This window comes from Arthrobacter sp. LT660 (assembly GCF_056172845.1).
This window is the reverse complement of the sequence record NZ_CM149651.1, coordinates 567,697-624,369: the sequence shown is the minus strand read 5'-3', so window position 1 is coordinate 624,369 and position 56,673 is coordinate 567,697. Positions and strand designations below refer to the sequence as shown.

General features: G+C 67.2%; 56 protein-coding genes, 1 tRNA gene and 1 pseudogene (1 of these 58 only partly in view). 24 read left to right on the top strand and 34 right to left on the bottom strand.

Features of this window, described 5'->3' with window-relative positions:
- The 5 genes from AC0QSG_RS02905 to AC0QSG_RS02885 all read left to right on the top strand — a co-directional run.
- Positions 1–454: the end of a hemolysin family protein gene (locus tag AC0QSG_RS02905; RefSeq protein ID WP_435726162.1), read on the top strand. 875 nt of this gene lie to the left of the window's left edge; the window shows 454 of its 1,329 coding nt (coding positions 876–1,329); its start codon lies off the left edge, out of view; it ends in the stop codon at positions 452–454.
- Between the two features lie 5 nt (positions 455–459).
- The gene (gene era, locus AC0QSG_RS02900) at positions 460–1,431 is read left to right on the top strand and encodes a GTPase Era (RefSeq protein ID WP_475376595.1); all 972 of its coding nucleotides are present in this window, start codon (positions 460–462) and stop codon (positions 1,429–1,431) included.
- Between the two features lie 236 nt (positions 1,432–1,667).
- On the top strand, positions 1,668–3,410 hold the full coding sequence (gene leuA / locus AC0QSG_RS02895) for a 2-isopropylmalate synthase (RefSeq protein WP_475376594.1): 1,743 nt from the start codon (positions 1,668–1,670) through the stop codon (positions 3,408–3,410).
- A 24-nt stretch (positions 3,411–3,434) separates the two neighbouring features.
- Entirely contained in the window at positions 3,435–4,187 is a 753-nt protein-coding gene (gene recO / locus AC0QSG_RS02890) for a DNA repair protein RecO (protein WP_475376593.1), read from the top strand.
- Positions 4,184–5,011 carry an isoprenyl transferase gene (locus AC0QSG_RS02885; protein WP_475376592.1) on the top strand — a complete coding sequence of 276 codons (828 nt, stop codon included), beginning with the start codon at positions 4,184–4,186 and terminating at the stop codon, positions 5,009–5,011. The genes recO and AC0QSG_RS02885 overlap by 4 nt, the downstream gene beginning before the upstream one ends.
- Here AC0QSG_RS02885 and AC0QSG_RS02880 read toward each other — a convergent pair.
- Positions 4,984–6,258, bottom strand: coding sequence for an alpha/beta hydrolase (locus AC0QSG_RS02880; protein ID WP_475376591.1), 1,275 nt, complete (start codon positions 6,256–6,258; stop codon positions 4,984–4,986). The two genes, AC0QSG_RS02885 and AC0QSG_RS02880, sit on opposite strands and share 28 nt — an antisense overlap.
- Before the next feature lie 61 nt (positions 6,259–6,319).
- Here AC0QSG_RS02880 and AC0QSG_RS02875 point away from each other — a divergent pair, with 61 nt between their 5' ends.
- Positions 6,320–7,405, top strand: coding sequence for a quinone-dependent dihydroorotate dehydrogenase (locus tag AC0QSG_RS02875; protein WP_475376590.1), 1,086 nt, complete (start codon positions 6,320–6,322; stop codon positions 7,403–7,405).
- 83 nt (positions 7,406–7,488) lie between these two features.
- On the opposite strand, the gene AC0QSG_RS02870 is transcribed toward AC0QSG_RS02875, so the two are convergent.
- A complete protein-coding gene (locus AC0QSG_RS02870) occupies positions 7,489–8,076 on the bottom strand; it encodes a DUF3043 domain-containing protein (protein WP_475376589.1) in 588 nt (195 codons plus the stop codon).
- Positions 8,077–8,137: 61 nt separating this feature from the next.
- Here AC0QSG_RS02870 and AC0QSG_RS02865 point away from each other — a divergent pair, with 61 nt between their 5' ends.
- The 6 genes from AC0QSG_RS02865 to AC0QSG_RS02840 all read left to right on the top strand — a co-directional run bounded on the left by AC0QSG_RS02865 (position 8,138) and on the right by AC0QSG_RS02840 (position 14,124).
- The gene (locus AC0QSG_RS02865) at positions 8,138–9,541 is read left to right on the top strand and encodes a M20/M25/M40 family metallo-hydrolase (protein ID WP_475376588.1); all 1,404 of its coding nucleotides are present in this window, start codon (positions 8,138–8,140) and stop codon (positions 9,539–9,541) included.
- An 85-nt stretch (positions 9,542–9,626) separates the two neighbouring features.
- The gene (locus tag AC0QSG_RS02860) at positions 9,627–10,001 is read left to right on the top strand and encodes a HesB/IscA family protein (protein WP_475376587.1); all 375 of its coding nucleotides are present in this window, start codon (positions 9,627–9,629) and stop codon (positions 9,999–10,001) included.
- A 208-nt stretch (positions 10,002–10,209) separates the two neighbouring features.
- A complete protein-coding gene (gene ctaC, locus AC0QSG_RS02855; protein ID WP_475376586.1) occupies positions 10,210–11,085 on the top strand; it encodes an aa3-type cytochrome oxidase subunit II in 876 nt (291 codons plus the stop codon).
- Between the two features lie 5 nt (positions 11,086–11,090).
- A complete protein-coding gene (gene ctaD, locus AC0QSG_RS02850; protein ID WP_475376585.1) occupies positions 11,091–12,809 on the top strand; it encodes an aa3-type cytochrome oxidase subunit I in 1,719 nt (572 codons plus the stop codon).
- A 2-nt stretch (positions 12,810–12,811) separates the two neighbouring features.
- The gene (locus tag AC0QSG_RS02845) at positions 12,812–13,213 is read left to right on the top strand and encodes a cytochrome c oxidase subunit 4 (protein ID WP_435726150.1); all 402 of its coding nucleotides are present in this window, start codon (positions 12,812–12,814) and stop codon (positions 13,211–13,213) included.
- A gap of 122 nt (positions 13,214–13,335) precedes the next feature.
- Complete coding sequence (locus tag AC0QSG_RS02840) at positions 13,336–14,124, top strand: GntR family transcriptional regulator (protein ID WP_475376584.1); 789 nt, start codon at positions 13,336–13,338, stop codon at positions 14,122–14,124.
- A 90-nt stretch (positions 14,125–14,214) separates the two neighbouring features.
- On the opposite strand, the gene qcrB is transcribed toward AC0QSG_RS02840, so the two are convergent.
- The 4 genes from qcrB to ctaE form a co-directional block, all read right to left on the bottom strand.
- The gene (qcrB, locus tag AC0QSG_RS02835) at positions 14,215–15,891 is read right to left on the bottom strand and encodes a cytochrome bc1 complex cytochrome b subunit (RefSeq protein ID WP_475376583.1); all 1,677 of its coding nucleotides are present in this window, start codon (positions 15,889–15,891) and stop codon (positions 14,215–14,217) included.
- A gap of 2 nt (positions 15,892–15,893) precedes the next feature.
- Complete coding sequence (qcrA, locus tag AC0QSG_RS02830; RefSeq protein ID WP_475376582.1) at positions 15,894–16,937, bottom strand: cytochrome bc1 complex Rieske iron-sulfur subunit; 1,044 nt, start codon at positions 16,935–16,937, stop codon at positions 15,894–15,896.
- Between the two features lie 75 nt (positions 16,938–17,012).
- Positions 17,013–17,801: a cytochrome bc1 complex diheme cytochrome c subunit gene (qcrC, locus tag AC0QSG_RS02825; RefSeq protein WP_435726146.1), complete on the bottom strand. Its 789-nt coding sequence runs from the start codon at positions 17,799–17,801 to the stop codon at positions 17,013–17,015.
- A 60-nt stretch (positions 17,802–17,861) separates the two neighbouring features.
- The gene (gene ctaE, locus AC0QSG_RS02820; RefSeq protein WP_435726145.1) at positions 17,862–18,500 is read right to left on the bottom strand and encodes an aa3-type cytochrome oxidase subunit III; all 639 of its coding nucleotides are present in this window, start codon (positions 18,498–18,500) and stop codon (positions 17,862–17,864) included.
- A gap of 147 nt (positions 18,501–18,647) precedes the next feature.
- Between ctaE and trpD the strand changes: the two genes are divergently transcribed.
- Positions 18,648–19,703 carry an anthranilate phosphoribosyltransferase gene (trpD, locus tag AC0QSG_RS02815; RefSeq protein ID WP_475376581.1) on the top strand — a complete coding sequence of 352 codons (1,056 nt, stop codon included), beginning with the start codon at positions 18,648–18,650 and terminating at the stop codon, positions 19,701–19,703.
- A gap of 22 nt (positions 19,704–19,725) precedes the next feature.
- Here the strand turns inward: trpD and AC0QSG_RS02810 are convergent, their stop codons facing one another.
- Together AC0QSG_RS02810 and AC0QSG_RS02805 are read right to left on the bottom strand one after the other, a co-directional pair.
- Positions 19,726–20,004, bottom strand: coding sequence for an Lrp/AsnC family transcriptional regulator (locus AC0QSG_RS02810; protein WP_435726143.1), 279 nt, complete (start codon positions 20,002–20,004; stop codon positions 19,726–19,728).
- Between the two features lie 62 nt (positions 20,005–20,066).
- Entirely contained in the window at positions 20,067–20,450 is a 384-nt protein-coding gene (locus AC0QSG_RS02805) for a DUF3054 domain-containing protein (protein ID WP_475376580.1), read from the bottom strand.
- Positions 20,451–20,551: 101 nt separating this feature from the next.
- On the opposite strand from AC0QSG_RS02805, the gene AC0QSG_RS02800 reads away from it, so the two are divergent.
- Both AC0QSG_RS02800 and AC0QSG_RS02795 read left to right on the top strand, forming a co-directional pair.
- Positions 20,552–21,151 carry a hypothetical protein gene (locus AC0QSG_RS02800; RefSeq protein ID WP_475376579.1) on the top strand — a complete coding sequence of 200 codons (600 nt, stop codon included), beginning with the start codon at positions 20,552–20,554 and terminating at the stop codon, positions 21,149–21,151.
- Positions 21,152–21,706, top strand: a complete 555-nt coding sequence (locus AC0QSG_RS02795; RefSeq protein WP_475376578.1) for a hypothetical protein — start codon at positions 21,152–21,154, stop codon at positions 21,704–21,706.
- Between the two features lie 55 nt (positions 21,707–21,761).
- Here the strand turns inward: AC0QSG_RS02795 and AC0QSG_RS02790 are convergent, their stop codons facing one another.
- Complete coding sequence (locus AC0QSG_RS02790; RefSeq protein WP_475376577.1) at positions 21,762–22,169, bottom strand: VOC family protein; 408 nt, start codon at positions 22,167–22,169, stop codon at positions 21,762–21,764.
- Between the two features lie 475 nt (positions 22,170–22,644).
- The gene (locus AC0QSG_RS02785) at positions 22,645–22,992 is read right to left on the bottom strand and encodes a VOC family protein (protein WP_475376576.1); all 348 of its coding nucleotides are present in this window, start codon (positions 22,990–22,992) and stop codon (positions 22,645–22,647) included.
- Between AC0QSG_RS02785 and AC0QSG_RS02780 the strand changes: the two genes are divergently transcribed.
- On the top strand, positions 22,966–23,634 hold the full coding sequence (locus AC0QSG_RS02780) for a peptide deformylase (protein WP_475376575.1): 669 nt from the start codon (positions 22,966–22,968) through the stop codon (positions 23,632–23,634). The genes AC0QSG_RS02785 and AC0QSG_RS02780 overlap by 27 nt on opposite strands.
- A gap of 20 nt (positions 23,635–23,654) precedes the next feature.
- Here the strand turns inward: AC0QSG_RS02780 and AC0QSG_RS02775 are convergent, their stop codons facing one another.
- A complete protein-coding gene (locus AC0QSG_RS02775; RefSeq protein ID WP_475376574.1) occupies positions 23,655–25,784 on the bottom strand; it encodes a S9 family peptidase in 2,130 nt (709 codons plus the stop codon).
- A gap of 40 nt (positions 25,785–25,824) precedes the next feature.
- Here AC0QSG_RS02775 and AC0QSG_RS02770 point away from each other — a divergent pair, with 40 nt between their 5' ends.
- The 4 genes from AC0QSG_RS02770 (at position 25,825) to AC0QSG_RS02755 (ending at position 28,757) form a co-directional block, all read left to right on the top strand.
- Positions 25,825–26,691, top strand: coding sequence for a putative RNA methyltransferase (locus AC0QSG_RS02770; protein ID WP_475376573.1), 867 nt, complete (start codon positions 25,825–25,827; stop codon positions 26,689–26,691).
- A gap of 111 nt (positions 26,692–26,802) precedes the next feature.
- Positions 26,803–27,270 carry an NfeD family protein gene (locus tag AC0QSG_RS02765; RefSeq protein WP_475376572.1) on the top strand — a complete coding sequence of 156 codons (468 nt, stop codon included), beginning with the start codon at positions 26,803–26,805 and terminating at the stop codon, positions 27,268–27,270.
- Positions 27,271–27,332: 62 nt separating this feature from the next.
- A complete protein-coding gene (locus AC0QSG_RS02760; RefSeq protein WP_435726133.1) occupies positions 27,333–28,259 on the top strand; it encodes an SPFH domain-containing protein in 927 nt (308 codons plus the stop codon).
- A 153-nt stretch (positions 28,260–28,412) separates the two neighbouring features.
- Positions 28,413–28,757, top strand: a complete 345-nt coding sequence (locus AC0QSG_RS02755) for an RNA polymerase-binding protein RbpA (RefSeq protein ID WP_435726132.1) — start codon at positions 28,413–28,415, stop codon at positions 28,755–28,757.
- A 112-nt stretch (positions 28,758–28,869) separates the two neighbouring features.
- Here AC0QSG_RS02755 and AC0QSG_RS02750 read toward each other — a convergent pair whose 3' ends face one another.
- The 18 genes from AC0QSG_RS02750 to AC0QSG_RS02665 form a co-directional block, all read right to left on the bottom strand.
- Positions 28,870–29,604: a polyprenol monophosphomannose synthase gene (locus AC0QSG_RS02750; RefSeq protein ID WP_435726131.1), complete on the bottom strand. Its 735-nt coding sequence runs from the start codon at positions 29,602–29,604 to the stop codon at positions 28,870–28,872.
- Between the two features lie 440 nt (positions 29,605–30,044).
- Positions 30,045–31,661 (bottom strand): amidohydrolase, encoded by a 1,617-nt coding sequence (locus AC0QSG_RS02745; RefSeq protein ID WP_435726130.1) that lies wholly within the window; start codon positions 31,659–31,661, stop codon positions 30,045–30,047.
- A 46-nt stretch (positions 31,662–31,707) separates the two neighbouring features.
- Positions 31,708–34,542, bottom strand: coding sequence for a DEAD/DEAH box helicase (locus AC0QSG_RS02740; RefSeq protein ID WP_475376571.1), 2,835 nt, complete (start codon positions 34,540–34,542; stop codon positions 31,708–31,710).
- Positions 34,543–34,585: 43 nt separating this feature from the next.
- The gene (gene tatC / locus AC0QSG_RS02735) at positions 34,586–35,416 is read right to left on the bottom strand and encodes a twin-arginine translocase subunit TatC (RefSeq protein ID WP_475376570.1); all 831 of its coding nucleotides are present in this window, start codon (positions 35,414–35,416) and stop codon (positions 34,586–34,588) included.
- Between the two features lie 6 nt (positions 35,417–35,422).
- A complete protein-coding gene (gene tatA / locus AC0QSG_RS02730; protein WP_435726127.1) occupies positions 35,423–35,650 on the bottom strand; it encodes a Sec-independent protein translocase subunit TatA in 228 nt (75 codons plus the stop codon).
- A gap of 32 nt (positions 35,651–35,682) precedes the next feature.
- The gene (locus AC0QSG_RS02725; protein ID WP_475376569.1) at positions 35,683–36,033 is read right to left on the bottom strand and encodes a hypothetical protein; all 351 of its coding nucleotides are present in this window, start codon (positions 36,031–36,033) and stop codon (positions 35,683–35,685) included.
- Positions 36,030–38,021, bottom strand: coding sequence for a helix-turn-helix transcriptional regulator (locus tag AC0QSG_RS02720; RefSeq protein ID WP_475376568.1), 1,992 nt, complete (start codon positions 38,019–38,021; stop codon positions 36,030–36,032). Before AC0QSG_RS02720 ends, AC0QSG_RS02725 begins: the two co-directional genes overlap by 4 nt.
- Positions 38,022–38,108: 87 nt before the next feature.
- Complete coding sequence (locus AC0QSG_RS02715) at positions 38,109–38,504, bottom strand: FKBP-type peptidyl-prolyl cis-trans isomerase (RefSeq protein WP_435726124.1); 396 nt, start codon at positions 38,502–38,504, stop codon at positions 38,109–38,111.
- Positions 38,505–38,545: 41 nt separating this feature from the next.
- Entirely contained in the window at positions 38,546–39,502 is a 957-nt protein-coding gene (locus AC0QSG_RS02710) for an FKBP-type peptidyl-prolyl cis-trans isomerase (RefSeq protein WP_475376567.1), read from the bottom strand.
- 143 nt (positions 39,503–39,645) lie between these two features.
- Positions 39,646–41,007, bottom strand: coding sequence for a Pup--protein ligase (gene pafA, locus AC0QSG_RS02705; protein ID WP_475376566.1), 1,362 nt, complete (start codon positions 41,005–41,007; stop codon positions 39,646–39,648).
- A gap of 3 nt (positions 41,008–41,010) precedes the next feature.
- Positions 41,011–41,733, bottom strand: a complete 723-nt coding sequence (prcA, locus tag AC0QSG_RS02700) for a proteasome subunit alpha (protein WP_435726121.1) — start codon at positions 41,731–41,733, stop codon at positions 41,011–41,013.
- Complete coding sequence (gene prcB / locus AC0QSG_RS02695; RefSeq protein WP_475376565.1) at positions 41,734–42,510, bottom strand: proteasome subunit beta; 777 nt, start codon at positions 42,508–42,510, stop codon at positions 41,734–41,736. It lies immediately after the preceding gene.
- A gap of 2 nt (positions 42,511–42,512) precedes the next feature.
- Complete coding sequence (locus tag AC0QSG_RS02690; protein ID WP_435726119.1) at positions 42,513–42,716, bottom strand: ubiquitin-like protein Pup; 204 nt, start codon at positions 42,714–42,716, stop codon at positions 42,513–42,515.
- A gap of 125 nt (positions 42,717–42,841) precedes the next feature.
- Positions 42,842–44,458: a depupylase/deamidase Dop gene (gene dop / locus AC0QSG_RS02685; protein ID WP_475376564.1), complete on the bottom strand. Its 1,617-nt coding sequence runs from the start codon at positions 44,456–44,458 to the stop codon at positions 42,842–42,844.
- A complete protein-coding gene (gene arc / locus AC0QSG_RS02680; RefSeq protein ID WP_475376563.1) occupies positions 44,455–46,230 on the bottom strand; it encodes a proteasome ATPase in 1,776 nt (591 codons plus the stop codon). Before arc ends, dop begins: the two co-directional genes overlap by 4 nt.
- A 74-nt stretch (positions 46,231–46,304) precedes the next feature.
- The gene (locus tag AC0QSG_RS02675; RefSeq protein WP_475376562.1) at positions 46,305–47,429 is read right to left on the bottom strand and encodes a tRNA (adenine-N1)-methyltransferase; all 1,125 of its coding nucleotides are present in this window, start codon (positions 47,427–47,429) and stop codon (positions 46,305–46,307) included.
- A 40-nt stretch (positions 47,430–47,469) separates the two neighbouring features.
- Positions 47,470–48,600, bottom strand: coding sequence for a site-2 protease family protein (locus AC0QSG_RS02670; RefSeq protein WP_475376561.1), 1,131 nt, complete (start codon positions 48,598–48,600; stop codon positions 47,470–47,472).
- Positions 48,597–49,355 carry an HAD family hydrolase gene (locus tag AC0QSG_RS02665; RefSeq protein WP_435726114.1) on the bottom strand — a complete coding sequence of 253 codons (759 nt, stop codon included), beginning with the start codon at positions 49,353–49,355 and terminating at the stop codon, positions 48,597–48,599. The genes AC0QSG_RS02670 and AC0QSG_RS02665 overlap by 4 nt, the downstream gene beginning before the upstream one ends.
- Positions 49,356–49,501: 146 nt before the next feature.
- On the opposite strand from AC0QSG_RS02665, the gene AC0QSG_RS02660 reads away from it, so the two are divergent.
- A complete protein-coding gene (locus tag AC0QSG_RS02660; protein WP_435726225.1) occupies positions 49,502–50,371 on the top strand; it encodes a PAC2 family protein in 870 nt (289 codons plus the stop codon).
- Here AC0QSG_RS02660 and mshC read toward each other — a convergent pair.
- The 3 genes from mshC to AC0QSG_RS02645 are packed head-to-tail and all read right to left on the bottom strand — an operon-like array spanning position 50,368 to position 52,852.
- On the bottom strand, positions 50,368–51,645 hold the full coding sequence (gene mshC, locus AC0QSG_RS02655) for a cysteine--1-D-myo-inosityl 2-amino-2-deoxy-alpha-D-glucopyranoside ligase (protein ID WP_475376560.1): 1,278 nt from the start codon (positions 51,643–51,645) through the stop codon (positions 50,368–50,370). The two genes, AC0QSG_RS02660 and mshC, sit on opposite strands and share 4 nt — an antisense overlap.
- 40 nt (positions 51,646–51,685) lie before the next feature.
- Positions 51,686–52,519 carry an undecaprenyl-diphosphate phosphatase gene (locus tag AC0QSG_RS02650; RefSeq protein WP_475376559.1) on the bottom strand — a complete coding sequence of 278 codons (834 nt, stop codon included), beginning with the start codon at positions 52,517–52,519 and terminating at the stop codon, positions 51,686–51,688.
- 57 nt (positions 52,520–52,576) lie between these two features.
- On the bottom strand, positions 52,577–52,852 hold the full coding sequence (locus tag AC0QSG_RS02645) for a hypothetical protein (protein ID WP_475376558.1): 276 nt from the start codon (positions 52,850–52,852) through the stop codon (positions 52,577–52,579).
- A gap of 41 nt (positions 52,853–52,893) precedes the next feature.
- Between AC0QSG_RS02645 and AC0QSG_RS02640 the strand changes: the two genes are divergently transcribed.
- Positions 52,894–53,136, top strand: a complete 243-nt coding sequence (locus AC0QSG_RS02640; protein WP_475376557.1) for a DUF5703 family protein — start codon at positions 52,894–52,896, stop codon at positions 53,134–53,136.
- Between the two features lie 74 nt (positions 53,137–53,210).
- Here the strand turns inward: AC0QSG_RS02640 and AC0QSG_RS02635 are convergent, their stop codons facing one another.
- Positions 53,211–54,539, bottom strand: a complete 1,329-nt coding sequence (locus AC0QSG_RS02635; protein WP_475376556.1) for a M20/M25/M40 family metallo-hydrolase — start codon at positions 54,537–54,539, stop codon at positions 53,211–53,213.
- Positions 54,540–54,696: 157 nt separating this feature from the next.
- Between AC0QSG_RS02635 and AC0QSG_RS02630 the strand changes: the two genes are divergently transcribed.
- Both AC0QSG_RS02630 and AC0QSG_RS02625 read left to right on the top strand, forming a co-directional pair.
- Positions 54,697–54,781 (top strand) — tRNA-Leu (locus AC0QSG_RS02630).
- 265 nt (positions 54,782–55,046) lie between these two features.
- Positions 55,047–55,742 (top strand): annotated as a pseudogene (locus AC0QSG_RS02625) (M23 family metallopeptidase); the annotation flags it as partial.
- Between the two features lie 86 nt (positions 55,743–55,828).
- On the opposite strand, the gene AC0QSG_RS02620 reads toward AC0QSG_RS02625, so the two are convergent.
- A complete protein-coding gene (locus AC0QSG_RS02620; protein ID WP_475377355.1) occupies positions 55,829–56,359 on the bottom strand; it encodes a hypothetical protein in 531 nt (176 codons plus the stop codon).
- Positions 56,360–56,673: the final 314 nt, after the last annotated feature.

The following is a 56,673-nucleotide window of genomic DNA, read 5'->3' as shown; positions in this document are numbered from 1 at the left end:
GTCCACGCACGTGGCGATCGTCATCGACGAGTACGGCGGGACCGCGGGGCTCGTTACGCTGGAGGACCTGATCGAGGAGATCGTCGGAGAGATCGACGACGAGTACGATACGACGCGAACCGAGTCCGAGGACGTGGGTGACGGCGTCTTCCGCGTCAGTGCGCGGATGTCGATCGACGACCTCGGGGAACTGTTCGATCGGGAGCTCGACGACGAGGAGGTGGACACGGTCGGTGGCCTGCTCGCCAAGACGCTCGGCCGAGTGCCCATCGTCGGCTCCGAGGTCGGCGTCTTCGGTATCCGGCTTCACGCCGAGCGGCTGGAGGGACGCCGTAACCGCATCGGCTACGTGCTGGCCTGGCTCGACGAGACGCAGGACGAGGAAAGAACCTCCGAGGACGGCTCGACCGGCCGCATGGAAACCGCCCAACCGGGCGACACCACAAGGGAATAGGAACCATGTCAAAAGACAACACCGGGTCAGGCGGACTCCTGCCGAGCGAATGGCCGTCCGGTTTCCGCGCCGGCTTCACGTCCTTCGTCGGCCGCCCGAACGCGGGCAAGTCCACCCTCACGAACGCGCTCGTCGGCCAGAAGGTCGCCATCACGTCCGCTAAACCGCAGACAACGCGGCACACCATCCGGGGCATCGTCCATCGCCCGGATGCGCAGCTGATCCTGGTGGACACCCCGGGCCTCCACCGTCCGCGAACCCTCCTGGGCCAACGCCTGAACGACCTGGTCGCCGACACCCTCAGCGAGGTCGACGCGATCGGCTTCTGCCTTCCGGCGAACGAGAAGATCGGCCCGGGCGACCGCTACATCGCGGCCCAGCTGGCGCAGCTCAAGGGCAAGCCGATTGTCGCCGTCGTCACCAAGGCGGACCTCGTCGACCGGGCCGCGCTCATGCGGCAGCTGCTGGCCGTCGCCGCGCTGGGCACGGAGACCCTCGGCGAGGCCGGCTGGGCCGCGGTGATCCCCGTTTCGGCAACGGGCGATTTCCAGGTGGGCGCGGTGGCCGACGTGCTCGTGGAGCAGATGCCCGTCTCGCCGCCGCTCTACCCGGATGGCGAGCTCACCGACGAACCGGAGGCTGTGATGGTCGCCGAGCTCATCCGTGAGGCCGCGCTCGAGGGGCTGGGCGACGAGCTTCCGCACTCGCTCGCCGTCGTGGTCGAGGAGATGATCCCCCGCGAGGGCCGCTCCGCGGACAACCCGTTGCTGGACGTCCACGTCAACCTCTTCGTGGAACGTTCGTCGCAGAAGGCGATCATCATCGGCCGCGCCGGCGCCCGGCTGCGGGAGGTCGGGACCCGTTCGCGCCAGGCAATCGAGAGGTTGCTGGGAACGCGCGTGTACCTCGACCTGCACGTGAAGATCGCCAAGGACTGGCAGCGGGATCCGAAGCAGCTCGGGCGCCTGGGCTTCTGACGGCGTCGCCCACGCCGGCGGGGCGGGGCCCAACGTCCCGTCCCGGCAATAATGCCGGGACGGTGGAGGACTTGATCGGCGTGGGTGATAATGTGGGGACATGCGTGCGGGAATGCTTCTACTTAGCCGCCGCGGCGAGGCAACACGGGGCCAACGGTCCTAGGCCGATCCCTCGCTGCGGAGTTTCGTGCTGCCGGCCACCATTTTCAACCACCACTGAAAAGGCCACCTGAACCATGCACAACGCCCAAAAGCCCTCCGGAATGCCGATCCACAAGTACGTCCCCTTCCAGGACCAGATCGAGGTGTCCCTCCCGGACCGGACCTGGCCGGACAAGACGATCACCAAGGCACCGCGCTGGTGCGCCGTGGACCTGCGCGACGGCAACCAGGCCCTGATCGATCCGATGAGCCCCGAGCGCAAGCACAAGATGTTCGATCTGCTCGTCTCCATGGGCTACAAGGAGATCGAGGTGGGCTTCCCCTCCGCCTCCCAAACTGACTTCGACTTCGTGCGCCAGCTGATCGAACAGGACCGCATCCCCGGCGACGTCACGATCCAGGTGCTGACCCAGTCGCGGGAGCACCTCATCGAGCGCACCTACGAGTCCCTGCAGGGCGCCAAGCGCGCGATCGTGCATCTCTACAACTCGACGTCCATCCTGCAGCGGCGCGTGGTGTTCAACCAGGACCAGGACGGCATCGTCGACATTGCGCTGACCGGCGCACGGCTGTGCAAGAAGTACGAGGAGGGACTCGACGGAACGGACGTGACGTACGAGTACTCCCCGGAGTCCTACACCGGGACCGAATTGGAGTTCGCCCGCCGCATTTCGGACGCGGTGGCCGACGAACTGGGCGCGACGCCGGAGCGTCCGATGATCCTGAACCTGCCGGCGACCGTCGAGATGGCCACGCCCAACGTCTACGCGGACTCCATCGAGTGGATGCACCGCAATCTCGTCAACCGACAGTCGATCATCCTGTCCCTCCACCCGCACAACGACCGCGGCACCGGTGTCGCGGCGGCCGAACTCGGTTACCTGGCGGGGGCGGACCGGATCGAGGGCTGCCTCTTCGGCAACGGGGAACGCACCGGAAACGTCGACCTTGTGACGCTGGGCATGAACATGTTCGCCCAGGGAATCGACCCGATGATCGACTTCTCCAACATGGACGAGATCCGCCGCACGGCCGAGTACTGCAACCAGCTTCCCGTCGCGGAGCGGTCGCCCTACGGCGGCGACCTGGTCTTCACCGCCTTCTCCGGCTCCCACCAGGACGCCATCAAGAAGGGCTTCGAGGCCATGGAGCACGACGCCGGGGCGGCCGGAAAGCACGTTGACGACCTGGTGTGGGCCGTGCCGTACCTGCCCGTGGATCCGAAGGACATCGGACGCAGCTACGAGGCGGTCATCCGCGTCAATTCCCAGTCCGGCAAGGGCGGGGTCGCGTACCTGCTGAAGAGCGAGCACCAGCTCGACCTCCCGCGCCGCGCGCAGATCGAGTTCTCCGGCGTCGTCCAGCGCAAGACGGAGGGCGACGGCGGCGAGATCAGCCCCGCCGCCATCTGGACCGCGTTCCAGGACGAGTACCTGCCGTGCCGCGGCATCGACGGCACCGACCGCTGGGGCCGCTACGAGCTCGGCAGCGTCACCACGGAAACGGCCGAGGACGGCTCGTTCTCGCTGACCGCGACACTCATCGTCGACGGCCACGCGCAGCGGCGCACCGCCACGGGCAACGGGCCCATCAACGCCCTGGTGGGGCTGCTGTCCGAGGACGGGGTGGACGTTCGGATCCTCGACTACACGGAGCACGCCCTGGGCGAGGGCGGCAACGCGATGGCTGCGGCCTACGTCGAATGCGCCGTGGGCGAGCGGGTGCTGTGGGGCATCGGCATCGACACCAACACCACCATGTCCTCGTTGAAAGCCGTGGTCTCCGCCGTGAACCGCGCCATCAGGGACGCCCACTAGGGGCTTGGGCAGTTAGGCGTCCGCGTGTCCCGTTCCAGCTTCGCCTCCAAGTCGTACCGCACCCATGGCCTGGTCCTGCGCACGCACAAGCTGGGCGAGGCCGACCGCATCGTGGTGCTGCTGACTCCCGGACACGGACAGATCCGCGCGGTCGCCAAGGGCGTCCGGCGGACCAGCTCCAAGCTCGGCGCGACGCTGGAACCCTTCATGCTGGTCGACGCGCAACTGGTCCACGGCCGATCCCTGGACATCGTGACCCAGGCACAACTGCGCGGCCCCTACGGCCAGGCACTGGCCGGGGACTACGGCCGGTACACGGCCGCACACGCCATGGCGGAGACCGCGGAACGGCTGACCGACATCGACGGCGAGTCGGCCGGTCCGCAGTTCCGGCTCCTCCACGGCGCGATCGCCGCCTTGGCACGGGGGAGCGGCGACTCGGGCCAATTGCTGGATTCCTACCTGCTGCGCGCCCTGTCGACCGCCGGATGGGCGCCGAACTTCACGGACTGCGCCCGCTGCGGGAAACCGGGTCCACACACTGCCGTGAACATTCCGCTGGGCGGAGTCGTCTGCGCGGATTGCCGGCCCGCCGGGTCCAGTTCGCCGGCGCCCGAAACCATCGAACTGCTCGCCGCCCTGCTCGCGGGCGACTGGGAGCGGGTCGCGGCCGGCGACGCCCCGGGACGCCGCGAGAGCGCGGGCATTGTGGCAGGATACCTGCAGTGGCACTTGGAGCGAGTGGTCAAATCCCTCAAGCATGTGGAAAGAGCGTGATCCCCCTGAGGAAAACATCGGGGCCGGACCTCGGCCGCCATCCGGAGGCGCCGGCCCCGCACCCCAGCGGCGCCGTCCCGCCGAACGTTCCACCCGGGTTGGTTCCGCGGCATGTGGCCATCGTCATGGACGGCAACGGCCGGTGGGCCAACCAGCGCGGGCTGCCGCGTACCGAGGGACACCACGCGGGCGAGGCCGCACTGCTGGACGTCGTGGCCGGCGCCATCGAGATCGGCGTCGAGTTCGTTTCCGTGTATGCGTTCTCCACGGAAAACTGGAAACGCAGTCCCGACGAGGTCCGCTTCCTCATGGGCTTCTCCCGGGATGTTCTCCGCCGGCAGCGGGACCAGCTCGACGCCTGGGGCGTGCGTGTCCGGTGGGCGGGGCGCCGGCCCAGGCTCTGGCGCACCGTGGTCAACGAGCTGCTGGAGGCCGAACGAGTCACCAGGAAAAACACGGTGTGCCAGCTGACCATGTGCGTCAACTACGGCGGCAGGGCGGAGATAGCCGACGCCGTCGCCGCCATCGCCCGGGACGTGGCGGACGGACGGCTCAAGGCCTCTGGCGTCTCGGAAAAGACGATCGGCCGATACCTCGACGAACCGGACCTGCCCGACGTCGATCTGTTCCTGCGGACCTCCGGGGAGCAGCGCACCTCCAACTTCCTGCTCTGGCAATCGGCGTACGCGGAGATGGTGTTCATGGACGTGCTGTGGCCGGACGTCGACCGCCGCACACTCTGGGAAGCCGTCGAGATCTATGCCCGCCGCGACCGACGCTACGGCGGAGCGGTCGATCAGCCGGCGGAGGACGGCGACAGGTAGCCGTCCGACCACCGGGTCACCGCGCGGTACGCCTCGGAGCGTGCCCGTGCCGAGGACGTGAAGAGGTCGTGCATGCCCCGTTCGATCCGCACCACGCTGACCTCGCGGCCCAGTTTCAGGGCGCGTTGACGCACCACCTCGACTTCCAGGACGGCGTCCGAGACCAGCATCCCGGCGTCGAACTGCGTTCCGAAGTGGGACCTGTCGGAAGTCAGGACAAGCACGGGTTCCCGGATGTCCAGGCCTTTCGACACCGTCGAGTGGCCGGCCAGGACAGCGGACATCCATCCCACCGTCACCGGAAACGCATGGCGCGGCCTCCAGAGCGGGTGGAGCTTCCATTCGCCGTGTGCCTCGACGCTGAGCGATTGCCAGTAGGTATCGACCTCGGGCAGTTTCAGTTTGGTCCGCGGCCGGCGTCGGGCGACCGGATCCAACAGGCTGGCGGCGGCGTTCCGCACCATCCAGCTGCCCTGCATCTCCAGCCAGGGCGAGTTCAGGACCAGACCGCTCAGGACACCGGGGTTCCTGTCCGCCCAAAGCGACGCGATCAGCCCTCCGGTCGAATGCGCCACGCACACCACGTCGACGGACGTTCCGACGTCCCCGTGGATGGCCTCGAGCGCGGCCTCGATATCGGCGTCGTACTCGCGGAGGTCGGTGACGAAGCCGGGCGTCTGCCAAGGACGCAAACTCCGACCGTAGCGGCGCAGGTCCAACGCGTAGAAGCGGTAGCCCCTGGCCGTCCAGTAGCGGGCCAGCTCGGCGTTGAAGAAGTAGTCCGTCCAGCCGTGGACGGAAAGCACGACACGGACCGGACAGCCCCCGGAACCGGCCGGGCCGACGCCGGCAGAGGGACTTTCGTGCGTGCCGCGAGTCCCCGCGGCGCCCCAGCCGCCGGAGCGACGCAGGCCGTCCACCGCGCGCGCCATGACGGCGCGCCGGGGTGGGCGCGCCACCGGAGGGCCCGGGTCCGGCGCGTCCGACGCCGGCAGGTAGCGCACCAGCGTCGCCCGAACGGGCCCCTCTTCGTCCTTCCCCTGGTCCAGCGTCCTGTAGCGGAACCCTGGACCGAGCGGATCCCGCGTCCACTGTCCGGGGGGCGAATCGGCGGCGAACCCGCCCCCGTCCACCAGCTCGGCGGCCGGGGGAACCGTGCCGACCGGAACGGGCATGTCGGCGGGGTCCACCGTCGGATCCATACCTTCGCGACCGTCGCCACCGGAATCAACACCCACCTTGTCCATGACCCGAGCATATCCAGCCGCGAGTTGGCAGTCTTGCGCGCTCCGCGGGAGACTGGAGACCATGCGCATCTATCCGACCTTCTTCCGCCTTGTCTTCTCCGGCATGGATCCGGAAAGGGCACACCACATCGGCTTCCGGTTGATCCGAACGGCGGAACGGTGCGGCGCCTCCGCCATCCTGCGGAAGGCCACCCGCCCGCACGCGTCGCTGCGCCGCACCGTGATGGGAATCGACTTCCCTTCGCCGTTCGGCCTGGCCGCCGGCTTCGACAAGGAAGGGCACGGGGTCGCCGCCCTGGCGGACCTGGGGTTCGGGCACATCGAGGTCGGCACCATCACCGGGCAGGCCCAGCCGGGCAATCCGCGGCCGAGGCTCTTCCGGCTGGTGGAGGACCGCGCCGTCGTCAACCGAATGGGCTTCAACAACGACGGCGCCGCTGCGGTCGCGCCCCGCGTCGCCGCCGTCCGACCCCTTTTGGGACGCAGGTTCGCCGGAACGCGACCCGTGGTCGGCGTGAACATCGGCAAGACGAAGACGGTCGAACTCGCTGATGCGGTGGGGGACTACCTCGCCGGGGCCGCCCTGCTGGCGACCCACGCCGACTATCTGGTGGTCAACGTCAGCTCGCCGAACACGCCGGGCCTCCGCTTGCTCCAGGACATCGAATCGCTGCGCCCGCTGCTCGCCGCCGTCGGCGCCGAAGCTGACCGCGTGGCGGGAAGGCACGTGCCACTGCTCGTGAAGATCGCGCCCGACCTAGCGGACGACGACGTCGACGACGTGGCCGACCTCGTCACGGATCTTGGGCTGGACGGTGTGATAGCGACCAACACCACCATCGCGCGCGAGGGGCTCGGCCTGCGCACCCCGCCCGAGCGCCTTGCCGAAATCGGCGCGGGCGGCCTCAGCGGCGCCCCGCTCAAGTCGCGTTCGCTCGGGGTGCTTCGGCGCCTGCGAGCCCGTCTCGGCGCGGGCACGGCCGTGGTGTCGGTCGGGGGAGTCGAAACCGCCGCCGACGTCATCGAGCGGTTGGACGCGGGCGCGGACCTGGTCCAGGGCTACACCGCGTTCCTGTACGAGGGGCCGTTCTGGGCCATGCGCATCAATCGTGCCCTGCGCAGGCACTTGGCGCAGAGCCGCGGGTAGCCCGCCGGCCACGCCTACCAGACCCAAAGAGAACGGGGCCGACCATCTCTGGTCGGCCCCGTCGTCGTACGTTGGATTGATACCTAGCTGGGGGTTTCGCCGCGCTTGACCTGCGGCTTGGGCAGGCGCATCTTGCGGAACTGCAGGCCGCGCATGGACGCGTACCAGAGGACGCCGCGCTCGTTGGAACCGAACTTCTCGATCAGCCTCTTTTTAAGCTGGCGCGTCATGATGTAGGCGTCGACGACGGTGATCGCCAGGACCACCCAGAGGCCGAGCGTGACGTAGGCCTGCAGCTGGACGGCGCCCGGGAGAGCCAGGGCGAGGATCAGGAACCCGAAGATGATGAACATCAGGAACTCGCCCACCATCCACCTCGCGTCCACGAAGTCCCGGGCGAACCGCTTCTGCGGACCCTTGTCGCGGGGCATCAGGTAGCGCTCGTCGCCCGTTTCGTTGGCGATGCGTATCTTTTCCTGCTGTTCCATGCGCCGCCGGCGGTCGCGCTCCTTGGCGAGCTTCCGGTCGGTGGGAACCAGCGGCCGCTTGCGTTGCGCCTCCTGCTGGTTCCGTCGGGGCGTGGGCGAGCCCTTGCCCCCGGCGGAGTTGGGCAGGGTTTCCTCGGGGGCGGCCGGCATGGCGGCGGCGTCATCCTTCTTACGTCCAAACACGCGTCAAGTCTAGCCGCAGCGGGCGGGGCATCCGAACGGCACCATGGGTAGGGTTCTTGCCATGACTACCCACGAGAGACCCACCGCGGAAGGCGTCGACGTCGCTGCCCTCTCGGCCCACGTCGCCGAAGCCTTCCCCCGTACGCTGGCTGAACTCACGGAACTCGTCGGCATCCCGGGCATCGCCTGGGATGCCTTCGACCCGGCCGAACTGGCGCGCAGCGCCGACGCCGTTGCCGGCCTCGCGCGCTCCGCGGGAATGGAAGACGTGCGGATCCTGACCGCCACGACGTCGTCCGGCAAGGAGGGGAGCCCCGCGGTCGTTGCGCGCAGGCCCGCGCGGGACGGAAAGCCCACCATCCTGCTGTACGCGCACCACGACGTCCAGCCGCCCGGCGACCCGGGGCTCTGGAACACGCCGCCGTTCGAGGCGACCGAAGTCGACGGCCGTCTCTACGGCCGGGGCGCGGCCGACGACAAGGCCGGAATCATGGTGCACATTGCCGCGCTGCGCAGTGTCTTGGCGGTCGCCGGGGACCTGGGCATCGGAGTCACGTTCTTTTTCGAGGGCGAGGAGGAAGCCGGTTCGCCGTCGTTCCGGCCTTTCCTCGAGCAGTACCGAGACCTCCTGGCGGCCGACGTCATCGTGGTCGCCGACTCCAGCAACTGGAAGGTCGGCGTCCCGGCCCTGACCACGAGCCTGCGCGGGATGGTGGGCGCCGTGATCGAGATCGGCGTCCTGGACCACGCCGTCCACTCGGGGATGTTCGGCGGGCCGCTGCTGGATGCCCCGACGCTGGCGGCCCGCCTGATCGCCGGCTTCCACGACACCGACGGCAACGTGGCCATCGAGGGGTTGGTGTCCCGGGAAACCAGCAGCATCGACTACCCGGAGTCCGATTTCCGCGCCGACGCGTCGGTGCTCGACGGCGTGCGCCTCGCCGGCACCGGCCCGTTGGCCGACCGGCTGTGGAACAAGCCGGCGCTGTCCGTGATCGGCATCGACGTGCCGTCCGTCGCCGTCTCCTCCAACACGCTGTTGCCGACGGCGCGCGTGAAGGTCAGCGTTCGGCTCGCGCCCGGGCAGGACCCGAGGGACGCCGGCGAGGCGTTGCGGAGCCATGTGTTGGGCCAGGACCTGTTCGGCGCGCGGGTCGGCGTCGAGATCGTGGAGACGGGAAAAGCCTTCTCCACCGACACGTCCGCGCCGGCCTCCCGGGCGTGCCTCTGGGCGCTGGAACAGGCCTGGGGCGTTCCCGCTGTCGAAACCGGCATCGGCGGCTCCATCCCCTTTATCGCCGACCTCACCGACGTCTACCCGTCGGCCCAAATTCTGGTGACGGGTGTGGAGGATCCCGACTCGCGCGCACACAGCGCCAACGAATCACTGCATATCGACGATTTCCGCCGCGCGGTGCTTGCCGAGGCCCTCCTGCTGGTCAAACTGGACACGGAGGGACAGTAACAATGCCTCCGCGAAGTACCATGGAGGAGAGGAGACGGCGCGCTACGGCGTCGGCTCCCGACACGAGCAGCAATGGAGGACCCAGATGACCGCCACCACGAATGACCCCACGCCCAGCGCGGACGAGCTGGAGACCCACGAGGTCCAGCTGTCCGATGTCGCAGCCGGCAAGGTTCGCAGCCTGTTGGAGCAAGAGGGACGCACCGATCTCCGGCTGCGTGTCGCCGTCCAGCCCGGAGGGTGTTCCGGACTGATCTACCAGCTCTACTTCGACGAGCGGCTGCTGGACGGTGACGCGGTTCGCGATTTCGACGGCGTCGAGGTTGTCGTCGACAAGATGAGCGTCCCGTACCTGTCCGGTGCGTCCATCGATTTCGAGGACACCATCTCCAAGCAGGGATTCACCATCGACAACCCGAACGCCGGCGGTTCCTGTGCATGCGGCGACTCCTTCCACTAGCGGGGGAGCGGCGACCCCGGCGGTCCGCGATTTCGACGCGCGCCGCCGGGGTTTCTGTCTGCAATGACCCGCCTCAGAGGGTAAGCTCTACAGTAAGTAGTAAAACCATGCTTTCCTTCGGCCTAGTCACTGCCGGTTATTCCCCAGGGAAACCGCCGGCCGCGGGCCGAAGCATCATTCAGCACCAAACAAAGAGGAAGGGCCGTCTGTGAGTTCGCAAGACCGAACCAGCAGCAGCCGCCGGGGTAGGGCCAAGGTATTGGCCATCGCCAGCGCGGGGGCGTTGCTGTTGACGGGTTGTTCAGAACAAGTCCAGCGAGGCTGGCTGCCCAACGTGGAGCGTGACACCACCAACCACACCGGATCCATCCAGGATCTCTGGGTCAATTCGTGGATCGTTGTGCTGTTGATCGGCCTGCTGACGTGGGGCCTGATCATTTGGTGCATCGTGGCCTACCGCCGCCGCAAGGGCGACACCGGCTACCCGCGCCAGCTCAGCTACAACCTCCCCATCGAGATCTTCTACACGGCCGTCCCATTGATGATGGTGCTGACGTTCTTCTCCTTCTCGGACGCAACGGAGCGCGAGATGAACACGCCGGTGGATTCCGAACTGGTCGTCGACGTGCGCGGCAAGCAATGGTCTTGGGACTTCAACTACTCCTATCAGGGCCAGGAGAAGTATTCCGCCGGCGTCCAGGCGGAGCTTGACGGCACCGAGGGCACCGAGGAAACCCTTCCCACGCTGTACCTCCCGGTCGGCAAGTCGGTGACCTTCGAGCTGAACAGCCGCGATGTCATCCACTCGTTCTGGATCCCGGCGTTCCTGCAGAAGCTGGACATGATCCCGGGCAAGACCAATTACATCTACCTGACCCCCGAGGTCGAGGGCACGTACGACGGCAAATGCGCCGAACTGTGCGGCGAATACCACTCCGAGATGCTCTTCAACGTCAAGGTGGTGCCGGAACAGGAGTTCCTCGACCACCTCGCGACGCTCGAGGACGGGCACATCGGCGAGGAATACGACCGCAAGCCGGACCAGGTCGCCAACAACTCGCAGACCCACGGCGAAGGAGAGTAGGGAACATGACCACCTACGAGTACGCCACCAACGAGGTGAAGACCTCCGCGCCGCGCGTGGTCCCCGTCTCCAAGGGACGCATCGTCGTCAACTGGATCACCTCCACTGACCACAAGACGATCGGCTACATGTACCTGATCGCCTCCTTCGCGTTCTTCTGCATCGGCGGTGTGATGGCGCTGCTCATCCGCGCCGAGCTGTTCGAACCCGGGATGCAACTGCTGCAGACAAAGGAACAGTACAACCAGCTCTTTACGATGCACGGCACGATCATGCTGTTGATGTTTGCCACGCCCTTGTTCGCGGGCTTCGCCAACGTCATCATGCCCCTCCAGATCGGCGCTCCCGACGTCGCTTTCCCGCGCCTCAACGCCCTGGCCTTCTGGTTGTTCCTCTTCGGTTCCACCATCGCGGTAGCCGGCTACATCACTCCGCAGGGCGCGGCGTCGTTCGGCTGGTTCGCCTACGCGCCGCTCTCCAACACCACGTTCAGTCCCGGCGTCGGTGGCGACCTGTGGGTCTTCGGGCTCGCGCTCTCGGGCTTCGGCACGATTCTCGGTGCCGTCAACTTCATCACCACCATCATCTGCCTGCGCGCACCCGGCATGACCATGTGGCGCATGTCGATCTTCAGCTGGAACACGCTGATCACGGCCATCCTCGTCCTCATGGCGTTTCCGCCCCTGGCCGCGGCCCTGTTCGCCCTCGGCGCGGACCGGAGGTTCGGCGCCCACATCTTCGATCCCGAAGCGGGCGGGCCGGTTCTCTGGCAGCACCTCTTCTGGTTCTTCGGCCACCCCGAGGTCTACATCATCGCGTTGCCGTTCTTCGGCATCGTCTCGGAGATCTTCCCGGTCTTCAGCAGGAAGCCGATCTTCGGCTACAAGGGTCTGGTCTTCGCGACCATCTCGATCGCGGCGCTGTCGGTGGCCGTCTGGGCACACCACATGTACGTCACCGGCTCCGTGATGCTTCCGTTCTTCGGATTCATGACGATGTTGATCGCGGTTCCCACCGGCGTGAAGTTCTTCAACTGGATCGGCACCATGTGGCGCGGCTCCATCACGTTTGAGACGCCCATGCTCTGGAGCATCGGATTCATGGCGACGTTCCTCTTCGGCGGCCTGACCGGCATCATCCTGTCGGCGCCCCCGCTGGACTTCCACGTTTCGGACACCTACTTCGTGGTGGCCCACTTCCACTACGTGGTGTTCGGAACCGTCGTGTTCGCGATGTTTGCCGGTTTCTACTTCTGGTGGCCCAAGTGGACGGGCAAGATGCTCAATGAGCGTTTGGGCAAGATCCACTTCTGGATGCTCTTCGTCGGTTTCCACGGCACGTTCCTCATTCAGCACTGGCTGGGTGTCATGGGAATGCCGCGTCGCTACGCGGATTACATGCCAGAGGATGGCTTCACGGCGATGAACCAGTTCTCCACCATCTTCGCGTTCATCCTGGGCATGTCGATGATCCCGTTCTTCTGGAACGTCTGGGTCACGAACCGCCACGGCGTACGCGTTGAGGTCGACGACCCGTGGGGCTTCGGCGGATCGCTCGAATGGGCGACCTCCTGCCCGCCGCCGCGCCACAACTTCCACTCCATTCCGCGCATCCGTTCGGAACGCCCCGCCCTCGACCTCCACCACCCGGAGCTGGGAATGCGCAACACGCCCCAGACCGGCGTCGCGAAGATCTTCGGCCCGGCAGACCAGAAGGACAGGTAACCATGAAGATCGAATCCTGGCTCTTCCTCGGCGGAGTGTTCTTCTTCGTCCCGGTGGGCATCGTCTACGGCTACATGACCAACTGGAGCGAATGGGTCGGCTTCCCGGCCATCTTCATGGTCGCCGCCATGTCGGCCATGGTCGGCTTCTACCTGTTCTTCACCGCCAAGCGCGTCGGGCCGCGGCCCGAGGACCGTCTTGACGGCGAGATCCACGAGAATGCCGGCGTGGTTGGCGCCTTTTCGCCGTGGAGCTGGTGGCCCATCGTCTTGGGTGGCGCGGCAGCCATCGGGTTCCTCGGAATGGCCGTTGGCTTCTGGGTAACCTACATCGGTGCCGGCCTGGCGGTTATCGCGCTCATCGGCTGGGTCTACGAATACAGCCGCGGGGACCACGCACACTAGCCATACAGCTGAAGAGTCAAGGGCGGCGCATCGACAGATGCGCCGCCCTTGATATTTAACCGCGGTCATCAGGGAACCGTAGAATGGCCGCATGACCACCAGCAGCCGAGCGCACAGCCACCATGCCCGGTAGCCGAGCCGACTCCATCCGCGGCCGTCTGGAGAGTACGGCCGGCGGCACCAAACACGGCCAGCTCACGGCGATCCTTAAACAGCACGCGGAGGCCGTCTGCAAGCCCGGCCAGGCCATCCCCTCCGAACGGGACCTTACGCGGCACTTCGGCGTGGCACGCATGACGGTCCGCCAGGCGATCGATTCGCTCGTCGAGGACGGCGTGCTGGAACGCATCATCGGCGTGGGAACGTTCGTCGCCCGCCCCAAGCTGGATCTACAGGTCAAGCTGACGTCCTACACGGAGGAAATGCAGCGCCGCGGCATGGTGCCCGCGGGGCGCGTACTGCGCTTCGACGAGATCCCCGCGGTGGGGGCGCTCGCGCGTGAGATGGAGCTCGAGGAGAACACCCCGGTGGTCCGATTCCGCCGCCTACTTCTGGCCGACGGGGCCCCGATGAGCGTCGACGAAAACTATCTGCCCTCACACAAGGTGCCGGGCTTCCTGGACGAACCGGCACCCACGTCCCTCTACAGCAGCCTTAACGAGCGGTACGGGCTCGTGATGGAGTGGGGCGAGGACCAGATCGAAGCCGCGGCAGCCTCCCCGGGAAACGCCCAGCAGCTGGGAGTGGACATCGGGACGCCCTTGTTGCGCATCCAAAGGCATGCCTATGTGGGGCGCGAACTCCTCGACTATTCCGTGTCGTTGTACCGCGCCGACCGCTACAAGCTCTGGGTGCCCCTGCAGAGGCCGGGAACGCGCCCCCCGCACTACTACGACGCCCACCGGGATTGAGGCCCGCAGAACTACTCCAGGCCCGCATGCACGAAGGAGCCCCGACCGCTGGTCGGAGCTCCTTCGTGCATGCCGCACTACGGCCGGGCGCTAGTGACGCTCGATCGCGTCCTGCCTGTTGTCCGACTCGACCGCGGCGTGGCCGTGGTGTGCCTGCGCTTCTGCCAGCTCGCTGGGCGTGACGGGCGCGACGCGGTCCTCGAAGAAGAACCGCGAGATCGCGCCGCGGGCCTTTTCGCCCCGCGTCACGTGTCCCGCGCGATCCGCCACGGCTGGCAGAACCTCGTGGGACTCGAAGGCAACCAACTTGTAGAGCTTGTACTCGTCGAGCTGGGCGTGCCGCTCGGAGAAGCCACCCTCCGGCGACATCTCGATCACGCCGGCCTCCCGGCCGTGCAGGACGATGTCGCGGTCCTTGCGCTGCAGTGCCAGGGCGATGCGGCGGGCCACGATGAAACCGACGATAGGTCCGGCGAAGAACAGCACGCGGAGCCAGTAGGTGACGTCGTTCAGCGAGACGTTGAAGTGCGTTGCGATGAGGTCCGAGCTCGCCGCGGCCCACATGACGCAGTACCAGATGACGCCGGCGACGCCGATGCCGGTGCGGGTCGGGGCATTGCGCGGGCGGTCCAGCAGGTGGTGCTCACGGTTGTCCTTCGTGACCCAGCGTTCGATCCAGGGCCACATGAACATGGCTCCGAGCAGGATGGTGGCGGGAACCAGAGCCGGAAGCAGGACGTTCAGGATCAGGGTGTTTCCGCCCCACGGGAAGGGGATGACCCATTCGAGCGACATGTTGCCGATGTAGCCCGGCATCAGGCGTAGCGCTCCGTCGACCCAACCGATGTACCAGTCCGGCTGGGTGCCGGCGGAAACGGGGGAGGGGTCGTAGGGACCGTAGTTCCAAATCGGGTTGATCGTGAACAGGCCCGAGATGAAAGCCACGATTCCGAAGACGATGAAGAAGAAACCGCCTGCCTTGGCCGCGTAAACCGGACCGACGGGGAAGCCGACGACATTGTCGTTGGTGCGGCCCGGGCCGGGGTACTGCGTGTGCTTGTGCACAACGACCATGAACAGGTGGATGGCGACCATCAGGAGGATCAGCGCGGGAACCAGCATGATGTGCATCATGTAAAGGCGGCCAATGACTGCCACACCCGGGAATTCTCCACCGAAGAGGAACGCGGAGATGTAGGTGCCAACGACGGGAAGTGCCTTGATGACTCCATCGATGATGCGCAGTCCGTTGCCGGAGAGCAGATCGTCGGGGAGCGAGTAGCCGGTGAAGCCGGCGGCGAGGGCGAGTACCAGCAGAACTCCGCCGACGACCCAGTTCAGTTCGCGCGGCTTGCGGAACGCGCCGGTGAAGAACACGCGCAGCATGTGCACCGAAACGGCGGCCACGAACAGCAGGGCCGACCAGTGGTGTACCTGGCGCATGAACAGTCCACCGCGGACGTCGAAGGAGATGTCCATCGTCGATGACATGGCCACGGACATTCCAACGCCCTTGAGCGGATTGTAGGAACCGTTGTAGACCGTGTGGGCCATGGAAGGGTCGAAGAAGAACGTCAGGAAAGTTCCGGAGATCAACAGGATGACGAACGTGTACAGCGCCACCTCGCCGAACATGAAGGACCAGTGGTCCGGGAAGATCTTGCGGCCAAACTCCTTGACCATGGCGGATCCGCCGACTCGTTGGTCGACGAAGTCCGCAATGCGGCCGGTGGAGGTTTTGGGTTGGTATGCGTTAGTGGTGCTCATGGTTAGCCACGCTCCCAGTAGCTCGGCCCGACGGGTTCAAGGAAGTCGCTCTGCGCCACAAGGAAACCCTCGGCGTCCACCGTGATGGGTAGCTGCGGCAGTGCGTGGCCGGCGGGACCGAAGATGACCTTGCACTCCTGCGTGAGGTCGAACGTCGACTGGTGGCAGGGGCACAGCAGGTGGTGTGTCTGCTGCTCGTACAGTGCCACCGGGCAACCGACGTGCGTGCAGATCTTCGAGTAGGCGACGATGCCGTTGTAGTGCCAGTCGCGGCGCTCGGGAGAGATCTGCATCTTCTGCGGATCCAGCCGCATGAGCAGGACGACGGCCTTGGCCTTCTCGTTGAGCGGGTCCTCGGTGTCGTTCAGGCCTTCCGGAATCACGTGGAAGGCCGAGCCGATCTGGACGTCCGAGGCCTTGATGGGGGTGCCGGACGGGTCGCGGGTCAGCTTCATGTCCTTGTCCCACATCGTGTACCGGAGACGGTCGACGATCTGGTCTGCGTCCGCGCCCGTGCGGTCGAGATCGCGGAACATGAAGATCGCGGGGATCGGCGCCAGAGCGAGTGCCCCGATAAGCGAGTTCCGGATCAGGGGACGGCGCATGATGCCCGTCTCCTCCAGCACGTCGTTGATGATGCCCTCGGCCTCGGCACGATCCGCCTCCGGGCGGATCTCGTGGCGCGACTCCGCGATCTCGTGGTCCGGCATCAAAGTGCGCGCCCAGTGGACGATGCCCACGCCGATGCCCAGCATCGCGAACGTGGTGCCCAAACCGAGCATCATGTTCTGCGTGCGCATCTCGGCGATGGATTCCGGCCTGCCCAGCACGAAGTACGCGATGAAGAACGAAAGCGTGCCGATGATCGAGATGACGAACAGTAGCGCCACCTGACGCTCTGCACGTTTTGCGGCGTGCGGATCCAGATCCGCGAGGCGCTTACGGTGCGGCGGAATGCCGGGGTCCTGGAAGCTTTCCAAGGAGCCCGGACCAGCCTTAGCAACGGTGCCCGGGTCGTTCGGACTGCCGTGACTATGGTCGCCCATGTTGTCTCTCATCCTCTTATCTCAAAAATGGCTTGGTACGAAGTGATCCGGCGTGTGATGGCCCGCCGGAAGCCCTCAGGAAGGACGCGAGGTCAACCAGATGGTGAAGGCGATGACGATGCCGAGGCCCGCCGTCCAGATGAAGAGTCCCTCGGAAACCGGTCCGAGCGAGCCGAGCTTGGCCCCGCCGGGGGAGCCCTGCGCCTCGATCTCCTTCAGGAAGGTGATCACGTCGCGCTTTTCCTCCGGAGTGATGTTGGAGTCGTTGAACACCGGCATGTTCTGCGGTCCGGTCGCCATGGCCTCGTAGATGTGCTCCTCGGTGACGTCGCCGAGCCCCGGAGCGAACTTGCCCCGGGTCAGCGCGCCACCGGCGGCGGCGGCGTTGTGGCACATCGCGCAGTTCACGCGGAAGATCTCGCCACCATTGCCGGAATCACCGAGCGATGCGTCGACCATTTCCGCGTCCGGCACTGCGGGACCGGCGCCGAGGGAGGCAACGTACGCGGCAAGCTGCTGAGTCTGTTCGTCGTCGAACTGCCTCGGCTTCATCTGTGCCTGCGGGCCCTGCATCTGCATCGGCATGCGGCCGGTGCCGACCTGGAAGTCCACAGCCGCCGCACCAACACCCACCAGGGAGGGACCGTTGGAGCTGCCCTCTGCGTTCATGCCGTGGCACGTCGCACAGTTGGCGACGAAGAGCTTGTTGCCCTCTTCAATGTCGCTCGCGCTGTACACGGTCGAAGCCTGGGCCTCGTTGACGCTGCCTGCCGCGGCGTACAGGCCGCCCGTGACAAGCAGGCCCATCAAGAGCAGCGCGACGGCCGCTAGCGGATGGCGGCGCCTTTGCGAAAGAGCCTTCACTTGCTGGTTCCTCACTAGTTTCTTGGGGGTGGTGGAGCTGGTTGAACCGATGCCGATTGGCTACTTCAGGAAGTAGATGATCGCGAACAGCGCGATCCACACGACGTCGACGAAGTGCCAGTAGTACGACGTGACGATTGCGGACGTCGCTTCGAAGTGACCGAACTTACGCGCTACGTATGCGCGCCCGATGATCAGGAGGAAGGCGATGAGTCCGCCGGCCACGTGGATTCCGTGGAAGCCGGTGGTGATGTAGAAGGCCGAACCGTAGGGGTTCGAGTTCAGGGCGACGCCGTGGTGCACCAGTTCGGTGTACTCATACGCCTGAACAGCAACGAAGATGGCGCCGAGGATGAAAGTCACGATGAACCACTCGACCATGCCCCATTCCTTGAAGTTGAACAGCCCGCCGGTGCGGCGGGGCTTGAGGTCCTCCGCGCGGAAGACCCCCAACTGGCAGGAGAAGGAACTGGACACGAGGATGATCGTGTTGATGAGCGCGAACGGAACGTTGAGTTTCGCTGTTTCCGTTGCCCACAGCTCCGGCGACGCCGCACGGAGCGTGAAGTACATGGCGAAGAGCGCGGCGAAGAACATCAGCTCGCTGGAAAGCCAGACGACGGTTCCGACCGACACCATGTTGGGGCGGTTCAGCGCGGGATGCGCTGGGACATTGAGGGCTTGAGTCGCAGTTGTCACAGAGCCATTATGTCTATAAAAGTGCCGGTCGCACCAATGCATCCGGCCCCGAGTCGCCGGTTTTCACGCCGGTCAGGCCTAAGTTCCGCGGAATACCGGGGCAGAAACAATTCCGCACTTTCTACAAAACGTAGATAACCTAGTTGCGTGTCAACGACTTCTGCCGCCCGTACGTTCCCAAACTGGCCCGCGCTCCTGACCGCGTTGATCGGGGGAACCGATCTTTCGACCGCCGACGCCGCGTGGGCCATGGGCGAGATCATGTCCGGAAACGCGACCGACGCACAGATCGCCGGCTTCCTGGTTGCCCTGCGGTCCAAGGGCGAAACGGTGGAGGAATTGACCGGACTCGTGGCGGCCATGGTGTCCAGCGCGAAGCCCCTGCCCCTGACGGGGGAGAAGCTGGACATCGTCGGCACCGGCGGGGACCGCCACAACACCGTCAACATCTCGTCGATGGCGGCGCTGGTCTGCGCGGGCGCCGGAGCGCGGATCGTCAAGCACGGCAACCGGGCCGCGTCGTCGTCCTCCGGGTCGGCCGACGTGCTGGAGGCGCTCGGCGTGCGGCTGGACGTCGGCGCGGAGCGGCTCGAGGCCGTTCTCGACGCCGCGGGGATCACCTTCTGCTTCGCGCAGGTGTTCCACCCGTCCATGCGCTTCGCCGCGGTGCCCCGGCGAGAGTTGGGGGTGGCCACCGTCTTCAACTTCATGGGTCCGCTCACCAACCCCGCCTTGCCCACGGCATCGGCCATCGGCTGCGCCGACCTGCGGATGGCGCCGCTGATGGCTGGCGTCTTGGCGAACCGGGGCGTGCGCGCCCTGGTGTTCCGCGGCGGAGACGGGCTCGACGAATTGACCACGACGACGACCAACCGGGTATGGGAGGTCAGGGACGGCGGAGTCGCCGAGTCGGAGTTGGACGCCGCCGACCTCGGCATCGCCCGGGCAACCCTCGAGGATCTGCGCGGCGGCGACGCTGAGCACAACGCCGCCGTGGTTCGTCGCGTCCTCGGGGGCGAACCGGGGCCGGTGCGCGACGCCGTCGTGCTCAATGCGGCGGCGGCGCTGGTCGCGCTGGACCATTCCGCCGAAGTCTCACTGCTAGAACGCATGGCCAGGGCGATGTCCCGCGCCGAGGATGCCATCGATTCCGGACGCGCGGCGTCCGCCTTGGAGAACTGGGTCCGGGTCACCGCCGGTTAGCGGGACGTCGGCGGTTGCGCGCCTATTCGAGTCCGAGGGAGAACGCGGCGTCGAGGTCGTGCTGCGAATACGCTCGGAAGGCAATGTGTGTGGACGTCTCCAGGACGCCCGGAACCTTCGACAGTTTGTTGGCGATGGCCTCGGCGAGGTCGTCGTGTTGCCGGACACGCGCGATGGCGATCAGGTCCCAGTCGCCGGCGACAGAGTAGACCTCGCTGATGCCGTCGATCTCGGAGATGCTCTGCGCGCATTCAGGAATGCTATCCGCCTGCGTCTGGATCATCACGAACGCTGTGATCATGTTGCCTGCCTTCGGTTCTCTCGGCGGGTCGCCAGCCGCCCGCTTCTGCTTTCGAGCCTAGTTCACGGCCCGCCGGCGCGCACTTTGCGTGAGGCCGCGAACTGGGTCACGGCGCGCCGTCCCAGCAGGAGGACGCCCAGGGCGATCGTTGCCACGACGACGAACGGCACTGCCGCCGTCGATCCCGTCAGAATCCTTAGCGCCAGTCCCAACGCGACGGTTCCCAACCACAGCACGACGCCGTGGGGCCAGATCCGCGAGTGCGTCGCCCGGAACCGCGTCGCCAGGGCGAGAACAGCCAGTGCCAGCAGGAACGGCGCGGCGGTCTCCAAGATACCCAGTACGCCCAGGCTACGCTCATGCTCTCGGTGGCCGATGGCGGCGAAGAGCATCACCAGGAGGGCGTCAACGAGCAGCAACGGAATCCATGGGGAGCGATATTGCATGGTCCCATCGTAGTCTTGGGGCCCGGCGACAGGTGCCTTGCGATCCGCGTACACAAAACTTAGGCCTTGTATTGGGGAGAACAAAACGTTAGCCTTGTTACATGATTGTTGTGACCATCGACCAGCGAGCCTCCCGAAAGCGGCCGGACCGCGTCGATGCCCTTGTCGAGCGGCTCAACGCCGACTATCGCGCACTGCGTCCCTTCGAACGCACGGCCGGGGACGAGCTGCAGGGAGTGCTCGAAGACGGCCGCGACGCGGCCGCCCTTGCGCTCGACGTCGCACGGACGACGCAGTGGAGCGTGGGCATCGGCGTCGGCGGCGTCAAGGAACCCCTGCCGATGCAGACCCGGGCCGGTGCCGGCGAGGCCTTCGAGATGGCCCGCGATGCGGTGGAGCGGGCCAAGAACTCGCCGGCTTCGATCGCGGTCTCCGGGGCGGGGGAGGAGGCGGCCAGGATCGAGGCGGAGCTGCAGCTCGTGGCCGAGGTGGATCGCCGGCGCAGCGAGGCGTCGGAGAAGGCGGGCGCAATGGTCTCCTCCGGGCTGTCTCAGAAGGAGGCGGCCGCCCGGTTGGGAATCACGCAGCAGGCGGTCTCAAGCCGACTGTCTTCGGGCCTCTGGCACCAGGCGCGGAACCTGGCCACGCACGCCGGACAGGCGCTTCACACGTATTCGCGGCGAGTGGGCGGGGAACGGTAAATGGGTGTCATCGCCATCGTGCTCTCCGTCGTGGCGGCCGCCGGGGGAGTGCCGCAGTACTTCAGGCGCTTCCGGGGCCGCTCGGACAAGTTGCTCTTCGCCACGGCCTTGTCCCAGGTCTTGCTGATCGGATTGGCGGCGCTGGTGGCATCGGCGGCGAGTTCCACTGGTGCGCTCGAGCCGGTCCCCCTGCCCGTCGCGGTGGTTTTCTCCGTCGCCGCGGCCGCCTTGGGCGGGGGGCCCGTCACGGTAGCCATTCTTCGCCTGGCGGAGCGCGAGGATCCTCCCGCGGTCACCGAGGGGCAGTCGACGTACGTCCATCCGCCGGTCCTGCAGGGCGGGGCCTGGATCGGGGTCCTTGAACGCGTTGCGATCGCCGCCACACTATGGGCCTCCTGGCCGGAAGGGCTGGCGGTGGTCCTTGCGGTCAAGGGCCTGGGGCGGTATTCCGAACTCGGAAAGGACGGCGCAGCGGAGCGCTTCATCCTGGGCACGTTCTCCAGCGTCCTCTGGGCGTGCGCATGCACGGGCATAGGCTTCATGGTTCAGGGCTGAGCCGGAACCCGACGGGTCTTGACCTGACTGTCGATCAGCGAGGGACAGGTGGCATCTAGTCCGAGGTCGTCGGCTCGTATCCGATCAGCCAGTGAAGCCCGTGCCGGTCGACGACTTGGCCGTCGGCCGCGCCCCACGGCTTCGCGGCCAGGGGATCGAGAACCGTTCCTCCGACGGCCAGCTTGTCGAACCACTCGTGGAGGGTCGCCGGATCGGCCGTGCCGAGCAGCGACATCATCGCGCGCTCCAGCCGAACGCTCGTCCCGTCTTCCGCCCCGTCGGACCCGGCCAGCGGTACGACGCCGTCGAGGACTCCGTGCGCGATCGCGTCCGGTGAGCCGGAGCTGTCTCCGAAGTCCGCGTTGGTGTGCAGGACGAGGTCGCCGCCGAACACGTCGGAGTAGAATCCGAGCGCCTCGCGGGCGTTGCCGGGGAAGTTGACGTAGAGCATGGGGGCTGTCATGCGGATACGCTAACATCGGCCGCGGGCACGCGTCCCGGGAACACGTCATCCGATTCGGCCGGCCTGCTCGCTGTCTGTTGGGCGTCCGCTTCCGTACTACTTGACATAATGTACATTATCGGCGTTTGAATCAGTGGCGTCGGAAGGGATTGGATGGCCCCGCAAGCGCCTGGACAGGCCAATTGGCTTCAGGCAACGACGCCTACGCCGAATACGCTGGACAGAAGGCCGGACCAACTATCTCGAACATCAGCCGCCAACCAGCCAGCCAATCAGCGCGACCGCAATCATTTCTGGCATTCCATCGCCCGGATTTGTCACGCCGGACATTAGCCTCACCGACGCCCGACCAATCCAGGGGCAAACCGAGGGCTTCGCGATGGCGCGGCCGCGAACGACCGAGATAACCTCGTTGACATAACTAGAACCACTTGGCGGCCAGCGGGGCGTCTTATTTGGGCTACGGCGGGTTCTCTCAGCCTTCGAACAGGCAAAACGGATGGCCCGCCGGATCCAGATACACCCTGACGTCCCGCTGCGGCTGGACCGACGCCACCACGGCACCCAGGCGCTCGGCGCGCGCGCCGGCGGCAAGGAGGTCATCGACCAGCAGGTCCAGGTGCGCCTGCATCTGCTGCTCCCCCGCCATGGACGGCCACGCTGGCGGCACATGGCCCGGCTCGGCTTGGAACGACAGCCCGACTCCGCCGTCAGGTGGGCCGATCATCACCCATCCGGGTTCGTCCCGCCGGAGTTGGGCGCCCCGGACCGGTTTCCCTGTGCCACGCTTAATCGCATGAGCGAAACTTTGGCAGCCGCGCACGCCTCCGACTACCCGGCGGGACGGATCGCGGAGATGGTCCACAACATCATCGAGGCCCACCGGTCCGGTACGTTGCCCGCGATTGCGCAGCTGGGCCACCCCGTGCTTCGGATGCCTGGGTTCGCCTTCGAAGGGCAGCTCGACGACGACCTGCTCCGTTCGTTCCTCGCGACGATGCGCGCGACGATGCACGACGCACCGGGCGTCGGCCTCGCGGCCCCGCAAATCGGAGTCCCCCTGCGGATCGCGGTGCTGGAGGACCGGTACCCGGTGGACCCGGAAGTCGGCGTCGAACGCGAGCGGACGCCGCTGGAGTACTTCGCGGCCATCAACCCGTCATACGCGCCGCGCGGCCCGCGCACCGCCGCGTTCTACGAGGGGTGCCTATCGTTCAACGGCTACCAGGGAGTCGTCGCGCGTCCCGCCGTCGTCGAGGCGGCATACACGGACGACGCCGGCGCCGCCGTCGTGCGCGAACTCGCCGGCTGGCCGGCACGGATCTTCCAGCACGAGACCGACCATTTGGACGGGATCGTGTACATCGATCGTGCCGAGACGCGGAGCCTCGCCAGCACCGTCGAATACCTCGAACGGTGGTCCGAGCCGGGCATCGCCAATGCTCGGGCAGCGCTGGGCTTCTGAGACCGGCGGGGCTTTCGACCTCAGCGCGCCCGAGCGGTCTGCGGGACCGATCCGGCGGGGGCTGCCGGTCTCGGCCCTTCCACCGGGAGGTACCGGGCGAACCACTCGAGGATGGCCTCGAAGCGCTGGCGCCGGTGCCACGGCGTGCCGCCCCGCGACAGCTCGTGGTTCTCCCCCGGGAACAACAGGAATTCCGCCTCCACCCCGTGGCGCAGGAGTTCCACGAAGTATCGCTGCGCCTGCTCCAGCGGGCACCGGTAGTCCTCCTCGGAGTGCAGGACCAGCGTGGGTGTCCGCACGTCGCCCACCCTGGCCATCGGACTCTGCGTGAGCACGTGAGCCGGGTCCGTTCCCGTGTACGCCTCGCTGAAGAACCAGCCGATGTCCGAGGACCCGACGAAGCTCAGCGGGTCCAGGTAGGCACGCTCCACGACGGCGGCCTTGAACCGATGGTCGTTCGCGATGGTCCAGGCGGTCAGGTATCCCCCATACGAACCCCCGAGCACGCCGACACGCCCCCCGTCGAGTGACGGTTCGGTATCGACGGCGCCGTCGAGGAAGGCCAGGACGTCCCGAAGGTCCACGGTTCCCATCGCGCCCTTGATCGCCAGGCCGTGCTCCCGTCCATAGCTCGCGCTCCCGCGCGGATTGCACTGAACGACGGCGTAGCCCGCTTCCACGTAGACCTGCGCCTCATCGAAGTACGACCACCCGTATTGCGCGTAGGGTCCGCCGTGGATGTTCAGCAAGACCGGATGCGGGCCCTCGCCCCGCGGCAGGAACACCCAGCCGTGCACGGGATAGCCGTCGGCCGGGTCGACGACGAGTTCCCGGGGCTCGGCGATGCGCGTGTGTTCGCGGAGCCCGGCCGCGAAGTCGGTGATCCGGTGGATCGACCCACCCCGGACGACGCCCACCTCGCCCGGCGTCGCCGGCGTGGCATAGGAGGAAACCACCGTGCCGTCGGCTTCGGCGGCTCCGCCGACCTCCAGCGGCCCGGAGGCGAGCACGAGGGCGCCGCCGTGGGCGTCGAGGCAATGGAGCTCCACGCTCCCCCGCACTTGTGCGAGCGCCAAGACGGATCCGGTCCCGTGAGGCGCGAGCGTGGAGCTCGCGCCGGTGTAGTCCGCGTCCGTCAGATCGGTCAGCAGCCTCGGCTCTGAGGCGTGGTCCCGGCCAAGGAGATCGGCGTCGAGGGCAAAGACCCCGGTGTTCCGGGCGACGAAGTCCGTGCCGTCGCGGCCAAGATCCTGCCCCAGCAGGAACAGCGTGGAACCGTCGCGGGAAAACACCGGACCGGCGAACGAACGGGTCGACGTCGACGACCCCGCCACGGGCTCCGGTACGGCGCCCTCCCGGTCGACGGCGACACGGTGCACCATGGAACGCAGATCGCGGTCGGCCCCCGCGTGCAGCGCCGCCGTGAAGTAGAGGTGCCGCCCGTCCGGGGAGAAGGCGGGATCGGAGGCGTCGCGGTCCGCGGGCGTCACGAGCCGCGGGGCCGGCATGCCCCTGGCCGCCGGACCCGCGGCATCCGAGTCCCTGCGCCCGGATTCGTCACCGCGCTGAGCGGAGTCGGCCAGCGACTTCGCCGCGCGGCCCACCGGCTCGACGAAGGGTTCATCGTCGAGCGCCGGGACGTCGATGACGTGGATGCCCTGCACCTTGTCCCGGATGAATCCCGGACCGTTCGCGCGGTACTTGAACCCGGTGATGCGCCGCGGGTCCTCCGCACCTGCGCCCACGCCGTCGAGCGTTCCGTATCGGCCCTCCTCCGGAGTGCGACTGACGAACGCCAGGCGCGCGGAATCGGGGGAAAACGCGAACGCGGACACCCCCAAAGGCCTGTCCGTGACAATGCGTGGCTCCCCTCCCCCGGCGTCGACGACCGCCAACTGCGGACGGCCCTTGCCGTCCGGACGCAGGAAGGCGACGATCCGGCCGTCGGGCGAGAACCCAGGCGCCGCGTCCGATTGCCCACGGGTGAACCGGCGCCACGTGCCTCCCACCAGGTCCACCATCCACAGCTGGCCCACCGGGGCGTCCGCCTCGATGCTTGGCCGCGAAGCGGAGACCACCGCACGGCGCCCGTCGGGACTGATCGAGGGCGCGGATAGAGTGGTCATCAGATCGAGCTGAGTCGGTTTCACAGCGCGATCATATCTGAAAGAGTTACTGAAAGAAATAACCGTGAGCTCCCCCCAACACCTCACGCTCGCGTTGCGCTGTCCGGTCTGCGCGCGGGCGTTGTGCCTCGTGGCCGAGAACAACCGGCCTCTGGTCTGCGCCGTAGGCCACCGTTACGATGCCGCCAAGCAGGGTTACTACAACCTCCTGACCGGCAAGGGAACCGCGTTCCGCGAGGACACCGCCGCCATGGTCCAGGCCCGGACGGATTTCCTGGCGGCCGGACATTATTCTGCGCTCGCCCAGGCCGTCGCCGGCATGGTGGTCGAGGCGACCCGCGGCCGCGAACACGCAACGATCCTCGACGCCGGGGCAGGCACCGGCTACTACCTGGCCGCGGCGCTGGCGGCCGTCCGCGCCGCGGGAACCCGGCCCACGGCCGTCGCCATGGACATCTCCCGGTATGCCATGCGCCGAGCCGCCAGACTCCAGGACACCACCGCCCTCGTCTGGGATCTGTGGCGCCCCCTCCCACTCGCGGACGCGTCGGTCGACATCCTGCTGAACGTGTTCGCCCCGCGCAACGGCGCCGAGTACCGCAGGGTCCTCGCCCCCGGTGGGATCGCCGTCGTCGTCACGCCCCTGCCCCAGCACCTGGCCGAGGCGGCCGAACATCTCGGCCTGTTGGCCATTGCCGGCGGGAAGGAGGAATCCGTGTCGGCCAGGCTCGGGGACGGATTCGACCACCTGAAAACGACGCCGCTGAGCTTTGCGATGCGGCTGGGAGCGGAAGACGCCCTTCGCCTCGCGCTGATGGGCCCCGCCGGCCACCATCTGGACGGGGCCGGACTGCGCGAGAGGCTCTCCGGCGGCATGTTGCCCGAGACGGTCACCGCCGCGTTCCGCGTCCAGGTTTTCCGCCGCCGCTGACCCGGCCGGCCAACATACGCCTCCGGGGTGACGAACCCCGGCGGCGCCATCGGGCAAGATGGTAGGTACCGAGGGCCACCCGGGCCCTCCACAGTGAAACCCGGTGGACCAATGTTCGAGTGGATCGTCACCAACGGCTGGGTCTTCTGGCTGGCGCTCTTCCTGATCCTCGCCATCATCGAAATGATGTCGCTGGACCTGTACTTCATCATGCTCAGCGGAGGCGCGCTCGGCGCCGTGTTCGTGGCGCTGGCCGGGGGTCCCTTTTGGCTGCAGGCGCTGGTTTTCTGCGTCCTTGCGCTGGCCATGGTCTTCTTCCTGCGTCCCATTGCGCTCAAGCACCTGCGCAAGGGACCGCCCAGCCACCGGACAAACGTCGACCGCCTCCTCGGACAGGACGCGCTCGTGCTCGAACCCACGTCCCGCATGGCCGGCCGCGCCAAGATCGGCGGCGAGACCTGGAGCGCGCGCACGGACGACGACGCGCCGATGGACCCGGGCGTGTACGGAACCGTGGTGCGCATTTCGGGTGCGACCGCATACATCACCGCCCGGGCTTCCGAGCCCGCCGGCGAGTAGGGAACCAAGGGCCGGACGCTCCGGCCACCGCGCCCACGTGGCGCGCAACGAAGGGGGAACACATGTTTGACTCGCCGGGATCCGGCGTCGGAATCGTCCTGATAGTTCTGGCTGTTTTCGTCGTGATCGTCCTTTTGCGCTCGGTGCGCATCGTCCCGCAGGCGCGGGCCGGAATTGTGGAGCGTCTGGGGAAGTACCAGCGCACGCTGGGGCCCGGGCTGACCATCCTCATTCCCTTCGTGGATCGCCTCCTGCCGCTCCTGGACCTTCGGGAAAACGTGGTGAGCTTTCCGCCGCAGCCAGTGATCACGGAGGACAACCTCGTGGTCTCGATCGACACCGTGGTCTACTTCCAGATCACCGAGCCGCGCGCCGCCACGTACGAAATCGCCAACTACATCCAGGCGGTCGAACAGCTGACGACGACCACCCTTCGTAACGTCGTCGGTGGCCTGAATCTCGAGGAGGCGCTGACCTCGCGCGACCAGATCAATGGTCAACTGCGCGGCGTTCTCGACGAGGCGACCGGCAAGTGGGGCATCCGCGTGTCCCGCGTCGAGCTGAAGGCGATCGATCCGCCGCTGTCCATCCAGGACTCGATGGAGAAGCAGATGCGCGCCGAGCGCGACCGCCGCGCGGCCATCCTGACGGCCGAAGGCACGAAGCAGTCGCAGATCCTCACCGCCGAGGGACAGCGCCAGGCGGCGATCCTCGCCGCGGAAGGCGACGCGAAGGCCGCCATCCTCCGGGCCGACGGTGAGGCGCAGGCCATCGCCAAGGTCTTCGGTGCCATCCACGAGGGGAACCCGGACCAAAAACTGCTCGCCTACCAATACCTTCAGACGCTACCCAAGCTCGCCGAGGGTTCCTCGAACAAGCTGTGGATCATCCCCAGCGAGGTGGGCGAGGCCCTCAAAGGCATCGGCGGGGCTCTCGGCAACCTGCGTCCGGAATCGGACGACGACGCCGGTTCGCACCGCACGCCGTAGGCAAACCCATGGCGGCGGGCTCCGGCGCCCGCCGTCTTGGCGCGTATACTTGACTCTTCGAGACTTCCGTACCGCCGGGAATCATTACACCGGCGGTGACGTTGAACATCAAAGCCGTTACCGTCAGCCGTTGTAACGCAGTAGGGAGAAATGATGAGCGATCGTAGTCTGCGCGGAATGCGCCTTGGGGCACAAAGCATGGAGACGGAGGCGGGCGTCGAGCCGGCGCCCCGCCAGCGTGTCGAGTACCGGTGCGAGGACGGCGAGCAGGTCTTCGTGACGTTCTCCTCCGAGGCCGAGATCCCGGCGACCTGGGTGTCCAAAACCGGCAAGGAAGCCCTGCTCGTCGACGGTGAGAAGCCGGTCGACTCCAACGAGAAGCCCGTTCGCACCCACTGGGACATGCTGCTGGAGCGACGTTCGGTCGACGAATTGGAGCAGATCCTGAAGGACCGGTTGGACAAGCTGCGCGTGGCGCGTGGCGAAAAGGTCTCCTAGCCGCCGGACCCGTGAGGCTTCACCCCCAGCCGGAGGACGCACTCCACGCAGAAGACCCGCACCGTTTTGGTGCGGGTCTTCTGCGTGGGAGGGGTGCGGGGCTGGCGGATTGTCAGCCGCCCAAGCCTCCCGTGAGCTTCTTCCAGCGTGAGCCCACGCCCCAGCGGGTCACGTTCCACATGGCCTCAACGACGATGTTCCCGCTCATCTTGGATACGCCCAACTCGCGCTCCACGAACGTGATCGGGACCTCGACGATGTTCTTGCCCAGTTGCGCGACCCGGAAGGTCATGTCCACCTGGAACCCGTAGCCGACGGACTCGACCGCGTCGAGATCCAACGCCTCGAGGGTCTCCCGGCGGAAGGCGCGGAAGCCGGCCGTGACGTCCTTGAGCCTCAGCCCCAGCATGGTGCGCGCGTAGAAGCTGCCGACGCGCGAGATCAGCTTTCGGTGCAGGGGCCAGTTCACGACGCCACCGCCTTTGACCCAACGAGAACCGATGACCAGGTCGGCACCCTTCGGAATCTCGGCCAGGAGGAGGGGCAATTGCTCGGGCTTGTGCGAGCCGTCGGCGTCCAGCTCGACGACGACGTCGTACCCGCGGTCCAGCGCCCACCGGAATCCGGCAAGATACGCGGCTCCGAGGCCGGCCTTGCCGGTCCGGTGCAAGACATGGATTCGCGGGTCGTCCGCGGCCATGCGGTCCACAAGATCCCCGGTTCCGTCCGGGCTGTTGTCGTCCACAACCAGGACGTCGGAGTCCGGAACGGCCGTCCGCAGGCGTCCCATGGTGATGGGAAGGGACTCGAGTTCGTTGTAGGTCGGAATGATGGTGACTACCCGCACGCGGTATTACCCCTCTTACACGATGATGCGAAGCCCGCGGCGCGGGTCCGTTTCTCGGCCGGGGCGACTCGCCCCTGCCCCACAGCGGACGAACCGCACGCGGGGAAGCCAGTGAACCAGTATACGGCCCGGCCGTCGGACGGCCGTTTCCCACTCCGGGAGGGCACGGAAAGACCCCGGGAACTTCGGACCAACATCGTCTCGCGCGGACGCGTGGGAAGTTGTTTTCTACTGCTCCCGGGGCCTAGTCCTGTGATGGTTGCCGTGATTCCGGCAGGGCGACCAAAGACCATCGAAGTCGCCGCTGAGAGACCAGCCTAGCCGTTGGTTACCCTGTGTCAACCATCTTCTGACAAGGTGGCTTGCGCGGAAACACTAGTCAGGTGTGCGAGTCGGCGGAGGGTCCTCTTGCGGCCCGCCGCACCGAATCATGCGTGTAGCTAGGCGCGTTCGAAAATGACCCGTCCCGCCCGAACGGTCCGCAGGCACGTCGGCAGTTCGGCCTCCAGGACGGGCAGCATCGGAGTACCCGCACGGGCATCCGTGCTCCAGGAAGATACCCGCGCGTCCGGCGTCTGTATCGCCAACTCCGATGCCGCCCACACCGCGAACGTCGCCTCCGACCCCGGCGCCAATTGTCCGGCAAGAGGGTTGGCCGCACCGACCGCACGATGTCCGGCACGTGTGTGAGCCAGGAATGCGGCACGCGCGGAAACCCTCGCCGCGGGAGTGTTGTGCTCCAGGCACGCCCGTACGGCGGCCCACGGGCTGGCCGCCGTCACGGGGGTGTCGGAACCGAGGCAGACGGGAACGCCCGCGGCAAGGAACCGCCCGACTTCGTTCATCCGCGCGCTGCGCTCCGGTCCGAGGCGCTGCTCGTACTGACCCGCGGGACCACCCCAGTACGCATCGAACGCGGGCTGAAGGGAAACTGTGATGCCGAATTCCAGAAACGCGTCAACTGCCGGCTGGTCGACGATCTCGACGTGTTCCAGGCGGTGCCGTCCCGCCTGCACGGTGGAAAGCCCGACCCTGTCGGCCGCCAGCCGGAAACCCGCGACGGCGGTGTCGACGCCGGCGTCTCCGATCACATGGAACGCGGCCTGGATCCCGGCCTCCGAACAGGCCGCCACGTGGGCGGCGACGCCCTCCTCGTCCAGGAACAGCGTGCCGCGGTTACCGGCGTCGTCGGCATAAGGCTCGCGAAGGTACGCAGTGCGGGAGCCCAGCGACCCGTCGATGTTGAGGTCCCCGCCCAGGCCGCTCAACCGGCCCTGTCCGAATCCGTCGGCTAGCCGGCGCGCCTCGTCGGCCGTGGAGGCGGTTTCGGCCCAGTAGATGTGAACGGCGGGATGGTCCTGGCCCTCGTCGTCCAACAGGCCGGTCAGCACCTCGACGTCTCGCCGGGTTCCGATGTGGGGCGCGGCCATCTCCGCCACGCCGGCGTGCCCGGTCGAGGCCAGGTGCCGCAGCGCGCGCAGTTGGTGCTCCCGGCGCGCTGCGTCGCTGAAGTCCAACACGGCTTCGCGCACGCGCGCATGGGCCTCGCGCACGACAGTGCCGACGCCGTCCCAGCCGTCCACGCCGTCCAGCTCCAGCCGCCGGGCCAACGAGGCATTGACGAGCCCCGAATGGACGTCGATGCGTGTGAGGTAGACATCGCGTCCGCCCCCCGCGGCCTCGAGTTCGTCCGCGGACGGAACGCGTCCGTCGGGCCAGGCGCTCTGGTCCCACCCGGCCCCGGTGACGGCCCCCGTGGACTCGGCAGCCCGTCCCGACACCGCGTCCAGGACTTCGGCCACGGAACCGGCTCCCGTGAGATCCATTGAGGCCAAGGCCGCGCCGGTCTCCGTGAGGTGGACGTGCGAGTCGAAAAACGCGGGCGCCACCAGGGCCCCTTCGAGGTCGACCACTTCCATGGAGTCGTCCAAGAGGCCGGATGCGGCCGCTTCCTGCCCCACCCACGCCACGGTGTCGCCGTCGACCAACATGGCCGTGGCGAAGGGATCTGCGGGACTGTACACGGCCCCGTTGCGGTACATGACCAGCGAAGACATCAAAGTGGTTCCTTCCATGGTTCGTCCGGCCTGGGCCGGGGCGGCGTCAGTCGGCGACGCTAGAGTAGGCGACGACGCCGCGCCGGACCGCCGACACGGCGTCCCGGCAGGTGCGCGCCAAAGGCGTCGGCAGGTCCGGCACCTTGGCAAGCTGGTCAAGGGTGTCGATGACTTGTTTGGCCCATCGGACGAAGTCTCCGGCTGCCAGGTCCGTGCCCCGCAAGCAGTCCTTGAGATCCTTGCCGCGGGCCCAACCGTACATGGGCCAGACGAGTCCGGATTCCGGTTCCGCGGTTTCGGGAAGCCTGTTGGCCACCTCGAGGTCCGTCAGGTCGGACCACGCTCGGACTGACGTATCCCAGGCCCGTTCCATCGCCGGGCTGGGGAGCTTCGGATGCACTCCCCCGTCCTCGCGCTTTGCCTGGTAAACAAGGGTGGTGACGAATCCCGCCAGCTCGGCCGCGCCGAGACCGTCGAGCACGCCGGATTCCAGGACCAACGAGGTCAGCAGGTCCCTCTCCCCGTAGATGCGCCGCAGCCGGTTGCCCGAGGCGGTGGTGACCGGGACGTCCGATTCCCTTCCACCGGCGGCATCCCGTGGGACCGCCAGGTATCCGTACGCCTCAAGTACAGTGCAGACCCGGTCGAACGTCTTGGCGATCGTGTTGGTGCGTCCGCTGATTTGCCCGGACAGCCGATCAGTCTCCTGGCGCAGCTTCCACCACCGTTCGGCCCAGCGGGCGTGGTCCTCGCGCTCGCCGCATCCGTGGCAGGGATGCCGCTTGAGCGCACCGCGCAGCCTCGAGATTTTGGCGTCCTGATCGGCGGTCCCGGAGAAGTCGAAACCGGCCGCCTCGCGGCGTGGGGGCCGCCGCTCGTGCAGGGCGTTGCGCAGGGAGGCCGCCAGGTCCTTGCGCTCCTTCGGCGTCCGGCCAGTGAAACCCTTGGGGACGCGAATCCGGGAGACGACGTCGACCGGTCCATCAAGGTCCTGGACCCCGATGCGGCGGATCTGCCTATCCTCGGTCAGAACCGTGGGGCGCATGTCCCGGTGCGAATCGGAGAGCCCGATGACCACGCACCGGCCCAGGCGGCGCGGACCGCGGACGTCGACCACGTCTCCCGGCGTCAGCTGCCCCAGCGATTGCTCCGCCGCGGACCGGCGCGCCCTGGTGGCGGTCCGGGAGACGTCGCGTTCGGCGTCCCTGAGCTCCTGGCGCAGGCGCGCGTACTCGGAGAAGTCGCCGAGGTGGCAGGTCATGGCCTGCGCGTATCCGTCCAGCGACTCCTCGCGGCTTCGAACCTGGCGCGCGAGCCCCACGACGGAGCGGTCCGCCTGGAATTGCGCGAAGGACGACTCGAGGATGCGCCGCGCCTGGCCCCTGCCGAACTGCGAGGAGAGGTTCAGGCTCATGTTGTACGTGGGCCGGAAGCTGGAGTTCAGCGGGTAGGTTCGTCGCGAGGCCAGGCCGGCGACTGCCGCCGGGTCCGTCCCCGGTTGCCAGAGCACCACGGCATGGCCCTCGACATCGATCCCCCTGCGGCCCGCCCGGCCCGTCAGCTGGGTGTACTCCCCCGCAGTGACGGAGACGTGCTGCTCGCCATTGAACTTCTCGAGCTTCTCCAGAACCACGGACCGGGCGGGCATGTTCACGCCCAGCGCCAATGTCTCGGTCGCGAACACGGCCTTGACCAGATTCTGTGCGAAGAGCTTCTCCACGACTTCCTTGAAGATCGGCAGCAGCCCGGCATGGTGGGCCGCGAAACCACGAAGCAAACCCTCGCGCCAGGCCCAAAACCCCAGGACCTCCAAGTCGTCGGGCGGAAGGTCGTAGGCCGCGAGGTCGACTGCGTGTTCGATGCGCAGGGCCTCATCCTGGGTGGTCAGCCGCAATCCGGAACGCACGCATTGCGAGACCGCGGCGTCGCAGCCCTTCCGCGAGAAAATGAAGACGATTGCCGGCAACAACGCGGCGCGGTCCAGCGTGGCGATCATCTCCGGCCGCGACACCTGGTGCCTGACCACCGGCTCCGGCCGGCGTGGAACGCCGTGGTCCCGACCCCGACCGCGACCGCGCCCCGAACCGGGGCGGAACGAGCGACGCTCGTCCCGCTGGGCAAGCTTCGTGAGTTCGGGGTTCACCGCAATCGACGTTTCGCCACCCGAAGCGCCCTCGGTGGCCGCCTGGTCGAACGAAAGCTCGCCGGCGAACAGGTCCAACAGCCGCCCGCCCGCCAGAACGTGTTGGTAGAGCGGTATCGGCCGGTGCTCCGAGACCACGATCTCCGTGTCCCCGCGTACGGTGTCCAGCCAGCCCCCGAACTCCTCCGCATTGGACACGGTTGCGCTCAGGGAGACCACTTGCACGTCAGAGGGCAGGTGGATGATCACCTCTTCCCAGACGGCGCCACGGAACTTGTCGGCGAGGTAGTGGACCTCGTCCATCACCACATAGGCCAGACCGGAGAGCGTCGAGGAGTCCGCGTACAGCATGTTGCGCAGCACCTCGGTGGTCATGACGACGACGTCGGCCTCGCCGTTGACGGTCGTGTCCCCCGTCAACAGCCCCACGCGGTCCGCGCCGTAGCGCGCCGCCAACTCCGCGAACTTCTGGTTGCTCAGTGCCTTGATCGGAGTGGTGTAGAACGCCTTGAGGCCTCGGCTCAGGGCCAAGTGGACCGCAAACTCCCCGACCACGGTCTTGCCCGCCCCGGTTGGCGCGGCGACAAGGACTCCCTTGCCCGCCTCCACGGCGCGGCAGGCCTCGATCTGGAAGGGATCGAGTTCGAAGTTCATCGTCTGCCGGAATCCGTGGAGCTCGGTCTTCGACTCCTTGCCCCTTTCGCGTGCGGCTGCATACTGTTCAGCCGGAGACCCCATGGTGTCCGCCCTTCGGAATCGCTGTGTCGACAATGGACCTTGACTACAGCGTATCGATGTCCGGGGACGTTCCGATATCCGTGCCCTTGCCGTCCGCCGCGGCGGCGTTCTCCTCCTCCAGCGCCGCCAGGCGCTTGGCCTTGCGCTTGTCGTGGACCAGACAGAAGCCCGTGGCCGCGGCGAAGACCACCAGCAACGGACCCGCCAGCGCGAACATCGTTAGTGCGTCCCCGCCCGGTGCCGCCATGGCGGCGACCAGACAGATGATGAACACCGTGATGCGCCAGTTCTTCACGATCACGCGTCCCGGCAGGATCCCGATGAGGTTCAGGCCCACCATCAGCACCGGAATGATCAGTGCCACGCCGAACGCGAGCAGGAGCCGGATCACGAAGTTGAGGTAGACGTCCACCTCCACGATGTTCGTGGCCTGGTCCGGTGTGAGCCCCAGGAAGAACTTGAGGGCCGTCGGCAGGATCCAGTACGCCAGGCCGAGGCCGAGCAGGAACAGGGGAACCGCTGCCCCGATGAAGGCCAGCGCGGTGTGCTTTTCGGTCTTCTTCAAACCGGGAACGATGAAGGCCCACAGCTCGTAGAGCCAGACGGGGCTGGACATGATCAGTCCCAAGAAAACAGAGATCTTGATCATGTTGTCGAAGGGCGACACCACGGAAGCGAAGTTCACCTCGCCGCCCACGGCCTTGACCGGCTCAACGAGGAGCATCAACACCGGGTAGTACAGGAAAAACCCGCCGACCGTGGCGAGGAACAGCGCAATGAGCGCTATGAAGAGACGATTGCGCAACTCAACGAGGTGCTCCTTGAGGGCCATCCTCCCGTCCGGGTTGGATGAGCGCCCTACCTTTGCCGCCATCGAACTCTAGACGTTGCGGTCGCGGTGGTCCGGATCGACGATCTTGCCCTCGACGGGGCCGTCCGAGGCGTCCGGGTTCCTGGGGTCGTCGTCCTTCATCTGACGAACCTCGGATTTGAAGATGCGCAGCGACTGACCGATCGAGCGCGCCAGCCCCGGGAGTTTCGGTGCGCCGAAAAGCAGCAGCGCCAGCACAATGATGATGACCAGATGCCATCCCTGCAATCCACCCATGGAGTGTTCCTTTCGTCAGCCTCAAGTCTACGTCACGGTTGTAGGACGTCGCGTATTCGCTGGGGCTGGGAGCGGACCCGTTTCCCCTCCACGCGCCGCACGCGGCGCGTTGCGCGACGGACGGTTTTACCGGCGTCGTACTCCCGCTTGACCTCGCCCGGCGCGCGGAAGACCGCGGCCATCCCCACGCCGGGGCGTTCCGGATGGGGCGAATCGGTCGGATGGCCGAAGTCGCCAAGTTGGAGCCGCTCCGTGGCGTCGCCGATCTCGTCCAGCAAGCGCATGGCACCGCGGTAAAGGCGAAGGGCACAGACAACCAAGAACAATGCGGTCGCCGCGACGAGGAACAGCCACAGCAACACCCAAACCCACCAGTCGATCACGTCGTTTCCTCTCCATAGCCCGCCATTGCTTCCCGCAACCACCCACGTGCCGCCTCCGCCAGTTCCGGCGGATCGACGACGGCCATGTCCCCGCCATGGCGCGCCACCAGGCCCGGCAACCTCAGGGGAGAAGCTATACGCACCTCGGCCAGCGTTCGTCCGTTTTCGCCGCGTGCCGTGCGGCTCGGCGCGAAATCCTCGAGCAAGCCCCCCTGACGCGACGCGAAGGACAAGACGACGACGGCGTCGTCGGCACCCGGTGTGAAGAGCCGCTCCTGCATGGCCGCGTGTCGTTCCGTGGAGGGTTCGAAGGTCTCGTCCGCCACTGCAATCGACTGTATCCTGTCGATCCGGAAGTTGCGGGGACCGGCGACCTTGCGGCACCACGCCTGCAGATACGCGCGCCCGCCGTCCTCGATGAGACGGACCGGCTCGACGTCGCGGTCCGCGATCTCGTCGCGGTCCGCGGTGTAATAGCCAAGCGTGAGGACGCGGTGATCCCCGATCGCGTCCGCGAGGGCCGCCATGCGGTCGGTGTCCTCCGCCGACGCCAACCGTGCCGACACCAGTTCGCCGATGTCCCCGAATTCCCCGGCGGCCCCCTCCAACTTGGTCAAGGCCGAACGGGCGGCCTCGGGCCGGCGCAGTGTTGGCAGGTCCAGCATGGTGCGTAGACCGACAATCAGCGAGAACGCCTCGGTGAGGTTCAGCCGGATCGGTTCCGCCAGTCCCTCGGCGTTGCTGATGCTGACGGTGTCGCCCTCGTAGTCGACGTCGATGAGCTCGTCGTGGTAGCCGTTCGGGACGCCGCACATCTGGATCATGGCCAGGTCCCCGATCAAACGCTTCCGGGTCAGGCCGAACCGGGCGGCCGTCTCGTCGATCCGGGGCGCACCCTCACGAACCACGTACGCGATGATGTCCAGGGCCCGGGCGACGACGTCCGTGGCCGGTGGCCGTCCCGGGGCACGGCCGGAAGCGAGTGTGTAGGGGGCCACCTCCCGGGCTTGTTCAGCGGCGGCATCCCGCAGTCGCCGCAGGACCGCCTCGCGCAGTGGCGGGGGTGAGACGACCCGAGCGGCATGACCCAGTTCGGCGATCTCGGCCGACGTCGCCTCGGCGTCGTGAAACGCGATCCGCACGACGTCGTAGCCGTCAACGGTGGCGCCGCCGCTCTTCGTGGCGGCGGCCCGGAAGGCGAGCCCCCGTCCCGGTCGCAACTGCAACTCGGCCTCGACCGTCGACGTGACGGGGTCAAGCCCATCGAGCACCTCGGCGACACGGAAGTCGGACGGCCGCCGAACCACGCCGGACACGCGGGCAATTCCCGAAACGATCCGTGAGAGCCGGAAGATGCGCCGGTCGTTTCGGTCGTGGTCCCAGGCCACCAGATACCAGTTTCCGAACCTGCTCCCGATTCCCCACGGATCCACCCGCCGCAAGGATTCCCCGCCACCGACGCTCCTGTACGTAAACCTCACCGGCGATCGGTCCCACACCGCGCGCAGCAGATCGGGGAATACGGCGTCGCCGGCGTGCAGCCTGGGCTCGAACGTCTCGAAGTCGGCTTCCGCGTCTCTCCGCTCCCCCGCCGACAGCCGGCTGATGGCGCGCGCGGCAGCCGTCTCCACGGTGGGATTCTTCCAAATCCGCGCGGCCAGGCCGAGGGCGAGCCCCTCCTCCGCGTCGAAGGAGACCTCGGGAAGCCGGTACCGCTCGGGAAGGATGCGGTAGCGGCTGTCCTGGCGGTTGTTCTCGCTCAGCGGATCGCCGCCGAGTGTTTCGAGAGGCACGCCCAGCGCGCGGAGGTCCTCCTTGTCACGCTCGAACTTACGCTCGAACGCCTCGTCGCTCAATGCCTTGTAATCGTCCACACGCCGGCGCAGTTCGTCCTTGGTGTAGCCGCGCTTGTGGAACATCAGGGCATAGGTGAGGCTGACGAGCTTTTCCGTTCGCGAAGGAAGCACGCCATGGCGTTTGGTTGACACGGTTTCTACGTTACTACGCACCAAGGCGGCGCAGACCGCGGTAGTGCGGTCCGCGCCGCCCCGGCGGCAGTGCGTCTATCGGTCCGGTTAGCGGACGCCGACGAGGTCGACGACGAAGATCAGCGTCTCGTTGGGGCCGATGGCGGCGCCGGCACCCCGGTCGCCGTAGGCCATGTGCGGGGGGATCTCCAACCGGCGGCGTCCGCCGACCTTCATGCCCAGGAGTCCCTGGTCCCATCCCTGGATGACCTGGCCGACTCCCACCTTGAAGTCCAGCGGCTGGCCGCGGTTCCACGAGGAGTCGAACTCCTCGCCGGAAGACCAGGCGACGCCCACGTAGTGTGCGGAAACGGTGCTGCCGGCCGTGGCCTCCGTGCCGTCGCCGACGATGATGTCCTCGATCACAAGCTCCGTGGGGACGGCGTCGCCCGGGAACTCGATTTCGGGCTTGGTGCGGTCGTACTCGCGCTGTCCAAACGACATGGCGGTCCTTTCGTTGGGGGTGTGGATGTGCGGGTTCTAGGCTACTTGGCCGACTTGATGTCGACCACGAAGACGAGCGGACCCGCGGGCGTCCCCTCCGGTGCCTCCTTGCCGTAGGCCATCTCGGCTGGAATGCTCAGAAGCACCTTGGAGCCGACCTTCTGGCCCGTGAGACCTTCGGTCCAGCCCTGAATCACTTGCGTCAACCCGAACTCGGCGGGCTCGCCGCGTTCGTAACTCGAGTCGAAGACCTTGCCGTCTTCCCACCGGACGCCGGCATAGTCGGCGGTGATGGTGGATTCCGCGGTGAGCGTCTCGCCGTCGCCCTCCTCCAGCACGTGGACCGCGAGTCCATCTGGTGCTTCCTTGCCCTCGGGCAGGGAAATGGTGGGCTTGCCGTCCGCGTCGAACTCGACGGTGGGGAAGGACTTCGAGTCCACCAGTTCCTTGACCTCGGACTGCTCGAGCGTGCGCGGCGGCTCCGGGCGGTCCTCGGCGCCGACAATCTTCAGGATCAGGACCTCGCTCGCCGAGGCCGGCTCGTCCGGTGCAGTGCTCTCGCCCTCCGGGGCGGCCGCAGGCTCGGACGGGCGGACGTACGCAACCCAGGAACCCACCCTGGATCCGAGCAGGATCTCGTAGATCTCCGCGTCGGCCGCCTTCATCTCCTCCGTCAGAGACAGGATCTGCGCGTCCTGCCCGAAGAGGTTGCCCAGTTCGCTCCCGTCCTCGGTGCTGTAGCCCGCGAGCTTGTAGGAGACGTCTTGGTTCTCCTTGATTTCCGGACCGTCACCCTCCTCGAGAACCCGGGCTCCAGCTGCCGTGGCATCCAAGGGCGTGTCGAACTCGACCGACGGGGCGGTATTGTCATCCGCGCCGGGAGTGATTTCGATGGAAGAGAGAGGCTCTGCGTCCCCCACGGTCCTCGGGGAACCTGCCCCGCAACCGGCCAAGGCCAAGAGGGCCAGGGCCAGCACTACTGCGAAAAGCTTGCGCACGAATTCAACTTTCGTTGGGATCTTTGACCTACCGGCGCCCAGCGCGCCGGGCGGAACGAATCCCACCCAGTTTAGGTGCTTTTCCTGTGAGGTTTCCAAGCCCACGGCCCACGCGTCCCTGCCGCCCCAGCTGCTCGGATGGTCTACAGGAGGCCGAGAAGCTCCTCGACGCGCGGGTCAGAGTTCGCGAAGGGGTCCTTGCACAGCACGGTTTGCCCGGCATGGTCATTCAGTTTCAGGTGTACCCAATCGACCGTGAAGTCGCGCCCCGCGTCTTTCGCCGCACGCACGAAATCGCCCCGCAACTTTGCCCGCGTTGTCTGCGGCGGATGAGAACGCGCATCGTCCACGGCGTCCTGGTCCACCACGTTCGCGACGAGGCCCTTGGCTCGCAGCAGCTGGAACAATCCGCGAGTGGGGGAGATGTCGTGGTACGTCAAGTCGAGTTGGGCGATGCGGGGCGCCGAGAGGTCAAGCCCGTGCTTGTTTTGGTAGCCGCGGACGAGCTTGTGCTTGATGGCCCAGTCAATTTCCCTGTCGATACCGGAGGGGTCCTCGTTGGCGACGGCGTCGATCGAACGTCGCCAGAGGTCCATGATTCGAGGAACGTGCGGAGTATGGGCGCCCTCGCGGTCCAGGAACTCCGAGACCTTCGCGTGGAAGGCCTCCTGCAATTGCAACGCCGACATCTCACGGCCGTTGGCCAACCTGACGGGCGTGCGGCCAGTAAGGTCGTGGGAAATCTCCCGGATGCTCCGGATCGGGTTCTCCAGACGGAAATCCCCCATGATGGTGCCGGCTTCGATCATGCGCAGCATCAGGTCGGTGGCGCCGACCTTCACCAGCTGCGTCGTCTCGGACATGTTGGAGTCCCCGACGATCACGTGGAGCCTTCGGTAGTGCTCCGCATCCGCGTGGGGCTCGTCCCGCGTGTTGATGATGGGGCGGGAACGCGTCGTGGCCGACGACACGCCCTCCCACACGTGGTCCGCCCGCTGCGAAAAGGCAAAGCGGTGCTCTCCGTCGACCGGCAGGATCTTCCCCGCCCCGGCGAAGATCTGCCGCGTGACCAGGAAGGGGATCAGGATCTCGGCCAGCCTGGAGAACTCCAGGCGGCGGGGAATGAGGTAGTTCTCGTGGCACCCGTAGGAGTTGCCGGCGGAATCCGTGTTGTTCTTGAAGAGGTAGACGGAACCGGGGAAGCCGTCCTCCCGCATCCTCTCCTCCGCGGTTTGCACCAGGTCCTGGAGAATCGCTTCGCCGGCCCTGTCGTGGGCAATGAGTTGCGCGATGTCGTCGCACTCGGCCGTGGCGTACTCGGGATGCGATCCCACGTCCAAGTAGAGCCGGGAGCCGTTGGTGAGGAAGACGTTGGAGCTGCGTCCCCAAGCCACCACCTTGCGGAAAAGGTAGCGCGCGACCTCCTCGGGCGTCAACGGCCGCCCGCCGGGCGCCGAATACGCGATGCCGTATTCGGTTTCGATGCCGAAAATCCTGCGGTCCATGTCCTAGTCCTTCCCTCCTGCGCCCAATACGGAGGCCACCTCGGAGGCATCGAGCCGCCGGAAGGCGCGGCGTGTCCCATGGCGGGATACGGGGTCCCGATCGAGCACGGCAACTTCCAAGAGCCCCGCGCCGGCGGGACCCTCCGCGACACCGGGCAGCGCCGTCGCGGCGGCACGGATGGCTCCGGCCGTCCCGCCGTCGGTTCCGCCGTACCCGCCCCACGCGCCCTCCATGGCGGCCGCGACCGTTTCCGCATCCCCGCCCATGATGACGAGTCCAGGTTCATCGGAGATGGATCCGTCGAAGTTGACGCGGAAAAGACGGTCCTCCGCCGGCGCCCGCCCGACCTCCACGACCGCCAATTCAACCTCGAACGGCTTGCTTTCCGCCGTGAACACACCCCCGAGGCTCTGGGCGTAGACACTGGCCAGTCCGCGGCCCGTGACATCGTCGCGGTCGTAGGAATAGCCCCGGGTGTCCGCGTACCGGACACCGATCTGGCGCAGCGATTCGAACTCGTTGTATTTGCCGACGGCCGCGAAGGCGATCCTGTCGTAGATCTCGCCGACCTTCCGAAGCGAGGCGGACGGGTTTTCCGCCACCAGCGCGATGCCGTCGACGCAACTGGCCACGACCACCGACCTCCCCCGGGCGATGCCCTTGCGCGCGAAATCCGCGCGGTCCTTCATCAGTTGTTCCGGCGAGACATAGAACTGGGCGGACATCTAGGCCTCCCTGCCTGCGATGGAACGGCGACGGACGATGTCCGTGGCAACGGCGGCCAACTCGTCGCCGGGGATGCGTCTGGTGCCGTCCCGGTCGACGGCGAAAACCACCGGCCAGAGTTGGCGGACGAGGTCAGGGCCCCCGGTGGCCGAATCGTCGTCGGCGGCGTCGTACAGCGCCTCGACCGCCACCTCCACCGCCACCCCGGCGTCCATTCCCGGGCGCCATAGCTTCTTCAGGGCGCCGCGCGCGAAGACCGAGCCGGATCCGATGCTGTGGTGTTCCTGCTCCTCGTAGCGGCCCCCGGTGATATCGAACGAGAAGATCCGGCCCCGTTCGCGGCCGGGGTCGAATCCCGCGAACAGCGGGACCACCGACATGCCCTGCAGCGCCATGCCCAGGTTCGCACGAATCATGGCCGCAAGCCGGTTGGCCTTGCCGTCCAGGCTCAGCAGCGTTCCCTCGATTTTCTCGTAGTGCTCCAACTCGACCTGGAACAACCTCGCGATGTCCATGGCGACTCCTGCTGAACCCGCGATCCCCACGACCGAATACCGATCGGTCGCGAAGACCTTTTCCATGTGCCTGCTGGCGATGACGTTGCCGATCGTGGCCCTCCGGTCGCCGGCCATGACCACGCCGCCGTCGTAGGAAACCGCCACGATCGTCGTCGCGTGCCGCAGTGCCTCGACGGGCGCCGCGTCACGCGTCGGCAGCAGGTCGGGGCGCTCGCGCGCCAGGAACTCGAGGAACGACGGCCCCGCGGGGACATCCACCGCTACTGGCCGCCCTTCTGCACGAATCCGCGAACGAACTCCTCGGCGTTGCTCTCCAGCACGCCATCGATCTCGTCCAGCAGGTCATCGACCCCCTGGGTCTGTGCCTGTTTTCCCGCGGAAGCGCCGGCTCCGGTCGGGGCTGGAGCCTCCTCGAGATCCTGCGTCTGCTGGGCAGGCTTCGCCTTGAACTGTTCCTGGGCCATGGCGTCCTCCTTGATTCACGTTGGGGCTGCTCCGCCGCCAACTCTCATCTTGCCACTGGATGCTCCGGGGTGGTGACGATGCGGGGAAGCACTTTGAGGCACCCCACTAGCGCCGATGCGATCCCCTAGCGCCGCCCCGACCTGAGCCTGTCCACGAATTCACCGATCTCGAGGCCCGCGTCGAAGAGGGGCCCGACCAGGTCGCGCGTCCCGCGCAGGGGTTCCAGCATCGATACGCGCTCCAGGCCTGCGCGACCCGGGACGCTGAAAATGACGGAATCCCAACTGGCCCCCACGACGTCGTCCGGGTAGTCGGCCAGCGACCGGCCGCGGAAGTAGGCACGCGTGTCCTCCGGCGGGGAACCCACCGCCGCCGCGATCCGCTCCTCCGTAAACAGGGTCTCCACGACGCCTCGGGCGGCCAAACGGTGGTAGAGGCCCTTCTCCGGACGGATGTCGGCCCACTGGAGGTCCATCAGCGTGATCCGCGGGTCGTCCCAGCCCAACGAATGCCGTTCCCGGTACTGCTCCATCAACCGGTACTTGGCGATCCAATCCACCTGCGCTGCCGCGGCCAGGACGTCGCTCCGCAGCGTGTCGATGGTCCACTGCCAGCGAGAGAGCACGTCGAGGGTCTGTCGGTCGTCCGCGCCGGTCTCCCCGCAGTGGAGCCGCGCGGCGTCGAGGTACCGCTCCTGCAGGTCCAATGCGGTCGCCTTGGTGCCGTCCGCGAGTTCGACGACGGTCCGCAGTGTGGGGTCGTGGCTTATGCGTTGGACGGCGCCGACCGCGTCGCGCAATTCGATGGCGGGCGCACGGCCCGCTTCGATCAGCGAGAGCACCAACGACGTCGTGCCCACCCTGAGGTAGGTCGACACCTGCCCGAGATTGGCGTCTCCAAGGATAACGTGCAGCCGGCGGTACTTCTCCGAGGCGGCGTGGGGTTCGTCGCGGGTATTGACCAGGGGGCGGCGGATCGTCGTTTCCAAGCCGACCTCCGCCTCGAAGAAGTCGGCGCGCTGGCTGACCTGGTATCCAACGTCCTTGCCGGTGACACCCCTGCCCACGCGTCCGGAGCCGCACAGGACCTGCCTGGATGCGAAGAACGGGATGAGGCCCGCGGAGATCTCGCCGAACGGCGTCGCGCGCGGCATGAGATAGTTCTCGTGCGCGCCGTAGCTCACGCCCTTGTTGTCGGTGTTGTTCTTGTAGAGCAGCACCTCGGCGAACCCCGGAGTCTGTGCGATGTGCCGCGCGGCGGCCAGCGCCACGCGGTCGCCCGCCTGATCCCACAGGACGGCGTCGAGCGGGTTGGTCGTCTCCGGCGACGAGTACTCGGGGTGGGCGTGGTCCACGTAGAGGCGCGCGCCGTTGCCCAGCACCATGTTCATCAGGACGTGGCCCGCGGCGTCCGGGGTGCCGTCCTCCGCGTAGAGGGTTTCCCCGATCCGCGTCTCTCCGCCGGCCAGAGCGATCTCCTCGGCGGTCAGTTCCCTGGGCTCGTCAGTCAGCTGGGACCGGTCCGCGTCGGCACGTGGAACGGAGAATCCGCGCGCGTCGCTCAGCGGCGTCTCGTCCGCGTAGTCCCAACGCGTTCCGGCCAGGTGGCCGTATCCGTGCCGCACCGTGGCGGCGTACGCATTGACCACCTGGGCGGACAGGATGGTGGAGTTCGCCCCAGGTTGCGACGGCGCCAGGACGCCGTACTCGGTCTCCAGCCCGACGACGCGGCGGACCGTCACAGGTATTGTCCGGTGTTGGAGTAGGCGCCGGCGCCTTCGTCCGCCAGGCTCCGTCCCACCTCCGAACCTCCCTTGTCCTGGATGATGGTGCGGATGTAGGTGATGCGCTCGCCCTTCTTCCCGGAGATCCTCGCCCAGTCGTCCGGGTTGGTGGTGTTCGGCATGTCCTCGTGTTCGTGGAACTCGTCGACGACGCCGCGCAGCAGGTGCTCGATGCGAAGGCCACGCACCCCGGTGGTGAGCAGCTCCTTGATCGCCGATTTCTTGGCTCGGTCCACCACATTGCGGATGACGGCGCCGGAGTTGAAGTCCTTGAAGTACAGGACCTCGGTCTCGCCATTGGCGTAGGTGACCTCCAGGAACTCGTTCTCCTTGTCCGTGGCGTACATCGCCTCGACGGTCTGCCGAATCATCTCCAGCACGGTGGCGTTCCGGTCGCCGCCGTGTACGGCGAGGTCGTCCGGGTGCAGCGGAAGATCCCGCGTGAGGTACTTGGCGAAGATTTCCGCCGCTCCCTCGGAATCGGGCCGCTTGACCTTGATCTTCACATCCAGGCGGCCGGGGCGGAGGATCGCCGGGTCGATCATGTCCTCCCGGTTGGACGCGCCGATGATGATGACGTTGTCCAGCTTCTCCACTCCGTCGATCTCGCTGAGCAGCTGAGGGACGATCGTCGTTTCGACGTCGGAGGACACTCCCGTGCCCCGGGTCCGGAACAGGGAATCCATCTCGTCGAAGAAGACCACCACCGGGTTGCCACCGGTCGCCTTTTCGCGGGCGCGTGCGAAGATCAGGCGGATGTGGCGTTCGGTCTCGCCCACGTACTTGTCCAGCAGCTCGGGGCCCTTGATGTTCAGGAAGTAGCTGCGTGCGGCCTCGCCGCTGCGCAACTCCGCGGTACGTTCCGCCAGCGAATGGGCCACCGCCTTGGCGATCAGCGTCTTTCCGCAACCGGGCGGGCCGTACAGCAGGATGCCCTTCGGGGCCTGCAGGCCGTGCTCGCGGTACAGGTCCGCGTGCAGGAACGGGAGCTCCACCGCATCCCGGATCTGCTCGATCTGCGGGCCGAGGCCGCCGATGTCCGCGTAGGAAATGTCGGGAACCTCTTCCAGCACCAGGGACTGCATGTCGGAGAGGTGCACCCGCTCGATCGCCAGTCCCGTGCGCGGATCGATCGCGAGGCTGTCGCCGACCCTGACCCGTTCCCGCAACAATGGGCCCCCGAGTCGCACGACCTTTTGGTCGTCGGCCCGGCCGACCGCCAGGACGCGGCCGTCGTCGAGCACCTCCTTGACGGCAACCAGTTCGCCCGAGGCCTCGAAGCCGAGTCCGGCGACCACCGTCAACGAGTCGTTCAGGAGCACCTCCTGCCCGACCTCCAGCGCCTCGAAATTGAGAAGCGGACTGACGGAGACGCGCAGTTTCCGCCCGCTCTGGACGATGTCGACGCTCTCGACCGCCGCGGAAGAGATCGATTTGCCGGCCTCGGCGTGGCGCTTCGGATTGATCTGGACGATGGTTCCGTGGCTGAACGGCGTGTCGCCGTCCTTCTCGAGGGCCGCCTTGAGCGTGACGATCTCGGAGCGCGTTCGTTCCAGCATCGCGACCATCCGCGAGTTGTTCTGCGTCGCGGTGCCGAGCTGGCGGTCGAGTTGGCGTGCCTTGTCGCGCAGCACGTTCAGCTGCCGTTCGGCCAGCGCCAGCTGGTTTTGGAGCCGGGCCTCGCGCTGTTCGGCCTCGGGCCCGGATCCGGGCTGCGGTTCCGTCGGCATGTGGCATCTCCTTCGCTGTCCGCCGCCCGGACGGGGCGGCTACTCCCCATGGTAGCCAGCCCGACAGGGCCGCCCTACAGTTCGTTGCGTTCGTTGCGTTCGGCCTCGTCGGAACCGGAATCCGAAACGACGCCGGGCTCGTCTCCGTCGCGGAACGCACCGCGCTGGACCGAGGACGCCGCGTCCTTCGCGGCACGGCGCAACCGCTTGTCGGACACGCCCCGCTCCCCCAGAGCCGGCGCTTCCCAAGCCTCCGGGTCGTGGCCGCGGGTCCAGGCGTTGACGTCCTCGGCGGCGAACTCCATGTTCTTCATGCGCTTCTGGCCCGGTATCCCCGCCGTTCCGTCGGCCAACCGGCGGACCGTCATCAGGAATCCCGTGTGCGCCACCATCCGGTGGTCGGGACGGACAGCCAATCCGTCGAGGTGCCAGCCGCGAACCATGGATTCCCACGCCTCGGGTTCGGTGAAGCGGCCATCCGCGCGGATGGCCTCCGCCGTCCGCGAGAGCTGGGTGACGGTGGCGACGTAGTTGACCCAGACCCCGCCGGGCGCCAGCACGGTGGCCACCGCGTCGACACACTCCCAGGGGGCGAGCATGTCCAGCACCACGCGGTCCACCGAACCCGGCTGCTCGGTTTCGAGCACCTTCTCCTGGAAGTCCCCGATCGTGATGTCCCACGCGGGGTGCGTTCCACCGAAAATCGTCTCCACGTTTCCGCGGGCGATGTCCGCGAACTCGGCGCGACGCTCGAAGCTGTGCAGGTAACCCGCGTCGCCGACGGCGCGCAGCAGGGAGATCGAGAGCGCGCCGGATCCGACACCGGCCTCGACAACACGCGCGCCCGGAAAGATGTCGCCCATGGTCACGATCTGTGCGGCGTCCTTGGGGTAGACGACGGCGGCCCCGCGCGGCATGGAGAGGACGAAATCCTTCAGCAGCGGGCGGAGGGCCTGGTAGCGGTGCCCCGTGGTGTTCTCTACGACGACGCCTTCGGGCTGACCGATCAGCGCGTTGTGCGCAAGGACGCCCCTGTGGGTGTGGAAAGCCCCGTCCGGTGTGAGGGTAATCGTGTTCATGCGGCGTTTTTCGTCAGTCAGTTGCACCCGGTCGCCCGCGCGCAGCGGGCCGCGGCGCGCCGTCGCGCCGTGCGGACCGCCGTCGAGGTCGTCGTGGGGGGGCTGCTGGTCGTTGGACATGGTGTGGCTCGTTTCGGTGGGAATCTGTGATGTGGGTGGGCTAGCGGCGGCGGCCGGTGATGGCACCGACCACCGCGGATTGAACCAAGAGGCCAGTGACCTCGCCGTCGGAGTCGATCACGGCGTATTCGCTGCCGCTGAGGCTGGCCAGGAAGGCGATGAGCTCGCGGCCTGAACCGTCCTCGGCCACCACGGCCCCGTCCGCCAATGCCCTGGCCACCGTCCCGGCCCGGGTCGTGGCCCGGAGCTCGGGGGGCACCGAGGCCAGGGATCCCGAATCCACGACGGCTTCCGGCGTGCCGTCGTCCGCCATCAGGACCACGTGCCCGGCATGCCGGCGCAGCAAGGCATCGATGTCCGCCACGGTTGCGTCCGCGGCCAGCCCCTTGGCCGGTTCCATCAGTCCGCGCACGCTGACGTCCGGAAGACGCTGGCGCATCCGGGCGTCGCGGATGGCCTGCCCGGCACCGGTCCAGAGGAATCCGGCAACCAGCACGGCCACGAGGGTGAACTGAAGGTCGAGGGCTCGGCCCTGTGCCAGCGGCCACCCGACGAAATACGCGATCAGCGCGACGACGATCACACGGCCGGCCCAGCCGGCGGCCACCGTGCCGTGCTCCTGAGAACCCGTCGCGCGCCAGACCAGGGATTCGACGAGTCGTCCCCCATCGAGCGGCAGGCCAGGCAACACGTTGAAGAGCGCAACGAGGAAATTGGCCCACACGAGTGTCGTGGTGAGGAGACCGACGACGCCCGAGGGCTCGGCCGCGACGGAGAACGCATGGCCCAGACCGGCGAGCAGGAAGTTGGCGACCGGCCCGGCCAGCGCCACCAGAAGCGATTTGCCCGGTGTGGCATGGAAACTGCCGAACTGCGTGTGGCCGCCCCACAGTGTGAGGACAATCCGTGCCCCGGGCCAGCCGAAGGCCTTCGCGCTCACGGCATGCGCGAGTTCGTGGATCAGCACCGACAGCATCAGCAGCACGGCATAGGCGAACGCCACCACATAGGCGGCGACGCCGATCCCCGGGATTGCGCGCGCGACCTGCGGCCCGAACACCACCACCATGAACGCGGCGATGAGGAACCAGGACCATGCCAACGAGACCGGAACGCCGAGAACCCTGCCCAGCCGAATGCCTTCGGTGCGGCCTGGCTCCGCAGGCGTCACGGCGCCCCGCCGGCGCCTTGGCCGGCGGGCACGTCCCGCGGGGCGCGAACGAAGTCGTCCAACTCCCGGGCCGAGACACCGGCAAGGGATGGGAAGACGGTCCAGTCGCCCGAATCGGGCAGCGCGGTGATATGGGGAACCGCGATGGTCCGCGCGCCGCTCGCCGCGGCGGAGGCGACCCCGGGAACGGAGTCCTCCAGGGCCACGGTGCGCAGCGTATCCAGTCCCGGAACGATCCCGGCCATCGTCCGCAGCGCGTGGAGGTACGGCTCCGGATCCGGTTTTCCCTTGGAGACCATGTCGCCGGTGACGAGGAAACGGAAGGTGCCCTCCGGCAGCGCGTCCGCAACGAGCCCCGCCAAGGGCCCCTCGGACATCGTGACCAGGGCGCAGGGCACGCCGTGCCTCGCCAAATCCTCGAGGAGCTCCCGGGCGCCCGGACGCCACGGCACGTTCTTCGTCACTTCGTCGACCACCGAGCCCGTGAGGGTGTCGATGATGTCCCGGATGGGAAGGTCGACGCCCGCTTCCTGAAGCATCCGGGCGCTGTTCGGCAGGGCCTGGCCCACCAGCCGCAGCGCGTCCTCCTCCGTCCACGTTCCACCGTGGGCGTGCACGAGTTTGGTTTCGGCGGCGATCCAATACGGCTCGGTGTCGACGATGGTCCCGTCCATGTCCCACAACACCGCCTGGAGGCCGCTGCCGGCGTCGAAAGGGTTCGGGGGCACGGAAGCTGGCGGCGTGGTGGCGGGCATGTATCGATTCTAACGGCGGCGCACGCCGCCGCAGGTCGCTATGCCGTTAGGGTGAGACGGTGGCAGAGGATTTCCAGGAACGCAGCTCACTGACCGAGGTCGTGGCCGCCGGCGCCGAGCCCACCGACGGAAAGCGGCCCACCATCATGGTGGTCGCCTTCGAGGGCTGGAACGACGCCGGCGAGGCCGCGAGCGATTCCGTCCGCCTCCTTGCGCGGCTTTGGAAGGCCAAGAAGGTGGGACAAATTGGCGACGACGATTACTACGACTACCAGTTCTCGCGTCCCACGGTCCGGCGGAACGCCGCCGGCAAGCGAATCATCCACTGGCCGGCCACACGGCTGTACCGGGCCAGCATCCCGAACAGCGGCGTCGACGTGCTTCTGGTGCGCGGCGTGGAGCCGACCTACCGGTGGAAGGCTTTCACGGGGGAGCTGCTGACGCTCGCCGAGATGGAGAACGTCAAGGCCGTGGTGCTGGTGGGAGCCCTTCTTGCCGACGTCCCGCACACGCGGCCGATTCCCGCGACCATGACCAGTGAGGACGCCCACCTGCGGGAGGTGCTCTCGGCGGAACCGGCCACCTACGAGGGTCCCACCGGAATCCTTGGTGTCCTTGCGGAGACGGCGGATTCCGCCGGCCTGCCCACGGTGTCCATTTGGGCGGCGGTGCCGCACTACGTCGGACAGTCCCCTTCACCCAAGGCCGCCCTCGCCTTGCTCCGGCAGTTGGAGGAGCTCCTACGGGTGAGTCTGGACGTGCATTCCGTCGCGGAGGACGCGGAGGCCTGGGAACGCGGGGTCAACGAATTGGCGGGAGAGGATCCGGAAATCGCGGCCTACGTCCACCAGTTGGAGGAGGCGCAGGACGCCACGGAGCTGCCGGAGGCGTCCGGGGAATCCATTGCCCGCGAATTCGAGCGCTACCTTAAACGCCGGGCCCGGGGCGGCCGCGATGGGCGCGACCGCGACGGCCGCGAAGGGTATGGCGGCAACTCCGGAGACGAATCGGACTAGCGCCCGGCATTCGGCGCGGCGAGGCGCAGGCCCAAAAGAGCGTCGGCGGCTGCCGCCGCCAGCTCGGTTCCGGTTCCCGCGGCCGCTGGGTCACCGGTGGCGGCAGACCACGCGTCCAAGGCATCCAACGCGCCCGGCGCATCGAGGTCGTCCGCCAAGCGGGCGCGAATTGCACCCAACAGGTCGATCGCCTCGGCCTCGGTGGCGGTCGGAAGCCGACGGCGCCAGGCGGCGACGCGGGCGTGCGCCTCCTCCAGCAGGGCATCCGTCCAGAACCAGTCGGTGCGGTAGTGCCGGCCAAGCAGCACGGCGCGCACGGCCACCGGGTCGACTCCGGCAGCGCGCAACTTCGAGACCAGCACCAGGTTGCCCCGAGATTTGCTCATCTTTTCGCCGTCAAGGCCGACCATCCCGGTGTGTACGTAGTGGCTCGCCAACGGCTTGCCGTCCGAGGCCGACGCATGGCCCGCCGAGAACTCGTGGTGCGGGAAGACCAGATCCGATCCTCCGCCCTGGACCGTGAAGGGTGCGGGCAGGAACCGCCGCGCGATGACCGAGCACTCGATGTGCCAGCCGGGCCGTCCGGAGCCGAGCGACGCGCCGTCCCATTCGGGTTCGCCATCGCGGCGCACGCGCCAGAGGAGCGGGTCGAGGCTGTCCCGTTTGCCGGGACGGTCCGGGTCTCCGCCCCGTTCGGCGAAGAATCCAAGCATGGTCTCACGGTCGTATCCACTGACGTCACCCAGGGTCCAGGCGGACGTGGCCGCGCCCCGGGCGTCGAAGTACACGTCGCCGTCGGGCTCGCCGCCGGTTCCGGGGACCCGGTAGGCGATGTCCCGGGCAAGAAGTTCCTCCACCACGGGCACGATCCAGTCGACGGACTCCACCGCCCCGATGTAGTGCCGCGGCGGAAGGACGTTCAGTGCTTCCATGTCGCCGCGGAACAGGTCGGTCTGCTCGCGTGCCAACTCGCGCCAGTCGACACCGGTGGCCGTGGCCCGTTCCAGCAGGGGATCGTCGACATCCGTGACGTTCTGGACGTACGTGACGTCCAAGCCGGCGTCGAGCCACGCGCGGTGAAGCAGGTCGAAGGCCACGTATGTGGCGGCGTGTCCCATATGGGTCGCGTCATACGGCGTGATGCCGCAGACGTAGAGCCCCGCGCCGTCGGCCGTGGTCGGGCTTTCGAGGCGCCCGCTGGAGGAGTCGTGGATGCGCGGCGGCGGCGCGGTGTCGGGCAGTGCGGGGACGTGGGGCGCGGACCAGGCGTGCACGGACGGTCCTTTCGAGGGTGCCGGGAAAGATGGACGAAGGCTACGCGCTGATGACGTTGAGACCCAGCAGGAGGTAGATGGCGAGGCCAAGAAGCACGCGGTACCAGACGAAGAGCCGGTAGGTGTGGGTGGAGATGTACTTCAGGAGCCAGCCCACGATGACGAAACCGACCACGAAGGCAATAACCGTGGCCAGCAGGGTTTCGGCCATGCCGTACGGTCCGGTCATTCCCTCGGAGCCCAGGGCCTTGGCCAGCTTGTAGAAGCCGGAGGCGAAAACGGCGGGGATGGCCAGGAGGAACGAGTACCGCGTGGCCGCTTCGCGTGTGTAGCCCATGAGCATGCCGCCGGTGATGGTGCCTCCGGAGCGCGAAACTCCCGGGATGAGCGCCATGGCCTGCGCGAAGCCGTAAAGGATTCCGTGCTTGTAGGTGAGTTGGTTGATCGTGCGCTCCTGCTTGCCAATCGTGTCGGCCACCGCGAGGATCAGCCCGAAGACGATCAGTGTGGTCGCCACCAGCCAGAGGCTCCGGAACGTGGAGTCGATCTGTTCCTCGAACAGGAGACCGAGGACGCCGATCGGTACGCTGCCGAGGATGATCAGCCAACCCATGCGCGCGTCCGGATCCTTCCGGTCGACGCGTCCCGTGAGGGACCCGGCCCAGGCCTTGACGATCCGCACGATGTCGCGCCAGAAGAACAGCACGACGGCGGTCTCGGTACCCAGTTGGGTGATGGCGGTAAACGCGGCGCCGGGATCGCTGGCGTTGGGCAGGAATTCCCCGACGATGCGCAAGTGTGCGCTGGAGGAGATCGGAAGGAACTCGGTGAGCCCTTGTACAAGGCCCAAGAAGGCGGCTTCGAACCAATTCACAGGTGAGAGACTACTTGACGGTCTGCGCGTGACCCGATTCGGCACGCGTGAGACGCATCATGCGTCGATGGATGTTTCCCGGTCCTTCGATCCGTCACCGGCGCCGCCGGCGTCTTCCGTCTCGTCGTCCTCGTCGTCGTAGAGCTCCAGCGGCGTCACTTCGCCGTAGGACTCGTAGAGCGCGTCCTCGTACTCCTCGAAGGCATCCGAGATCCCGTAGAACGCGGTTTCCACGGCCGGGTCCGAATCGCCGCGTCGGGAGGAGACGGCGGACAGGTGCTCCTCGAATGCGGATACCAGGGCCTGCAACGCAATGCGTGGATCAGTGCTCATGGACTAGACGCTACCCGCTGAATGGGCACAATGGACAGGACATGATGGAAAAAACCACTGCGAACCCGGAACTGCATCGAGACCCCTCAGGGGGCTTCGAGTACCTCGTCATGACATTCCTTCCGGGGCAGAGCCTCTCCGAGGCCCGCCGCTCCCTGACCGAGCACGCGGAATACGGCAAGTGGGAGTTGCGTCGGAGCCTCGTCTACGTCGGAGGCAGGCGACGCGTCTGGCTGCGACGCCGACTCATGCGGGTCGAGCGCACGCTTCCACCACTGCTGTAGCCTCCGGGCCAGTCGGGCGGCGCCATCCCGTTCCCTCGGTCCACGTCGGGCGTGCCCCTCCGCCTGCGTGTCTCCTAATACGTCGTGAGCAGACGGTGCAGAACGCGTGTGCCGAACTGCAGCGAATCGGTCGGGACCCGCTCGTCGACGCCATGGAACATTCCGGTGAAATCGAGATCGGCGGGGAGCCGCAGGGGGGCGAATCCGTACCCGGTGATGCCGAGCCTGGACAGGGACTTGTTGTCCGTCCCGCCGGAGAGCATGTAGGGCAGGACGACGGCGTCGGGATCCTCCGCCTTCAGCGAATCCACCATGTTGTCCACCAGGTTTCCGGCGAAAGGGACTTCGAGCGCCGTGTCCGTGTGGATCTTGGTGATGTCGATCCCCGAGCCCGCCAACTCGCGGAGGGTCTCCATGACCAGTTCATCGCGGCCGGGCAGCGTTCGGCAGTCGATCAGCGCCTCGGCACCGCCGGGGATCACGTTGTGTTTGTATCCGCCCTTCAGCATCGTGGGGTTGGAGGTGTTCCGCAAGGTGGCCCCCACGAATCGCGCGACGGTGCCCAATTCATCAAGCAATGCTTCGGGATCGTCCTCGGTGAATTCGACGCCGGTCAGCTCCGAGACACCCTCGAGGAACGCACGGGTCGTCTTCGTGTACTCGATCGGCCACTCGTGGCGGCCGATGCGGCCCACGGCCTCGGCCAGACGCGTCACGGCGTTGTCGTCGTTCATCTGCGACCCGTGGCCGGCGCGCCCCGAGGCGGCCAGCTTGAGCCACGCGATCCCCTTCTCCGCCGTCTGGAGGAAGTACGCGCGCTTTCCACCGACCGTCGACGAGAAGCCCCCCACCTCGCTGATCGCTTCGGAGGCCCCCTCGAAGAGTTCGGGATGCTTGTCGACCAGCCACGAGGCCCCATAGTCCCCGCCGGCTTCTTCGTCGGCGAAGAACGCGAAGACCATATCGCGGCGCGGACGAGTCCCTTCCCGGTGCATCTGGCGTTGGACCGCCAGGATCATGGCGTCCATGTCCTTCATGTCAACCGCCCCGCGGCCCCAAATCATGCCGTCCTTGACCTCCGCGGCGAAGGGATCCACACTCCAGTCCTCCTTGAGCGCGGGAACCACGTCGAGGTGGCCGTGGACCACCAACGCCGGAAGCGAGGGATCCGTCCCAGCCATGCGGGCGACCACACTGGCACGGCCGGGCGAGGATTCGAAGATGCGCGGTTCCAATCCGCTCTCCCCCATGAGACCCGCAACGTACTCGGCGGCATCGCGCTCGCCGCGGCTGTCGTTGCCGCCGAAGTTGGAGGTGTCGAAGCGGATGAGGTCGCGGCAAATGTCCACGACCTCATCGGATGCCCGTGCCCCTTGCGTGCCGTTCATCGGTTCTTCCGTCATGGCTGCACCTTCCGCTAGTACTAGTGCAACCAGACTATCGGGGCCGAGGGAAGGGCGGAATTGGGATTGGCAGCCCGCCCGTGTTAGAGTCTTACTCGCCGCTTTCGCCGGTTGTGAAGCTCCCCGGAGCATCTGATCCAGGCGAAAGCTATCACCTGCGCGGGTGGCGGAATAGGCAGACGCGCTAGCTTGAGGTGCTAGTCCACGGATAGTGGGTGGGGGTTCAAGTCCCCCCTCGCGCACGATGAAGAGGCCCTGATCGGAGCAATCCGATCGGGGCCTTTTTGGCGTCCGCGCGCCCGATGCGGCCCCGCCCCACAAATCCCAAGGTTAGTACATGATTACACAACACCTTGGACTTGTGGGTGAATAGGGCCTTGACCGCGGACAAAGTGTCCTCGCGCAGACCCTAGACCGACTCCCCGGCCGCCTGTACCGTAAGGGCAACGCAGCTGTCATTCCGGCGGAAATGAATTTTGGGGACCGCCGGAAACTTAGGGGAACAAAATGACAAAGCAGGGGAGCCTGCGGCGAACTGGGGTTAGCCGCGGCAATGTTTTATTGACCTGGCGTTGGCTTGCCACAGCCACCGCCGCGGCACTGATCGTGGGGTCTACTCCCGCCGCCGGCGGATTGCCGGCAGTTCGTGGCCAAGCGACGGTCGCCGGCCAGGGGACCTCCTTGGCCGCCGCGGTGTCGGCCGTCGTCGTGGGCACATACGCCATGCCCGGATACCTACCGCCGGCGGGTGTCGTCGCACGGCAGCCAAGCGTCTGGGAACGGCCCAGCGGCCTGGAGGTCAACCGCGACGGCAGCGCGGCCGACGGCGAAAGCGTCGTACGGGCAGTGGATCGGCTGGCACTGGTTGGAGCCAACGCGGGGCTGCCCGAAAAACTCCAATTGGCCCACCCGGTGTCCAGCCGGAACATCACCAGTCCGTTCGGCTGGCGTAAAAACCCCACTGGCCCCGGCCACCAGATCCACATTGGGCAGGACTATGCCATACCCTGCGGGATGCCCGTTCGTGCGGCGGAAGCCGGAACCGTGCTGCAGTCGGCATGGGCCGGCCACTCCGGATACAGAATCACCATCGACCACGGTTCAGGTGTCCAGACCGCCTACAGCCATAACTCGCTTTTGGTGGCCAGGGTGGGCGGCAAGGTCTCCCAAGGATCACTCATCGCGCTCTCGGGCACCACCGGAAACTCCACCGGCTGCCACGTTCACTTCGAGGTGTACCTGAACGGCAAATGGACTGATCCCGCCCTCTATCTCCCGGTGGTACCGGGTCAGCCGCGACCGCTTTCCCCCGTCGAGCTGGGGGATATCCAGGCGGCCCAAAGACAACCCGACGCCATTGCGGCCGGTTCTACCCATCGTGCGTCGACGGATAAATCCACTCTGGCCCCGGCCAGCGATCGCCGACCCGTTGCTTCGGCGTCCCCGGCGACCGCCGGCCCCGCGCCTTCGGCAACCCAGTCGCCCGCCGGCACGTCCTCCCACGCGGATCCGAGCACACCGCGCGATCCCTCGCCCCGGACGTCCACGCCGCCGGCCACGCCCCAGGCAACGCCGAAGCCCACGCCGTCACCGAAGCCCACCCCCTCGCCGAGCAGCGAGCCCCCGACTCCCTCCTCGCCGGGGCCATCCTCCCCCGCGCCGGACAGCCCATCCTCGCCGCCTTCGACGGCCACACCGGACCAGTTCTCGCCGCCGGCGAATGCAACACCGGCGCCGACCCCAGCCTCACCACCGTCCACTCCGGCGCCCGACCCGTCTCCGTCGCCCCCCGTCCCCGACCCGTCTCCGATATCGAGCACGCCGCCGCCAACCCGTCCGACGCCGCTGCCCGTGCCCGAATCGACAGCGCCCGCGGCATCGCCTATCCCAGTGGTGTCAGCGACCCCCTCGGTTTCCCTCCCGGCATCTCCCGAACCACCCTGCGAGCCCCCCGCGACTGAAGCCGACGCGGTCATCACGGCCGACCCCGTGGACTGCGGCCCCGTGGCAACGACGGACTCCACGGGCGCAGCCGAACCCACCGGCGCCGCCGCTGCCGCCGTCCTCCCCTAGAGCGCGCCAGGGTGAGGACGGTCAGAGGCGGGTTGCCACACGCGGAAGGGCCGCCACCACT

Coding starts and splice junctions, on each gene's coding strand:
- era (WP_475376595.1), top strand. CDS start 460: ATGTCAAAAGACAACACCGGGTCAGGCGGACTCCTGCCGAGCGAATGG.
- leuA (WP_475376594.1), top strand. CDS start 1,668: ATGCACAACGCCCAAAAGCCCTCCGGAATGCCGATCCACAAGTACGTC.
- AC0QSG_RS02880 (WP_475376591.1), bottom strand. CDS start 6,258: ATGGACAAGGTGGGTGTTGATTCCGGTGGCGACGGTCGCGAAGGTATG.
- AC0QSG_RS02875 (WP_475376590.1), top strand. CDS start 6,320: ATGCGCATCTATCCGACCTTCTTCCGCCTTGTCTTCTCCGGCATGGAT.
- AC0QSG_RS02865 (WP_475376588.1), top strand. CDS start 8,138: ATGACTACCCACGAGAGACCCACCGCGGAAGGCGTCGACGTCGCTGCC.
- AC0QSG_RS02860 (WP_475376587.1), top strand. CDS start 9,627: ATGACCGCCACCACGAATGACCCCACGCCCAGCGCGGACGAGCTGGAG.
- ctaD (WP_475376585.1), top strand. CDS start 11,091: ATGACCACCTACGAGTACGCCACCAACGAGGTGAAGACCTCCGCGCCG.
- AC0QSG_RS02845 (WP_435726150.1), top strand. CDS start 12,812: ATGAAGATCGAATCCTGGCTCTTCCTCGGCGGAGTGTTCTTCTTCGTC.
- AC0QSG_RS02840 (WP_475376584.1), top strand. CDS start 13,336: ATGCCCGGTAGCCGAGCCGACTCCATCCGCGGCCGTCTGGAGAGTACG.
- qcrB (WP_475376583.1), bottom strand. CDS start 15,891: ATGAGCACCACTAACGCATACCAACCCAAAACCTCCACCGGCCGCATT.
- qcrA (WP_475376582.1), bottom strand. CDS start 16,937: ATGGGCGACCATAGTCACGGCAGTCCGAACGACCCGGGCACCGTTGCT.
- AC0QSG_RS02810 (WP_435726143.1), bottom strand. CDS start 20,004: ATGATCACAGCGTTCGTGATGATCCAGACGCAGGCGGATAGCATTCCT.
- AC0QSG_RS02805 (WP_475376580.1), bottom strand. CDS start 20,450: ATGCAATATCGCTCCCCATGGATTCCGTTGCTGCTCGTTGACGCCCTC.
- AC0QSG_RS02800 (WP_475376579.1), top strand. CDS start 20,552: ATGATTGTTGTGACCATCGACCAGCGAGCCTCCCGAAAGCGGCCGGAC.
- AC0QSG_RS02795 (WP_475376578.1), top strand. CDS start 21,152: ATGGGTGTCATCGCCATCGTGCTCTCCGTCGTGGCGGCCGCCGGGGGA.
- AC0QSG_RS02790 (WP_475376577.1), bottom strand. CDS start 22,169: ATGACAGCCCCCATGCTCTACGTCAACTTCCCCGGCAACGCCCGCGAG.
- AC0QSG_RS02780 (WP_475376575.1), top strand. CDS start 22,966: ATGAGCGAAACTTTGGCAGCCGCGCACGCCTCCGACTACCCGGCGGGA.
- AC0QSG_RS02765 (WP_475376572.1), top strand. CDS start 26,803: ATGTTCGAGTGGATCGTCACCAACGGCTGGGTCTTCTGGCTGGCGCTC.
- AC0QSG_RS02760 (WP_435726133.1), top strand. CDS start 27,333: ATGTTTGACTCGCCGGGATCCGGCGTCGGAATCGTCCTGATAGTTCTG.
- AC0QSG_RS02755 (WP_435726132.1), top strand. CDS start 28,413: ATGAGCGATCGTAGTCTGCGCGGAATGCGCCTTGGGGCACAAAGCATG.
- AC0QSG_RS02745 (WP_435726130.1), bottom strand. CDS start 31,661: ATGTCTTCGCTGGTCATGTACCGCAACGGGGCCGTGTACAGTCCCGCA.
- AC0QSG_RS02740 (WP_475376571.1), bottom strand. CDS start 34,542: ATGGGGTCTCCGGCTGAACAGTATGCAGCCGCACGCGAAAGGGGCAAG.
- tatC (WP_475376570.1), bottom strand. CDS start 35,416: ATGGCGGCAAAGGTAGGGCGCTCATCCAACCCGGACGGGAGGATGGCC.
- tatA (WP_435726127.1), bottom strand. CDS start 35,650: ATGGGTGGATTGCAGGGATGGCATCTGGTCATCATCATTGTGCTGGCG.
- AC0QSG_RS02715 (WP_435726124.1), bottom strand. CDS start 38,504: ATGTCGTTTGGACAGCGCGAGTACGACCGCACCAAGCCCGAAATCGAG.
- pafA (WP_475376566.1), bottom strand. CDS start 41,007: ATGGACCGCAGGATTTTCGGCATCGAAACCGAATACGGCATCGCGTAT.
- prcA (WP_435726121.1), bottom strand. CDS start 41,733: ATGTCCGCCCAGTTCTATGTCTCGCCGGAACAACTGATGAAGGACCGC.
- AC0QSG_RS02690 (WP_435726119.1), bottom strand. CDS start 42,716: ATGGCCCAGGAACAGTTCAAGGCGAAGCCTGCCCAGCAGACGCAGGAT.
- arc (WP_475376563.1), bottom strand. CDS start 46,230: ATGCCGACGGAACCGCAGCCCGGATCCGGGCCCGAGGCCGAACAGCGC.
- AC0QSG_RS02675 (WP_475376562.1), bottom strand. CDS start 47,429: ATGTCCAACGACCAGCAGCCCCCCCACGACGACCTCGACGGCGGTCCG.
- AC0QSG_RS02665 (WP_435726114.1), bottom strand. CDS start 49,355: ATGCCCGCCACCACGCCGCCAGCTTCCGTGCCCCCGAACCCTTTCGAC.
- AC0QSG_RS02660 (WP_435726225.1), top strand. CDS start 49,502: ATGGTGGTCGCCTTCGAGGGCTGGAACGACGCCGGCGAGGCCGCGAGC.
- AC0QSG_RS02645 (WP_475376558.1), bottom strand. CDS start 52,852: ATGAGCACTGATCCACGCATTGCGTTGCAGGCCCTGGTATCCGCATTC.
- AC0QSG_RS02640 (WP_475376557.1), top strand. CDS start 52,894: ATGATGGAAAAAACCACTGCGAACCCGGAACTGCATCGAGACCCCTCA.
- AC0QSG_RS02635 (WP_475376556.1), bottom strand. CDS start 54,539: ATGACGGAAGAACCGATGAACGGCACGCAAGGGGCACGGGCATCCGAT.